This window comes from Pelagibacterium mangrovi (genome assembly GCF_036662815.1).
Lineage (GTDB): Bacteria > Pseudomonadota > Alphaproteobacteria > Rhizobiales > Devosiaceae > Pelagibacterium > Pelagibacterium mangrovi.
Map to the genome: position 1 here is coordinate 1 of NZ_JBAFXA010000012.1, position 56043 is coordinate 56043.

54 protein-coding genes, 1 tRNA gene and 1 riboswitch (1 of these 56 only partly in view) are annotated in these 56043 nt (G+C 63.5%); of the genes, 33 read left to right on the forward strand and 22 right to left on the reverse strand.

Annotation, left to right across the window (positions count from 1 at the left end):
• Positions 1 to 84 precede the first annotated feature (84 nt).
• From V4T21_RS18035 to V4T21_RS18050, 4 genes are all read right to left on the reverse strand, one after another.
• Positions 85 to 2028, reverse strand: coding sequence for a DUF927 domain-containing protein (locus V4T21_RS18035; RefSeq protein ID WP_332719499.1), 1944 nt, complete (start codon positions 2026 to 2028; stop codon positions 85 to 87).
• A 321-nt stretch (positions 2029 to 2349) separates the two neighbouring features.
• Positions 2350 to 2736 (reverse strand): hypothetical protein, encoded by a 387-nt coding sequence (locus V4T21_RS18040; RefSeq protein ID WP_332719502.1) that lies wholly within the window; start codon positions 2734 to 2736, stop codon positions 2350 to 2352.
• A gap of 193 nt (positions 2737 to 2929) precedes the next feature.
• Complete coding sequence (locus V4T21_RS18045) at positions 2930 to 4531, reverse strand: DUF6538 domain-containing protein (protein ID WP_332719504.1); 1602 nt, start codon at positions 4529 to 4531, stop codon at positions 2930 to 2932.
• A 90-nt stretch (positions 4532 to 4621) separates the two neighbouring features.
• A tRNA-Ser gene (locus V4T21_RS18050) sits at positions 4622 to 4711 on the reverse strand.
• Between the two features lie 210 nt (positions 4712 to 4921).
• Here V4T21_RS18050 and V4T21_RS18055 point away from each other — a divergent pair.
• The 3 genes from V4T21_RS18055 (at position 4922) to V4T21_RS18065 (ending at position 6588) form a co-directional block, all read left to right on the forward strand.
• The gene (locus tag V4T21_RS18055; RefSeq protein ID WP_332719506.1) at positions 4922 to 5245 is read left to right on the forward strand and encodes a hypothetical protein; all 324 of its coding nucleotides are present in this window, start codon (positions 4922 to 4924) and stop codon (positions 5243 to 5245) included.
• 44 nt (positions 5246 to 5289) lie between these two features.
• Complete coding sequence (msrA, locus tag V4T21_RS18060) at positions 5290 to 5940, forward strand: peptide-methionine (S)-S-oxide reductase MsrA (RefSeq protein ID WP_332719508.1); 651 nt, start codon at positions 5290 to 5292, stop codon at positions 5938 to 5940.
• A gap of 66 nt (positions 5941 to 6006) precedes the next feature.
• A complete protein-coding gene (locus V4T21_RS18065; RefSeq protein WP_332719510.1) occupies positions 6007 to 6588 on the forward strand; it encodes a DUF2799 domain-containing protein in 582 nt (193 codons plus the stop codon).
• A gap of 43 nt (positions 6589 to 6631) precedes the next feature.
• Here the strand turns inward: V4T21_RS18065 and V4T21_RS18070 are convergent, their stop codons facing one another.
• A complete protein-coding gene (locus V4T21_RS18070; RefSeq protein WP_332719512.1) occupies positions 6632 to 7264 on the reverse strand; it encodes a peroxiredoxin in 633 nt (210 codons plus the stop codon).
• Between the two features lie 175 nt (positions 7265 to 7439).
• The gene (locus V4T21_RS18075) at positions 7440 to 7715 is read right to left on the reverse strand and encodes an Rdx family protein (RefSeq protein ID WP_332719514.1); all 276 of its coding nucleotides are present in this window, start codon (positions 7713 to 7715) and stop codon (positions 7440 to 7442) included.
• A gap of 373 nt (positions 7716 to 8088) precedes the next feature.
• Here V4T21_RS18075 and V4T21_RS18080 point away from each other — a divergent pair, with 373 nt between their 5' ends.
• The 10 genes from V4T21_RS18080 (at position 8089) to V4T21_RS18125 (ending at position 18606) form a co-directional block, all read left to right on the forward strand.
• Positions 8089 to 8601 carry a sugar transferase gene (locus V4T21_RS18080; RefSeq protein ID WP_332719517.1) on the forward strand — a complete coding sequence of 171 codons (513 nt, stop codon included), beginning with the start codon at positions 8089 to 8091 and terminating at the stop codon, positions 8599 to 8601.
• A gap of 65 nt (positions 8602 to 8666) precedes the next feature.
• Complete coding sequence (locus V4T21_RS18085; protein ID WP_332719519.1) at positions 8667 to 9620, forward strand: sugar-binding transcriptional regulator; 954 nt, start codon at positions 8667 to 8669, stop codon at positions 9618 to 9620.
• 207 nt (positions 9621 to 9827) lie between these two features.
• Positions 9828 to 11141 (forward strand): ABC transporter substrate-binding protein, encoded by a 1314-nt coding sequence (locus V4T21_RS18090; RefSeq protein WP_332719521.1) that lies wholly within the window; start codon positions 9828 to 9830, stop codon positions 11139 to 11141.
• A gap of 155 nt (positions 11142 to 11296) precedes the next feature.
• Complete coding sequence (locus V4T21_RS18095; protein ID WP_332719523.1) at positions 11297 to 12169, forward strand: carbohydrate ABC transporter permease; 873 nt, start codon at positions 11297 to 11299, stop codon at positions 12167 to 12169.
• Between the two features lie 2 nt (positions 12170 to 12171).
• Positions 12172 to 13002: a carbohydrate ABC transporter permease gene (locus V4T21_RS18100; RefSeq protein WP_332719525.1), complete on the forward strand. Its 831-nt coding sequence runs from the start codon at positions 12172 to 12174 to the stop codon at positions 13000 to 13002.
• Positions 13003 to 13049: 47 nt separating this feature from the next.
• Positions 13050 to 14048 carry an ABC transporter ATP-binding protein gene (locus V4T21_RS18105; protein ID WP_332719527.1) on the forward strand — a complete coding sequence of 333 codons (999 nt, stop codon included), beginning with the start codon at positions 13050 to 13052 and terminating at the stop codon, positions 14046 to 14048.
• A gap of 223 nt (positions 14049 to 14271) precedes the next feature.
• The gene (locus tag V4T21_RS18110; protein ID WP_332719529.1) at positions 14272 to 15747 is read left to right on the forward strand and encodes a mannitol dehydrogenase family protein; all 1476 of its coding nucleotides are present in this window, start codon (positions 14272 to 14274) and stop codon (positions 15745 to 15747) included.
• The gene (locus V4T21_RS18115; RefSeq protein ID WP_332719531.1) at positions 15747 to 16439 is read left to right on the forward strand and encodes an HAD family hydrolase; all 693 of its coding nucleotides are present in this window, start codon (positions 15747 to 15749) and stop codon (positions 16437 to 16439) included. The genes V4T21_RS18110 and V4T21_RS18115 overlap by 1 nt, the downstream gene beginning before the upstream one ends.
• Before the next feature lie 28 nt (positions 16440 to 16467).
• Positions 16468 to 18039, forward strand: a complete 1572-nt coding sequence (locus tag V4T21_RS18120) for an FGGY-family carbohydrate kinase (protein WP_332719533.1) — start codon at positions 16468 to 16470, stop codon at positions 18037 to 18039.
• Positions 18040 to 18072: 33 nt separating this feature from the next.
• Positions 18073 to 18606 carry a dienelactone hydrolase family protein gene (locus V4T21_RS18125; RefSeq protein WP_332719535.1) on the forward strand — a complete coding sequence of 178 codons (534 nt, stop codon included), beginning with the start codon at positions 18073 to 18075 and terminating at the stop codon, positions 18604 to 18606.
• A gap of 114 nt (positions 18607 to 18720) precedes the next feature.
• Here V4T21_RS18125 and V4T21_RS18130 read toward each other — a convergent pair whose 3' ends face one another.
• The 6 genes from V4T21_RS18130 to V4T21_RS18155 all read right to left on the reverse strand — a co-directional run bounded on the left by V4T21_RS18130 (position 18721) and on the right by V4T21_RS18155 (position 25117).
• Positions 18721 to 19722 (reverse strand): ABC transporter ATP-binding protein, encoded by a 1002-nt coding sequence (locus V4T21_RS18130; protein ID WP_332719537.1) that lies wholly within the window; start codon positions 19720 to 19722, stop codon positions 18721 to 18723.
• Positions 19723 to 19864: 142 nt separating this feature from the next.
• A complete protein-coding gene (locus tag V4T21_RS18135) occupies positions 19865 to 20920 on the reverse strand; it encodes a Gfo/Idh/MocA family protein (RefSeq protein ID WP_332719539.1) in 1056 nt (351 codons plus the stop codon).
• On the reverse strand, positions 20917 to 21759 hold the full coding sequence (locus V4T21_RS18140) for a carbohydrate ABC transporter permease (RefSeq protein WP_332719541.1): 843 nt from the start codon (positions 21757 to 21759) through the stop codon (positions 20917 to 20919). The genes V4T21_RS18135 and V4T21_RS18140 overlap by 4 nt, the downstream gene beginning before the upstream one ends.
• The gene (locus V4T21_RS18145) at positions 21759 to 22688 is read right to left on the reverse strand and encodes a carbohydrate ABC transporter permease (RefSeq protein WP_332719543.1); all 930 of its coding nucleotides are present in this window, start codon (positions 22686 to 22688) and stop codon (positions 21759 to 21761) included. Before V4T21_RS18145 ends, V4T21_RS18140 begins: the two co-directional genes overlap by 1 nt.
• Positions 22689 to 22881: 193 nt before the next feature.
• Complete coding sequence (locus V4T21_RS18150) at positions 22882 to 24150, reverse strand: ABC transporter substrate-binding protein (protein ID WP_332719546.1); 1269 nt, start codon at positions 24148 to 24150, stop codon at positions 22882 to 22884.
• 64 nt (positions 24151 to 24214) lie between these two features.
• Complete coding sequence (locus V4T21_RS18155) at positions 24215 to 25117, reverse strand: N-acetylmuramic acid 6-phosphate etherase (protein WP_332719549.1); 903 nt, start codon at positions 25115 to 25117, stop codon at positions 24215 to 24217.
• A gap of 281 nt (positions 25118 to 25398) precedes the next feature.
• Between V4T21_RS18155 and V4T21_RS18160 the strand changes: the two genes are divergently transcribed.
• From V4T21_RS18160 to nagA, 3 genes are read left to right on the forward strand one after another with little or no spacing between them, the layout of a single operon-like run.
• On the forward strand, positions 25399 to 26151 hold the full coding sequence (locus V4T21_RS18160; RefSeq protein WP_332719551.1) for a GntR family transcriptional regulator: 753 nt from the start codon (positions 25399 to 25401) through the stop codon (positions 26149 to 26151).
• Positions 26152 to 26159: 8 nt separating this feature from the next.
• Positions 26160 to 27185, forward strand: a complete 1026-nt coding sequence (locus V4T21_RS18165; protein WP_332719554.1) for an SIS domain-containing protein — start codon at positions 26160 to 26162, stop codon at positions 27183 to 27185.
• Positions 27182 to 28333: an N-acetylglucosamine-6-phosphate deacetylase gene (gene nagA / locus V4T21_RS18170; RefSeq protein ID WP_332719556.1), complete on the forward strand. Its 1152-nt coding sequence runs from the start codon at positions 27182 to 27184 to the stop codon at positions 28331 to 28333. The genes V4T21_RS18165 and nagA overlap by 4 nt, the downstream gene beginning before the upstream one ends.
• A 136-nt stretch (positions 28334 to 28469) precedes the next feature.
• Here the strand turns inward: nagA and V4T21_RS18175 are convergent, their stop codons facing one another.
• On the reverse strand, positions 28470 to 28913 hold the full coding sequence (locus V4T21_RS18175; protein WP_332719613.1) for an RrF2 family transcriptional regulator: 444 nt from the start codon (positions 28911 to 28913) through the stop codon (positions 28470 to 28472).
• Positions 28914 to 29065: 152 nt separating this feature from the next.
• Here V4T21_RS18175 and V4T21_RS18180 point away from each other — a divergent pair, with 152 nt between their 5' ends.
• Entirely contained in the window at positions 29066 to 29410 is a 345-nt protein-coding gene (locus tag V4T21_RS18180) for a VOC family protein (RefSeq protein ID WP_332719558.1), read from the forward strand.
• Positions 29411 to 29560: 150 nt separating this feature from the next.
• Here the strand turns inward: V4T21_RS18180 and V4T21_RS18185 are convergent, their stop codons facing one another.
• Positions 29561 to 30508 (reverse strand): aldo/keto reductase, encoded by a 948-nt coding sequence (locus tag V4T21_RS18185; RefSeq protein WP_332719560.1) that lies wholly within the window; start codon positions 30506 to 30508, stop codon positions 29561 to 29563.
• A gap of 41 nt (positions 30509 to 30549) precedes the next feature.
• On the reverse strand, positions 30550 to 31239 hold the full coding sequence (locus tag V4T21_RS18190; RefSeq protein ID WP_332719563.1) for an ArsR/SmtB family transcription factor: 690 nt from the start codon (positions 31237 to 31239) through the stop codon (positions 30550 to 30552).
• A gap of 74 nt (positions 31240 to 31313) precedes the next feature.
• Between V4T21_RS18190 and V4T21_RS18195 the strand changes: the two genes are divergently transcribed.
• From V4T21_RS18195 to V4T21_RS18220, 6 genes are all read left to right on the forward strand, one after another.
• Entirely contained in the window at positions 31314 to 31661 is a 348-nt protein-coding gene (locus V4T21_RS18195; RefSeq protein WP_332719565.1) for an antibiotic biosynthesis monooxygenase family protein, read from the forward strand.
• 528 nt (positions 31662 to 32189) lie between these two features.
• Positions 32190 to 33764 carry an ABC transporter substrate-binding protein gene (locus tag V4T21_RS18200; protein WP_332719567.1) on the forward strand — a complete coding sequence of 525 codons (1575 nt, stop codon included), beginning with the start codon at positions 32190 to 32192 and terminating at the stop codon, positions 33762 to 33764.
• Between the two features lie 176 nt (positions 33765 to 33940).
• Positions 33941 to 34924 (forward strand): ABC transporter permease, encoded by a 984-nt coding sequence (locus tag V4T21_RS18205; protein ID WP_332719569.1) that lies wholly within the window; start codon positions 33941 to 33943, stop codon positions 34922 to 34924.
• Positions 34925 to 34927: 3 nt separating this feature from the next.
• Entirely contained in the window at positions 34928 to 35866 is a 939-nt protein-coding gene (locus tag V4T21_RS18210; RefSeq protein ID WP_332719571.1) for an ABC transporter permease, read from the forward strand.
• Entirely contained in the window at positions 35866 to 37524 is a 1659-nt protein-coding gene (locus tag V4T21_RS18215; protein ID WP_332719574.1) for an ABC transporter ATP-binding protein, read from the forward strand. The genes V4T21_RS18210 and V4T21_RS18215 overlap by 1 nt, the downstream gene beginning before the upstream one ends.
• A gap of 79 nt (positions 37525 to 37603) precedes the next feature.
• Complete coding sequence (locus V4T21_RS18220; RefSeq protein WP_332719576.1) at positions 37604 to 38329, forward strand: SIMPL domain-containing protein; 726 nt, start codon at positions 37604 to 37606, stop codon at positions 38327 to 38329.
• A gap of 146 nt (positions 38330 to 38475) precedes the next feature.
• On the opposite strand, the gene V4T21_RS18225 is transcribed toward V4T21_RS18220, so the two are convergent.
• From V4T21_RS18225 to V4T21_RS18235, 3 genes are read right to left on the reverse strand one after another with little or no spacing between them, the layout of a single operon-like run.
• The gene (locus V4T21_RS18225; protein WP_332719578.1) at positions 38476 to 38871 is read right to left on the reverse strand and encodes a Fur family transcriptional regulator; all 396 of its coding nucleotides are present in this window, start codon (positions 38869 to 38871) and stop codon (positions 38476 to 38478) included.
• Entirely contained in the window at positions 38868 to 39686 is an 819-nt protein-coding gene (locus V4T21_RS18230; RefSeq protein WP_332719580.1) for an iron chelate uptake ABC transporter family permease subunit, read from the reverse strand. The genes V4T21_RS18225 and V4T21_RS18230 overlap by 4 nt, the downstream gene beginning before the upstream one ends.
• The gene (locus tag V4T21_RS18235) at positions 39679 to 40515 is read right to left on the reverse strand and encodes an ATP-binding cassette domain-containing protein (protein ID WP_332719582.1); all 837 of its coding nucleotides are present in this window, start codon (positions 40513 to 40515) and stop codon (positions 39679 to 39681) included. The genes V4T21_RS18230 and V4T21_RS18235 overlap by 8 nt, the downstream gene beginning before the upstream one ends.
• Before the next feature lie 154 nt (positions 40516 to 40669).
• Between V4T21_RS18235 and znuA the strand changes: the two genes are divergently transcribed.
• Together znuA and aztD are read left to right on the forward strand one after the other, a co-directional pair.
• Positions 40670 to 41599, forward strand: coding sequence for a zinc ABC transporter substrate-binding protein ZnuA (gene znuA, locus V4T21_RS18240; protein ID WP_332719584.1), 930 nt, complete (start codon positions 40670 to 40672; stop codon positions 41597 to 41599).
• A 170-nt stretch (positions 41600 to 41769) separates the two neighbouring features.
• Positions 41770 to 42954, forward strand: a complete 1185-nt coding sequence (gene aztD / locus V4T21_RS18245) for a zinc metallochaperone AztD (protein ID WP_332719587.1) — start codon at positions 41770 to 41772, stop codon at positions 42952 to 42954.
• Between the two features lie 29 nt (positions 42955 to 42983).
• On the opposite strand, the gene V4T21_RS18250 is transcribed toward aztD, so the two are convergent.
• Positions 42984 to 43361 (reverse strand): DMT family protein, encoded by a 378-nt coding sequence (locus tag V4T21_RS18250; protein WP_332719589.1) that lies wholly within the window; start codon positions 43359 to 43361, stop codon positions 42984 to 42986.
• 104 nt (positions 43362 to 43465) lie between these two features.
• Positions 43466 to 44443: an aldo/keto reductase gene (locus tag V4T21_RS18255; protein WP_332719591.1), complete on the reverse strand. Its 978-nt coding sequence runs from the start codon at positions 44441 to 44443 to the stop codon at positions 43466 to 43468.
• A gap of 80 nt (positions 44444 to 44523) precedes the next feature.
• Positions 44524 to 44749: riboswitch (cobalamin riboswitch) on the forward strand.
• A gap of 69 nt (positions 44750 to 44818) precedes the next feature.
• Between V4T21_RS18255 and cobW the strand changes: the two genes are divergently transcribed.
• From cobW to cobO, 4 genes are read left to right on the forward strand one after another with little or no spacing between them, the layout of a single operon-like run.
• Positions 44819 to 45874, forward strand: a complete 1056-nt coding sequence (gene cobW / locus V4T21_RS18260; RefSeq protein WP_332719593.1) for a cobalamin biosynthesis protein CobW — start codon at positions 44819 to 44821, stop codon at positions 45872 to 45874.
• Positions 45875 to 45880: 6 nt separating this feature from the next.
• Entirely contained in the window at positions 45881 to 49795 is a 3915-nt protein-coding gene (gene cobN, locus V4T21_RS18265) for a cobaltochelatase subunit CobN (RefSeq protein ID WP_332719595.1), read from the forward strand.
• Entirely contained in the window at positions 49792 to 50349 is a 558-nt protein-coding gene (locus V4T21_RS18270) for a P-loop nucleotide/nucleoside kinase family protein (protein WP_332719597.1), read from the forward strand. Before cobN ends, V4T21_RS18270 begins: the two co-directional genes overlap by 4 nt.
• The gene (gene cobO / locus V4T21_RS18275) at positions 50346 to 50978 is read left to right on the forward strand and encodes a cob(I)yrinic acid a,c-diamide adenosyltransferase (RefSeq protein ID WP_332719598.1); all 633 of its coding nucleotides are present in this window, start codon (positions 50346 to 50348) and stop codon (positions 50976 to 50978) included. Before V4T21_RS18270 ends, cobO begins: the two co-directional genes overlap by 4 nt.
• Positions 50979 to 51181: 203 nt before the next feature.
• Here cobO and V4T21_RS18280 read toward each other — a convergent pair whose 3' ends face one another.
• Positions 51182 to 51574, reverse strand: a complete 393-nt coding sequence (locus V4T21_RS18280) for a hypothetical protein (protein ID WP_332719600.1) — start codon at positions 51572 to 51574, stop codon at positions 51182 to 51184.
• A 223-nt stretch (positions 51575 to 51797) separates the two neighbouring features.
• Between V4T21_RS18280 and V4T21_RS18285 the strand changes: the two genes are divergently transcribed.
• Both V4T21_RS18285 and V4T21_RS18290 read left to right on the forward strand, forming a co-directional pair.
• Positions 51798 to 52817 (forward strand): LacI family DNA-binding transcriptional regulator, encoded by a 1020-nt coding sequence (locus V4T21_RS18285; RefSeq protein ID WP_332719602.1) that lies wholly within the window; start codon positions 51798 to 51800, stop codon positions 52815 to 52817.
• Positions 52818 to 52903: 86 nt separating this feature from the next.
• Positions 52904 to 53896, forward strand: a complete 993-nt coding sequence (locus tag V4T21_RS18290) for a cobalamin biosynthesis protein (RefSeq protein ID WP_332719604.1) — start codon at positions 52904 to 52906, stop codon at positions 53894 to 53896.
• Here V4T21_RS18290 and V4T21_RS18295 read toward each other — a convergent pair.
• Entirely contained in the window at positions 53853 to 54629 is a 777-nt protein-coding gene (locus V4T21_RS18295) for a cobalt-precorrin-6A reductase (protein ID WP_332719606.1), read from the reverse strand. The two genes, V4T21_RS18290 and V4T21_RS18295, sit on opposite strands and share 44 nt — an antisense overlap.
• A 47-nt stretch (positions 54630 to 54676) precedes the next feature.
• Between V4T21_RS18295 and cobA the strand changes: the two genes are divergently transcribed.
• Complete coding sequence (gene cobA / locus V4T21_RS18300) at positions 54677 to 55525, forward strand: uroporphyrinogen-III C-methyltransferase (RefSeq protein WP_332719615.1); 849 nt, start codon at positions 54677 to 54679, stop codon at positions 55523 to 55525.
• Positions 55518 to 56043, forward strand: partial view of a cobyrinic acid a,c-diamide synthase CobB gene (locus V4T21_RS18305; protein WP_332719609.1) — the 5' end (the start) only. 773 nt of this gene lie beyond the right edge of the window; the window shows 526 of its 1299 coding nt (coding positions 1-526); it begins with the start codon at positions 55518 to 55520; its stop codon lies off the right edge, out of view. Before cobA ends, V4T21_RS18305 begins: the two co-directional genes overlap by 8 nt.

Below are 56043 nucleotides of genomic sequence, written 5' to 3' on the forward strand. Positions count from 1 at the left end.
CTCGTCAGCTTGCCGGCAGTCCCCGCACGCTGACCAGCCCGGCCAAGCCGGAAAACGCGGAGGCCCTGCCTCAGTTACACCACGCTACGGGGCACGATCGGCCGTAACCCATGCATGTGCGCAAATACCGATGCCGGCATGGCCGCTTCCCGGCCTCCACGGCAAGATCCCTTTTCGCGTCGCAAGCTCGGTGGCGGCGGCCAGAAATCCCAGATTGGCGTATACCCTTCTGACGATGCCGTCCGCCTCATCGGGGAGGTTGCTGCGGACGAAGCGCTCCTGCTCTGTGCGCAGGAATGGACGAGCCTGTTCGACATCGTTTGCTATGGCTCCGGCAAATTCAGCCGCGATGTCGCCCATGCTCTGCTCCGTCGCCTGGTTGAGGGCATCGGATAGTGCGGCGCCGTCGGCAAGGCCATGCAGGTTTTCGTATATGCCGTGGCCACGACCGGCATCGGCCGGCAGGTCGATCAGCCTCACCGCCTGCCCTTCGCGCACCTGAGGCGCCCCCGATCGTTCCGCCACCTTCTGCTCGAGGGAGATCTCGCCACTCGACAGGAAGCTCAATTTCCAATGCTCGGCTGGCCGAGCACGTCCGTAACCACTGGCCCGTTGGCGGCCCGATCCGTTTGCCAGGAGATAGGCGGCCTGAGCCGCCGCGTCAGGCCTGATCTGCGCGAGTTCGTCAAGAATCAGGCAGCGGTGATGGTGGCGGACTGCAAGAACTTCGAGGCCACTGTCCGTAGCACTCCAGGAGCGCACCTCTTTATGAGCAGGTCCATAGACGGATGCCGCAACCCGAAGCGCCGTGGTTTTGCCTAGGCTCGATAGACCGCGCAGATGCAGGCCGATGCCGAGCTGGGCATCAAAAAGACCGATCGCGATTCCGCCCAACGCGATTCCCACCGCCGCCACGAGGCGGCTGTTACCTTCTGAATACCGGCCTACCGTACGCCGCCAGAGTTCGACCCGATCAGCCGAAGTTGCTGGCGCTGTTCCGACTGATCCGGCCAGAACCGGGACACGGGACGAGCGCGGTCCGATCGTACCATCTGATTTGACATAATGCGGTCCGTGCCAGCCGGGGCGGGCCACTACGACAAGGCGCTTTTCGACCGATGTCTGCATCAGCCCGCGAACAAGATGGTCCGCATAGCCGGTGCCAAGATCGAAGCCGGCATTGATGAGGGTGCCGGCCACCTTGTTCGGGTTCTGCCAGAACAGCTGCTCCGGCACGAAAAGATGACGATCGCTACCGTCCCGGTCGCGCATAAAGATCACACGCTGCCAGCCTTGTTTGTTCTCGTCATGTGAGAGGGCAATGGCGACAACGGCACCGCCCATGCGCGACACGCATCGACCCTCCAGGCAGGCCCACAGGCCAGACGCGCGAACCGCCAGATAATCCGGCATGGCAACGCCACCAAATATGATGGCGGGATCGTCCAGCCATGAGGCTACGCCTGTGGGACCTGAGCGCACATAAAGCTCGGCCCAAGTGAGACCCGGTGCGGCCAGTCCGTAGGCAAGCCGCTCTCCGATGGGCGACGAAGCGGCCGCCACCTCGATTGAAGAAAATGCGACAACGACCGGTCTGGCGGGGCGGTCGGCCGATAGCTGGGTATGCAGCTGCAGCGCGTCGGTCGCAGACGGCACCTGGAGGACCCGCGCGTCGGTAGACGCATGAATAGCAAGCGCGTCCGCAACCGAACCCTGAACAATGATCGTCCTCGTGGGAGCATCATGCTCCAGAACGAAGCAGACATGATCTGCCACTGCGGGATAGACATCCTCGGCTCCGTGAGGATCGACAAGCCGCAGCCCGATCAGCGATCCGTTTCGGGTGGTCAGCGGCGCGACCAGATGATCGCCGATCTGGCGCAGGTGCTGCGGTGGCAGCGCGTATCGAGCCAGATACGGGTGCGCCGGATTCGCCGCATCGGCGCGCCGCCAGATGTCGGACACGTCGAGCTCGACCGTCGTCTCCGGCGCCGCGGGCAGGACAATGTTGAAGTTGGGTTCGGTCATGGACCGAAGCTGCAGCAAAGTCTGGCAAGGAACAAACGCCGGATCCAAAACCCAGGTCAGGATTTCCGACCGACAGCTTCGCAACCAGGCAGCAGATGCCAATAGGCGGTCGCTGCTGTCACGGCTTGCACACGTCCATCAGAAGGTATCGAAGCTGGCGGCAGCCCACGCTCTTTGGCTCGCCAGCAACAGATTGCGCTCAATCGCCGCTTGACACCGCTCGGGTATCACCCGGTGACATAGTGGTGATCGGCACCTACGTTACTCCATCGCACCAGGTGACTCACCTGGTGCGATGGACAGGCGTTGCGAAAGCCGATTTCAGCGTTCCCTCATTCGCCTGATTGCCGCAGCCAGAGCCGTGGAGATCTTGCGGATCTGCCCCCGCTGCCACATGGCCCGACGACGAAGAACGCCAGTGGCAAGCCGGTCCAGCGTGCTCTCCACCTGATCCCGCTCGTAGCCCGCGTTGGTCAGACTCTCGATCAAGTGGCGGCGAAAATGGGGTTCTTCTCTTCCCCGTCGCTCCAGCTGCCAGAGCACCAGATAAGTGCAGGCCTGCGCGACTGCCTGAGAGTCCGGCGCCAGGGCAAGAAGTTGTTGGCTCTTGTAGCGCGCCGTCCGCCGCCGATGGGCGGCCGCGGCCTTGGTCGACCCGACCGGCTCAGGCATCTGAAAATCAAGGATGGCCTCCGCGTCGTCTGCCATCAGACGACTTAGTTTCGCTCGCAATGTGGAGAGGTCTGAAGGGTCGGGTCCTTCGCCGTCTCCGTCTGGTTCTGGAATGTGCAAGATCCACCTCCGGTGAAAATGGTTTCAGGCCGACATGGCCGGAACAGGCGGACACTCATTCAATCCCTGGCAAGGCACAAAGGGGCGAACGCCGGCGCCGCCTCGAGTCCTAGAACTGCAGACGGTCGATCCAGGCCATCTGTTCGGCCGAAGGAACAGGGGACCCGTAGCGCCTGCTGACGTGACGCCCGCGGCTGCGCTTCTTGCTGTCATCACCATCATCAGGCTCGTGCCCCATGAATGCGTTGCGGAGCGCAGTGGGCATGCCGATCTCATCGCAGCAGGCAGCGAAGAAATGCCTTCCGGAATGCGCGACGAGGCGCGGATCGTCCGAAATCCGATCGATGTCCCGGCCGATCCTTTTCGAGAGATTCTGGCCAAAGAGCCCGTGCCGGTCAGGGGCCTCATCCGGGAAGAGCGGTGCTAACGGACCGGCCTCTTTCCGACGGCCCTCGACATATTCAGGAAAGCCCTTCTCAAGGACGATCCCTGGCAATGGCACAATCCGATACGCCGCATCGCTTTTGAGCTGGAGCATGGAACGCCGCTTCGCGCTGGTGGGATCGCCATCCGGCGTGTGCAGGAGATCGATGCACAGACGACCGTGATGTTCGCCGATATCGGAAGCGTTCAACTGTGCGAACTCGCCTATCCGCAATCCGACAAATGGGGCGACCCGCGGCCACCAGTAATCGGCAGAAACCCGGCTTTCGCGCTCACTCTGCGCGATGAGCCGGCGCACCTGATCCACGGTGAAGGGAAGGCGCTTTTCCACGTCGAGTAGGTCCTCGACATCGTCCAGAACCTGCCGGGATTTTACACCCGCAACCGGATTGCTCTTGAGTATGCCACGCTCAACCAGATGCGAGAACACACCACGCACGGCACTCAGATATTTCGCCTCGACCGTCACCGGCCCGATAGTCGGCAGTTGAACCTGACGGCACGCATTGAGGGCAATCGCTTCCCGCAGACTGTCCGTTCCCAGATGCTTGCTCGCGTCCTTAGGCATTTCATCGAGCAAATCCCGGAACTCCAGCAGATGCTCCCGAGTATAGGCATGGACCTCGAGATCCCCGATCGCCGTCGTAAATATCCGGATTTTGGTGCCAATCTCCTCCAAAGTCTTGGAGGCCACCTGCCCCGCCTTTTCCTGAAGGTAGGCCGGCAAGAACGAACTGAGCGGCCTTCGCGCCCGCGGGTCGATCTGGGCCTCTCGCAGGGCCTGTGCAATGAGATCGGCAAGATCGCCTTCGCTGGTGAGCGCCGGCTCGCCGGTCGGCGCAGCACGAGGACCGGTCGGAAGGGGTACGGTGGACGGAACGGCGACCCGGACCATCTGTTCCGGCCGTTCCGCTGCAACATTGTCATTGCCGGCCGTGCCGAGGCTTTCAAGGAGCATGCGGTATTTTGCGCGTTCTGCCCAGGCGCGTTGGTTGCGGTCGAAGTCGTCCATTATGCGATCCAGGATGGCATCAAACGCGGCGCGCACGCCGGGCGTCAGCCCCGCGTCACGCAATACCGCAAATGCTTCCTCGACCACCAAGATCAGCGTCCATGCCCTCTGCCGGGCCATCCGCTTGTTGCATGTGCGCAACGACCTGCGGATGTCCGACCGTCCAAGGCGATCGATCAGGTCCGCCGGCACCGCCTTGCGGAACCAGAAGACCGGACCTCGCCGGTGAACAAAGGATGATGCAGAACCAAGCAAGGAACAAACTCCCGTCGCTGTGACGGGATGCTGTGACAGAACCCGCTCTCTGATTCGGATTCTACCTTAGCAATTTCAATGGCTTAGGAATGGCGGAGAGAGAGGGATTCGAACCCTCGAGACGGTTCCCCGCCTACACACTTTCCAGGCGTGCGCCTTCGACCACTCGGCCATCTCTCCGTGTGCGTGAGCGATTATCCGTCTTTGCCGCCGCTGCCAAGGGGGCGCGGTGTAAAAAGGTGGATAATGTCCATATTGTCCCATTTTCCGGATCGTTTTCAGCGAGGAAACGTTCAGTGCTCAAGATTAAGCAAAACTTGCAAATCCCGTTGCGTCCGGGGCGATCGGGCGTGATAGAATGAAAGGCCTTGTCAGGCTGAGGATAGAGTGATGCGTGTGGTATTGAGAATTCTTGCGGCCGCGTTCCTGGCTCTGGCTGTCGTGCTGCTGGTCGCCGACGGCACGGCCATGCTCGCCGCCAACGCTTTCATCGCCACCCCGCTCGCCACGACGATATCCAGCCTGATGCCGGGCACGCTCGAAGCGGTCCAGGCAGCGGTTCAAGAAAATGTGCATCCCTTGCTGTGGGAGCCCACGATCACCACATTGCTGGCATGGCCCGGATGGGTGGTTATCGGCGCGATCGGTCTGGTTCTGGCCGTCCTGGGCCGGTCCCGATCGCGCAGACACATGGTCAGCATCGACCAATACTGAAGCGTCGCGCTGCCGGGCGTTCAAGCGCAATGGAGAGTTCGCGCATGACCTTTTCGCTGTTTTCCAAACCCTCTACGGTTCCCACGCCGGCCGAAGCGCTTCCGGGTCGACCTTCGGAAATGGAGGTGGCGTCCACCCATTTCGTTTCCGGCCACCCGCTCAAGGGACCATATCCCGAGGACAGCGAGACGATCTATCTCGGACTTGGCTGCTTCTGGGGCGCCGAGCGGCTGTTCTGGCAATTGCCCGGCGTTTACGTCACGGCGGTGGGCTATCAGGGCGGCATCACGCCCAATCCCAGCTATGAGGAAGTCTGCTCGGGCCGCACCGGCCACGCCGAGGCGGTGATGGTGGCCTATGAACCGGGCAAGATTTCGCTCGATACCCTTCTCAAGACGTTCTGGGAAGAACATGACCCCACCCAGGGCATGCGGCAGGGCAATGACGTGGGAACGCAGTATCGCTCGGCGATCTATACGACCTCGGACGCCCAGGCAGAGGCGGTGCGCGCCAGCCGCGACCGCTATGCCGCGGGCCTCAAGGCGGCGGGCAGGGGTGAGATCACGACCGAGATCGCACCGGCCGGTCCGTTCTATTTTGCCGAAACCTATCACCAGCAATACCTCGCCAAGAACCCCAGCGGATATTGCGGGCTTCAGGGAACGGGCGTCAGTTGCCCGATGCCTGCCCAATAGGGCGCCTTGCCAGAGGGTTGGGCACCGGCCTATTCTTTTCGCGATTTCACCCGCCTGGAGGCACGTATGTCTCGCTGGTTGCCCGTTCTTTGCGCGCTTTCGATCGGAAGCCTGCTCGGCTCATGCGCCACGCTGAGCCAGGAGCAGTGCCAGGCCGGTGACTGGCGGTCGATCGGGGTTACCGATGGCGTGGAGGGCCGGCCTGCCAGCTATGTTTCCAACCATGTCGATGCCTGCGCCGAATATGGCATCGGGCTTGACCAGCCCCTTTACCAAGCTGGTCGCGCCGAGGGCTTGCGAACCTATTGCACGCTGGAAAACGCGGCGGATGTCGGGCTGGACGGCGAGCGCTATTATGGGGTGTGCGAGGGCAATGTCGGGGTTTCCTTCGCCCGCGTTCACGCCGCCGCCGAACGTGTCTACGATCTCGAGGCGGAGTTGAATTCGATCGACAGCGATATCGACAGGCTGGCCCGGCGCTTGCGGCAGGGCGGGCTGTCGGAAGGGGAGGCGGCGGCCCTAGCGCGGGAAATCCGCTCGCTCCAGCGCGACAGCGATTCCGTGCGCCGTCAGATCAGGCTTGCCGATAACCGCCTGAGAGCGATCCAGCGCGAGGAGCAATTGCGGCTCGCGAGCGCAGGCGCGTAACAAGAAAAAGGGCCCCGGAGATGGGGCCCTTTTCGAGAAGCATTTATGCGCCGGGCTGCTTGACGATGCGCAGATAGGGGCGCACCTCGTTCCAACCATCGGGGAATTTTTCCTTGGCGGCTTCGTTGGAAACCGCCGGGACGATGATCACGTCCTCGCCGTTCTTCCAGTTGACCGGGGTCGCCACCTGATGCTTGGCGGTCAGTTGCAGGCTGTCGATCACGCGCAGGATTTCATCGAAATTGCGGCCGGTCGAAGCGGGATATTCGAGCTTGAGCTTGACCTTCTTGTCCGGACCGATGAGGAAGACCGAGCGCACGGTCAGCGTATCGCTGGCATTGGGGTGGATCATGTCGTACTGGCGGGCGATGGTGCCGTCATCGGCGATCAGCGGGAAATTGAGGGCAGACCCTTGGGTTTCCTCGATGTCCTTGGCCCAACCGGCGTGGTCTTCGATCTTGTCGACCGAAAGCCCCAGCACCTTGACGCCGCGTTTATCGAATTCGGGCTTGAGCTTGGCGGTGTAACCCAGCTCGGTCGTGCAGACCGGGGTGTAGTTCTTGGGGTGCGAAAAGAGCACGGCCCACTGGCCGTCGATATAATCGTGGAAGCGGATTTCGCCTTCGGTGGTCTGGGCGGTAAAGTCGGGGGCGGTATCTCCGATGAGAATGGCCATCTCTACTCTTCTCCTGTGATCGTGTGCACTCCATTTGGAGAGCGCTGAATTCATGGGGACAATATCGGGCCGTCGGGGCCTAGGGTAAAGCGTGTTCGTGGGAAACGTTTTGGCGAAATCGCGCGCCCTTTGGCATGGCGTTCCGGTGCTTTGCCCTTAAGCGCGACGAACGCCTTCATCTGTCGATATGACCCAGATCGCGGTCCGGGTCGATGAGATCGCGTACCGCCCGCTTGAGGGTCTTGATGTCGGGGAATCCGCCGTCGCGTTTGCGCTCCCAGATCAGCGTTTCGGCGGCACGGATTTCGAAGATGCCGCCGGTGCCGGGCACCAGCGTGACCGCCGCCAACTCGGTTCCGAAAGTCGAAAGCAGCTCCTGGGTCATCCAGGCCGAGCGGAGCAGCCAATTGCATTGGGTGCAATAGGTAATGGTGATCGTGGGAAGGGCCATGTCGTGCGTTCCGATTTTGCCTTCAATCTAAGCCGATTGGCGGCGGCGGTCAGGGGGCTGTGGACAAATGCGATAGGTGCGCAGGAGAGGTCGAGGGTTGAATTTAAAATATCGTAAGATTCTCAATGGCTTAAAAATATTGTGGAGTGACGATGCGATGTTGTGGAAAACCGTATAATGGACTATATCGCTGTCAGGACAAATTCAGGCAAGTAACTGAAATTTAACAATTAAGTTGTCTCAAAATTGATCCGGTTCCCGACCGTTTTTCTCCTTAAGCATATCGACCCGGTTGGGCGTGGCCATTTGCGCCAATTGTGCAATAGTTCCCTCGTTTTAGGAGTAACGTCTCGCCAAGGGGGCAGCGAAGGCGATGGTTGAGGATATCTCGCGGTCCAAGCCGCGCGCGCGGCAAATGCCGCTTTCCGACAGTGTGGAGTTCGAGACGCGCGGGCGTGCCGCGACGATAACGTCGGCGCGCCGGCTGCAACTGACGATAAAGCGTTTCATCGATATCGGCTTTGCTCTTGCGGCGCTGTTTGCCCTGTGGATGCCGATTCTCGGGCTGTGCATCGCCTTTCGCCGCACGCTGGTTTCGGTCCCCACGCGGGGACGCCGCGGCAGGATGTTCGGGCGGCTCAATTTCGTCTTTTCGAAGGGGTCTGCGGGCCGTTTCATGATGGAGAACGGGCTGGACCGGCTGCCCGAACTGTTCAATCTGCTCAGGGGCGATATTTCGTTGGTGGGACCGGCGCTTGGGTCTGGTCCGGGGGTTTCCATGCGGCCCGGCTTGATTGGCCTGACAGGGGGCGGGTATGCTGACGATTTCTCGCTTGTCGGCGACCTTCGTATCCTGGCTTCGGTGGTTCTGAACCGACGGCATTGAGCTTACCATTCTTTTCTTCCACCCTGATTGGAGTATATCTCTGGGCTCCAACAGGGGGATAAGATTTGCCGCCGCGCTCCGATACCACGCGCAACAAGCTCGATGACGCCGCCCGGGCGGGTTGGCTCTATTACGTTGCCGGCAATACGCAGGACGAGATCGCGGCCAAACTCGGGGTCTCACGCCAGAGCGCGCAACGGCTTGTTTCCCTTGCCATTTCCGAAAAGCTGATCAAGGTGCGGCTCGATCATCCGATCGCCGACTGCCTGGAGCTGGGCGCCCGGCTCAAGGACAGGTTTTCGCTGCGCTTCGTCGAAATCGTTCCCTCCGATCCCGGACACCCCGACTCCACGCTCGGCGTCGCCGACGCTACGGCATTGGAAATAGAGAAGATTTTGTCTTCGCCCAGCCCGGTCGTCATGGGGATCGGGACGGGGCGAACCCTCAAGGCGGCGGTCGAGATGCTGCCGGCAATGGATTGCCCGCAGCACAAGATCGTTTCGCTCACCGGCAACATCGCCCCGGACGGGTCGGCAGCCTATTACAACGTGATCTTTTCGATCGCCGACAAGGTAAAAGCACCAAGTTTTCCAATGCCTTTGCCAGTGATCGCGGTTTCCGAGCGCGACAAGAACCTGCTGCACAGCCAGGTGGGAATCGAGAAAAACCTGGCGCTGGCCTCTGAAGCCGGCGTGTGGTTTGTGGGGGTAGGCGATCTGGGGCCGAACGCGCCGCTTTACGAGGATGGATTCGTGACCAAGGCTGAGCTCAAGGCTCTGCAGAAGGCCGGGGCGGTGGGGGAAATGATCGGCTGGGTCTTTGATTCCAAGGGGGAATTCGTCTCTGGCATGACCAATGACCGCGTGGCGTCGGCGCCGCTGCCGTCTAGGGAAAAGACGCTGATCGTGGCCGCGGCGCGGGGCGCCAACAAGGTCGAGGCCATGCGGGCGGCGCTGGGGCGCGGGCTGATCAATGGGCTGATCACCGACGAGGACACAGCCCGAAACCTCTTGGCATAACCGTCCATATACGGGTCGAGATCGGGGAATATGCAGACAAGTCTCGAGCCTATGCGGCGTTTACTGCCGCCCTAACGCCAGATCGCCTTTTCGCAGTGAGCAATTTCCCAACCTCTGGGCAAAAGGGGTTGACATTTTGTCGCAATAGGTGAGTAATTGCCCATGCATATAGCAAATGCTCATATGGGTATCTGGGAGGATTATCACATGAAGTTTCGCTCGATCATCATCGGGTCGGTGTCGCTGCTTGCCGTAACGGCAGGCGCGCAGGCCCAGTCCCTGACCATCGCTACAGTCAACAATGGCGACATGATCCGCATGCAGGGTCTGTCGGACCGGTTCACTGAGGAAACCGGCATCGCGCTCGAATGGGTGACGCTCGAAGAGAACGTCCTGCGCCAGCGCGTCACCACCGATATCGCCACCGGCGGCGGCCAATATGATGTCATGACGATCGGCGCTTACGAGACCCCGATCTGGGCAGCGCAGGGCTGGCTCGCCCCGCTCGACGCTCTGGGCGAGGACTATAACGCCGACGATCTGATCCCCGCCGTGCGCGAGGCGCTTTCGGTCGATGGCGTCCAATACGCGTCTCCCTTCTATGCGGAGAGCGCCATGATCATGTACCGCACCGATCTTTTCGAGGCCGCCGGGCTCGAAATGCCCGAAGTCCCGACCTGGGAATTCATCGGCGAAGCGGCGCGCGCCATCAACGATCCGGCCAACGAGGTCTACGGCATCTGCCTGCGCGGCAAGGCCGGTTGGGGCGAGAACATGGCGTTCATCACCGCCCTCTCGAACTCCATGGGCGGCCGTTGGTTCGACGAGAACTGGGAGCCCCAGTTCGAGAGCCCGGAATGGAATGAGGCGCTGACCTATTACGTTGATCTGATGACCGAAGCTGGCCCTCCGGGCGCTTCGTCGAACGGGTTCAACGAAAATCTCGCGCTGTTCCAGCAGGGCCGTTGCGGCATGTGGATGGACGCAACGGTCGCGGCCTCCTTCGTCTCCAACCCCGAGGACAGCCAGGTGGCCGATAGTGTGGGCTATGCGCTGTTCCCGACCAATGGGGAGTTCGACAACCATGGCAATTGGCTGTGGGTATGGTCGCTGGCCATCCCTTCATCAAGCCAGAACGTCGATGAAGCCAAGCAGTTCATCGAATGGGCAACCTCGGGAAGCTATCTCGAAATGGTTGCCGAGGAAGAGGGCTGGGCCAATGTGCCTCCGGGAACGCGGACTTCGCTCTACCAGAACCCCCAATATACCGAAGCCGCGCCCTTTGCCGAAATGACGCTGGGCGCGATCGAAGCGGCAAACACCACCAATTCCTCGGTGCAGGACGTGCCCTATGCCGGCGGCCAGTTCGTGGCGATCCCCGAATTCCAGGGCATCGGCACGGCGGTGGGCCAGATATTCTCGGCGGCGCTGGCCGGGCAGACCCCCGTCGATCAGGCGCTCCAGCAGGCCCAGCAGATGACCCGCATGGAGATGGAACGCTCAGGGTATTACAACCAATAAGGCTCCTCCCAGGCCGGCGCGGGTGGGGGCTCTCCGCGCCGGTTTTTTTTAGGGGCGCTCGCCTCCATGGACGCCGGGAATAAATCCCGGGGTGACAAGCGGGGGATAAGGCGCGGCAGGCGTTGGAGCCGGCGGGACTAAGGGGAGAAATCACGATGGCAACGCTACAGACCCAGACCGCTGCGCGGTTCATGATGGCGCCGGCTGTGCTGTTGCTGCTCGCCTGGATGATCGTGCCGCTGTCGATGACGCTGTGGTTCTCGTTCCAGCGCTACAATCTTCTGATGCCGGGGATGGAATATTTCACCGGTTTCGACAATTACCGCTATTTCTTCGCCAACCCCAATTTCTGGGCGGCGCTGACCAATACGCTGGTCCTCGTCGGCGGGGTGCTGGCGATCACCCTGATCGGCGGCACGCTGCTCGCGCTGCTGCTCGACCAACCGATCGTCGGGCAGGGTATCGTGCGGCTTCTGGTAATCGCGCCGTTTTTCGTGATGCCCACGGTTTCCGCGCTGGTCTGGAAGAACATGCTCATGCATCCGGTCAACGGGTTCTTCGCCTGGCTGGCGCGGGTGTTCGGGCTCCAGCCCATCGACTGGTTCGCGCAGGTGCCGCTTCTGAGCGTCATCATCATCGTCGCCTGGCAATGGCTGCCCTTTGCGACGCTGATCATCCTGACCGCGCTGCAATCGCTCGACGAGGAGCAGCGCGAAGCCGCCGAGATGGATGGGGCCGGGGCGCTGCCGATGTTTTTCTACATCATCCTGCCCCATCTGGCGCGCGCGCTGACGGTGGTGATGCTGATCGAAACCATCTTCCTGCTTTCGATCTTCGCTGAAATCCTCGTCACCACCAATGGCGGGCCGGGGACGGCAACGACCAATCTCACCTTCCTCATCTACATGCAGTCGCTGCTGCAATTCGATGTGGGGTTGGCCTCGGCCGGCGGCATCGTGGCGGTGATCCTCGCCAATATCGTCGCGATCTTCCTGTTGCGGATCGTCGGCCGGAATTTGGAGACGTAACGATGGCCCGCGCAGTTTCCACCCGCCGCAAGGTTGTTGTCTCCATCGTCGCCTGGGCGATCGGGCTGGTGATCTTCTTTCCCATCCTCTGGACGATTTTGACGAGCTTCAAATCCGAGGGCGAGGCGATCTCCATTCCGCCCAGCTTCCTGTTCTTCGATTGGACGCTGGAAAACTACGAGACTGTGCAGTCGCGCTCTAACTATTTTCGCCATTTCACCAATTCGGTGATCTCGGCGGTGGGATCGACGCTGCTGGGCTTGCTGATCGCCGTGCCCGCAGCCTGGGCGATGGCGTTTTCGCCCACCAAACGCACCAAGGACGTGTTGATGTGGATGCTCTCCACCAAGATGCTGCCGGCGGTGGGCGTGTTGGTACCGATCTACTTGATCTTCCGCGATTTGCGGTTGCTCGACAGCCATATCGGGCTGATCGTGGTTTTGACCATGATCAATTTGCCGATCATCATCTGGATGCTGTTCACCTATTTCAAGGAAATCCCCGTCGATATCCTCGAGGCGGCGCGTATGGACGGGGCCAATCTGCGCCAGGAGGTGATCCATGTGCTCACCCCCATGGCGGTGCCCGGCATCGCCTCGACGCTGTTGCTCAACATCATCCTCGCCTGGAACGAGGCGTTCTGGACGCTGAATCTGACGACCACCAACGCGGCGCCGCTCACCACCTTCATTGCGTCCTACTCGTCGCCCGAGGGGCTGTTCTGGGCCAAGCTTTCCGCCGCCTCGACGCTGGCCATCGCGCCGATCCTCATCATGGGCTGGTTCAGCCAGAAGCAGTTGGTGCGCGGGCTGACGTTCGGCGCGGTCAAGTAACATGGAGCGGTTCGCGACCGCGACCAGCATATAAGGGAGGGCCGGAAATGGGGTCCATCACACTCAAGAACGTCGAGAAGAGCTTTGGCGGGGTCAACGTCATCCCCGACATTTCCCTCGATATCGAGGACGGGCAGTTCGTGGTGTTCGTCGGTCCCTCGGGGTGCGGGAAATCGACTTTGCTGCGGCTGATCGCGGGGCTCGAGGATGTGAGCGGGGGGACGATCGCCATCGATGGGACCGACGTGACCCGCGCCGCGCCGGCCCAGCGCAAGCTCTCGATGGTGTTCCAATCCTACGCGCTCTATCCGCATATGAGCGTGCGCGGCAATATCGCCTTTCCGTTGAAGATGGAGGGGGCGAGCAAGGAGACCATCGACCAGGCGGTGAGCAATGCTGCCTCGATCCTCAACTTGACCGATTATCTCGACCGCAAGCCGCGCCAGCTTTCCGGCGGACAACGCCAGCGCGTCGCCATCGGCCGGGCCATCGTGCGCCAGCCCAAGGCGTTCCTGTTCGACGAGCCTTTGAGCAATCTCGACGCGGCGTTGCGGGTGGCGATGCGGCTGGAGATTTCCGAGCTGCACAACAAGCTCAAGACCACGATGATCTATGTGACCCACGATCAGGTGGAAGCCATGACCATGGCCGACAAGATCGTGGTGCTCAATGCCGGGCGGATCGAACAATACGGCTCGCCGCTGGAGCTTTATTCCAAGCCGGCCAATAAATTCGTCGCCGGGTTCATCGGGTCCCCGAAGATGAATTTCATCGACGGGGCCGAGGCGGAAAGACACGGGGCGGCGACCATCGGGGTGCGGCCCGAGCATCTGAACGTTTCCGCCGAGGATGGGGTTTGGCGCGGGGTGGTCGGGGTGTCCGAGCATCTCGGGTCCGATACGTTCCTGCACGTCAACGTGGATGGAGTGGGGACGCTCACCGCGCGGGCTTCGGGCGACGTGCCGTTCGGGCACGGAGAGACGGTGGGGCTGAGCCCGGCGGAGGGGCGGATCTATCGGTTCGATGCCGGGGGGCAGGCGGTGTGATGAAGGGGATCGGTACTGGCGATGGTGGCCGTGGAAGCGCTGCGCACCCCTCATCCGACCGCTTCGCGGCCCCCTTCTCCCTCAAGGAGAGAAGGGTAGCTCGCTGCAGCGCTTGTGCAAGGGTTTCGGGGCTTGCCCGAGGAGCCCCCTCTCCCCTTGAGGGAGAGGGCCGGGTGAGGGGTGCGCAGAGGTTGCGTAATTCCCCAGTTTTCAGGATACCAAGATGAGCATCAAACTCACCGTTAAGGCTCTGTCCACCTTGCCCGCTTCGGTTGCGGTGCCGCGCTATCGCCATGAGAACCTCTCCCCCGGCATCGTCCATTTCGGGGTGGGCAATTTCCATCGCGCGCATCAGGCGGTCTATCTCGACGATCTGTTCAATCTCGGTCGCGACCATGACTGGGCCATTGTGGGCGCGGGGGTGCGGCAGACCGACGGCGAGATGAAAACGATACTCGCGGGACAGGATTATCTTTCGACGGTGATCGAGCAGGAGGCGGGCGGAACGAGTGCGCGGGTGACCGCCCCGATGGTCGATTTTCTCGATCCGGGCGACGGGGCAGCGATTATCGAAACGCTCGCCGATCCGAAAATCCGGATCGTCTCGCTGACCATCACCGAGGGCGGATATTATCTCGACGCGCATGGGCATTTCAATTCGGCCCATCCCGAGATCGTCGCCGATGCGGCGGCTCCGGAGGCGCCCAGAACCGTGTTCGGACTGATCCTTGCCGGGCTCAAGGCGCGGCGGGAGAAAGGGATCGCACCCTTTACGGTGATGTGCTGCGACAACATCCCCCACAATGGCGTGGTGACCATGAACGCGGTGGCGGGGTTGGCCGATCTGATCGACCCCGAACTGGCCGGATGGGTGCGCGCCGAGGTGGCGTTCCCCAATGGCATGGTCGACCGGATCACGCCGGCGACCTCCGATCGCGAGCGCGAGTTCGTGGCGAGCCAATATGGCATCGCCGATGGCTGGCCGGTGTTTTGCGAAACGTTCAAGCAATGGGTGCTGGAGGACAATTTCCCTGCCGGGCGGCCGGCGCTGGAAGAGGTCGGGGTGACCTTCGTCTCCGACGTGTCGCCCTGGGAGCTGATGAAGATCAGAATCTTGAACGGCGGGCACGCGGCGATTGCCTACCCCTCGGCGCTGATGGATATCCATTTCGTCCATGAGGCGATGGAGCATCCCCTGGTCGCGGCGTATCTGGAAAAGCTCACGCTCGAGGAGATCATCCCCGTGGTGCCGCCGGTGCCCGATACCGATCTTGATGGATATCGCCGGCTGATCGCCGAGCGGTTCGCCAACCCCAAGATCGGGGACACGGTGCAGCGGCTGTGCCTCGACGGGTCCAACCGACAGCCTAAATTCGTGTTGCCATCGGTCGCCGACCGGCTGGCGGAAGGCGCGGGGGTGACCGGTTTGGCGCTGGTTTCGGCGTTCTGGTGCCGCTATTGCTATGGGGTGACGGATACGGGCGCGCGGATCGCACCCAACGATCCCAATTGGGACCGGCTGCAGGCCGCCGCGATTGCGGCCAAGGATGATCCGGAAGCGTTTCTCGCCATGAAGGACATCTTCGGGGCGGCGAGGGAGCATCCCGATTATGTGGCCGCCTTTTCTCACGCGCTGCGCACGATATGGGAATTGGGCACGCGCGAGATGCTGACGCGCTATATCGAGAACCGTCTCTGATGGCGGGTTTCGAACCGGAACTCGTCATCTTCGATTGCGACGGGGTGCTTGTCGATTCAGAACCCATCGCCATCGACGTGCTGATCGAGACGGTGGCGGCGCGGGGCGTGACCATCGGGCGCGACGCGGCCTATCGCGATTTCCTCGGACGGACGCTCAAGACGGTTTCGGCGGCGCTTTGGACCGATTATGGCGTCGTGATGGACGAGGCGGCGCTGGCCGACATGCGCCACAGGCTTTATGCGCGCTACGAGGGTGCGTTAAAGCCCATGCCGGGGGTGATCGATATGCTCGGCCGGCTCGATAGTCCGGCCTGCGTGGCGTCGTCGAGCGTCTATGAGCGGATCGAGGTGAGCCTGAAACGCACGGGGCTTTATGAGCGGTTCTTCCCGCACATCTATTCGGCGGCCATGGTCCCGCGCGGCAAACCGGCGCCGGACCTCTTTTTGCACGCGGCGCGGGAGATGGGGGTTCAGCCGGGCCGGTGCCTGGTGATCGAGGACAGCCCCGCCGGGGTCGCTGCGGCCAAGGCGGCTGGGATGGCGGTTATCGCCTTTACCGGCGGCGGGCATGTGGGACCGGCCCGGCTGGAAGCGCAATTGCAGGCTCTGGAGCCTGATGCGATTTTGGGCGATATGCAGATGCTGCCCAATCTTTTAAGATCGCTCCGAGAACGCCAAAAGCGCGCCTGAGCGCGCGACAGAACGCTCGGGGGAGTTCATGTCAGCCCTTCTGGTTGCCGTCGATGTCGGCACGACGAGCGCCCGTGCCGGTGTGATGACGGCGACGGGCGCTCTGCTGGCGCGCGCGCAGGCCCCAATCGCCATTAGGCGTGAAGGGGCCGAGCGGGGCGAGCACGATTCGGACGATATCTGGCGGGCCGTGTGCAAGGCGGTACGCGATGCCGTCGTCGAGGCGGGCGCCGATCCGGCAGAGATCAAGGGCATCGGCTTTGCCGCCACCTGCTCGCTGGTGGTGCCCGACGGCGAGGGCGCGGCGGGGTGGGACACCATCGCCTGGTTCGATCACCGGGCGATCGCCGAGGCCGAGGAGATCAACGCGACGGGCCATCGCGTGCTCGAATTTTCCGGCGGGGCGCTCTCGCCGGAGATGGAAATCCCCAAGCTCCTCTGGCTCAAGCGCAACAGGCCCGAGCTGTGGGCGCGGGCGGGAATGATGTTCGACCTCGCCGATTTCCTGAGCTGGAAGGCGTCGGGAGCGACGGTGCGCAGCCAATCGACGCTGACGGGAAAATGGTGCTTTCTCGCCCATGAGGACGAGGGCTGGCCGTGCGGTTTTCTGGACTCGATCGGGCTAGAGGATGTGCTGGAGCGCGCCGGGCTGCCGCAGCGGGCGACGCCGGTTGGGGCCGCCGCGGGTACGCTCACCCAGGGGGCGGCGGAGGAGTTGGGGCTTTCGACCGGGGTCGTGGTGACCACGGGAATGGTCGATGCCCATGCCGGGGCACTGGGACTGTTGGGCGGGCTGGCCCAAGGAGAAGCCGACCGGCATCTGGGGCTGATCGCGGGCACGTCGAGCGCCGTGGTGGCGCTGGCGCCCGAGCCGCGTCCGATGCGGGGGATATGGGGTCCCTATCATGGAGCGGTGCTGCCGGGGGTGTGGTTTTCCGAGGGCGGGCAATCGGCGTCCGGGGCGGCGCTCGATTGGCTTTTGGCGATGCACCCGGACGGCAAGCAGACCCATGACGCGATGATCGCGCGGATCGAGGCGTTGCGCGAGAGCGAGCCTGATCTGGCGCCTCGGCTGAACGTATTACCCGATTTCCATGGCAACCGTTCCCCGCTCGCCGATCCGCGGGCGCTCGGTGTGGTGTCGGGGATGACGCTCGATGGCTCGCTCGATGGGCTGGCGCGGCTTTATTGGCGGACCATGGTGGGGCTGGCGCTGGGGGTGCGCCATATTCTCGAAACGCTCAACTCCAAGGGTTTTGGCATCGATACGCTGCATGTGGCGGGCGGGCATGCGCGCAACCGGCTGCTCGTGGAACTCTATGCCGATGTGACCGGATGCCGGGTGCATAGGCTTTCTGATGGCGATGCGATGCTGCTGGGGGTAGCCATGGCGGCGGCGAGCGCTGCGGGGATTTATCGCGACCTGCCGCAAGCGGCGCGGGCGATGCGCAACGGCTCGGTGGTGCGCGAGCCCGACAAGGCCACGCGGGCGCGCTATGACCGGGACTATACCGTATTCCTGCGTATGCAGGCGCACTGGGCCGAACTCGAGACAATGGCCGGCGCGGGTTTGGAACGCATCGGCGGGGGCGGGGCTTGACGGGGTGAACCCACTGGCGAGGGAACCGATCGGATGGCTCATATCGTTCTTTTTCATTCCGTCCTCGGGCTGCGGCCTATTGAAGGGGAGTTCGCCGCCGTGTTCGAGGCGGACGGGCATGTCGTCACATTGCCCGACCTCTATGGGGGCAAGGCCGCCGACGATTACGACGCGGGGTTCGCGCTTCGTGACGAAGTGGGCGATGCGGTGATCGACGCGCGGGCGGAAGCGGCGATGAAGGCCGTGCCCGAGGATGCGGTGCTGGCCGGGGTGTCGTTCGGGACCGTGTTTATCAGTCGGTTCTGTGCGCGCCGCCCGGAAGCGGCGGGGTTGCTGTTTTATGCCGGGGTTGCGCCATGGGAGGCGGCGCCACGGGCGAAGCTACCAGTATCGGCGCATTGTTCGACGACGAGGCGTATTTCGCCGATTGGGTGGCTACGGCCGGGAAGGCGCGGGTCGAGATGCACCGCTATGCCGGGGTGGGGCATTATTTCCTCGATCCGTCGCTGGACGATTACGACGAGGCGGCGGCGCGGCTGTGCCTGGATCGCTCGCGGGCGTTTTTGAAGGGGTTGTAGGGGCTGGGCCACACTTCTGGCGAAGTGCGTGGAGGCATGGAACCTCGGGTCAAGCCCGAGGACGACGAAGTGGGGATTGCCGACGGTGAAGGTGAATTAGGGGCTAGCGGATGGCGTTTCCCTCGGCGTCGAACAGATGCTGCTTGGCCTTGTCGAAGGTGACGAACACCGTTGCGCCGGGGGCGAAATAGTGTTCGCCGAAGAGACGGGCGGTGAGGAGGCCGATCTTGTCGTTGGAGAGATAGAGATTGGTGTCGGCGCCCAATTGTTCGATATGGACGACTTCGCACGACAATTCGCCCGAGGTTTCCGAGACGGCGATGTGCTCGGGGCGGATGCCGACGGTTTTCGCCGATTTTTCGCCAAGGGCGGCGGCGTCGAGGACATTCATCTGCGGACTGCCGATAAAGCCGGCGACGAAGAGGTTAGCGGGGCGGTTGTAGAGCTCCATGGGGGTGCCTATCTGCTCGATGCAGCCGGCGTTCATCACCACAATCTTGTCGGCCAGCGTCATGGCCTCTACCTGATCGTGGGTGACATAGACCATGGTGGCGGAAAGCTCGCGGTGCAGGCGGGCGATCTCGAGGCGGGTATTGACGCGAAGCGCGGCGTCGAGATTGGAGAGTGGTTCGTCGAAGAGAAACAGCTTGGGCTTGCGCACCACGGCGCGGCCGATGGCGACGCGCTGGCGCTGGCCGCCGGACAGTTCGGCGGGGCGGCGGTCGAGCAGGGGATCGAGGCCGAGCATTTTGGAGGCGACGCCGACGCGGTCCTCGATTTCCGATTTGGCGGCGCCCTCCTGCTTCATGGCGAGCGACATGTTGCCCTTGACGGTCAGGTGCGGATAGAGCGCGTAGGATTGGAACACCATGGCGATGCCGCGCTTGGCGGGCGGGGTGGCGTTAACCACCTTGCCAGCGATTTCGACGGTGCCCGAGGTGGCGTCCTCAAGCCCGGCGATGATGCGCAGCAACGTGGATTTCCCGCACCCCGAAGGGCCGACGAAGATCACGAACTCGCCGTCCTCGACCGAAAGATCGATGCCGTGCAGGACGTCGGTGGAGCCGAAGGTTTTCTTGATGGATTTGAGTTCGAGGGCGGTCATTCAGCGTGTCCTCTTATAAAAGTTGTCGCCCTTGGCGCCCCCTCATCCGCCCTTTCGGGGCACCTTCTCCCACTGGGGGAGAAGGGGGGAGGTGTGGCAGCCGAAGGTGCTCCAAAGGGAGAGCGCGTATTCATCTCGATCATCACATATCCACCGGCTTGCCGGTCCGCACGCTTTCGTCGGCGGCGAGGCAGATGCGGAGCGATTGGACGGCGTCCTGCATGTGGCGGGTGAGGTCGATGTCTTCCACAATGGCGCGGTGCATATAGGCCTGTTCGGCGGCGCAGAGCGCGTCGTGGCCGGGCTCACCTTGCATGGAGAGCATTTCGTCCTCGTGGATGAATTCGCCTTTTTCGCCCAGATCGGCGCGATGGATGCGGATGCGGTCGGTCTTGGTGTGGGTTTCGTGATCGGACGATTTCGCGCCCTCGTCCATGACGATCGAGACCGAACCCCTTGGCGTCATGATGTCTTTGACGAAAAAGGCGGTTTCCGAGATCATCGGGCCCCAGGCGGCCTCGTACCAGCCGACCGAGCCGTCATCGAACAGCACTTGAAGGTGGCCGTAATTATACATATCGGGGGCGATTTCGTTGGATAGGCGCACGCCCATGCCGCGCACCTGGACGGGTTTGGCGTCGGTGATCTGGCACATGACGTCGACATAATGGACGCCGCAATCGACGATGGGGGAGGTGGTTTCCATCAGCGTCTTGTGGGTCTGCCAGAAGCGGCCGGCCGATTGCTGGTTGAGGTTCATGCGGAAGACGTAGGGGCCGCCGAGATTGCGGGCCTCTTCGATCAGCCGCACCCAGGAGGGGTGGTGGCGCAGGATGTAGCCGACGACGAGCTTTTTGCCCAGCCGCTGGGCGGTTTCGATGACGCGTTCGGCGTCGGCGACAGTGGTGGCCAGCGGCTTTTCGATGAAGACGTGGGCGCCCTGTTCCATCGCCGCGACGGCGTAATCGGCGTGGGTGTCCGAATAGGTGTTGATCGAGGCAAGGTCGGGGCTGGTCTCGGCCAGCGCCTCGGTGAAATCGGTGAAGTGCGGATAGGCTTCGAGGCCGGCCGGGACCGGAGCGGTGCCACGCGTCACCAGCCCGACGATCTCGTAGCCGGGGTGGTTGTGATAGGCCATGGCGTGGGCGCGGCCCATGTTTCCAAGACCGGCGACGAGGACGCGGATTTGGTCGCTCATTTGACGGCTCCCGAGGTGATGCCGCGGATCAACTGCCGCGAGAAGATAAGATAGAGAACGAGAACCGGGATGATGGCGAGGGTGAGCGCCGCCAGCACCGCGTTCCAATTGGTGACGAACTGGCCGATGAACACCTGCGCGCCCAATGTCACCGTCTTGGTGGCTTCGGCGGGGGCGAGGATCAGGGGGAACCAGAGGTCGTTCCAGATCGGGATCATGGTGAAGACCGCGACAGTCGCCATGGCCGGGCGGACCAGCGGCAGGACGAGGGTGAAGAAGATGCGGTATTCCGATAGCCCATCGACGCGGCCCGCGTTTTTGAGATCGCTCGAAACCGAGCGCATGAATTCGGAAAGAATGAAGATCGCCAGCGGCAGGCCTTGGGCGGTATAGACGAGGATCAGCGCGGTCAGCGTGTTGACCAGCCCGGATGCGACCATGATCTGAAGGATGGCGACGGTGCCAAGCCGGATCGGGATCATGATACCGAGCGCCAGGTAAAGACCCATCAGGGGATTGCCCTTGAACCGGTATTCGGAGAGCGCGAAGGCGGCCATGGCGCCGAACAGCAGCACGCAGAACAGCGACACCACGGTGACGATCAGCGAGTTCTGGAAATAGAGCAGGAAATTGCCCTGGCTGGTGACGGTCTCGAAACCGATCAGCGAGAAGCTTTCCGCATTGGGGAGCGCCAGGGGATCGTTGAAGATGTCGTGGCGCGCCTTGAAGGCGTTGATGACGATGACGAACACCGGAAACAGCGCGATCACCGTATAGGCGATGAGCACGGCGTGGGCGGCGATGGTGCTGGCAAGGGTGGTGCGGGCGGTGGAGGCCATCAGAACTGATACCTCCGCATGCGGGTCTGGATGCCGAACAGGTAGATGCAGACGCCGATCAGGATGATGAGGAACATCATGGTGGCGATGGCCGAGCCCATGTTGGGATCGCCCAATTGCAATTGGAAGCCGAAGAAGGTGCGATAGAGCAGCGTGCCCAATATGTCGGTGGAGAAATTGGGGCCAGCCTGGGCGCCTTGCGTCACGTAGATCAGGTCGAAGGCGTTGAAATTGCCCACGAAGGTCAGGATCGAGATGATGCCGACGGTAGGCAGGATCAGCGGGAGCTGGATCTTGAAGAACTGGCTGGTGCCGGTGACCCCGTCGATCTCGGCCGCTTCGATCACCTCATCGGGGATCGAGAGCAGGGCCGCGTAGATCAACATCATGGGGATGCCCACGAACTGCCAGACCGAGACGAGAGCGAGCGTTGTGAGCGCCGCGCCTTCCTGCCCTAGCCAGGGGGCGAAGAGGGACCGCAGCCCGATGGCGTCGAGCATGTTCGGCGCGATGCCCCAGAGGGGGGAAAGAATCAACTGCCAAGCAAAGCCCACGATCACGAAGGAGAGGATGGTGGGGATGAAGATGGCGGTGCGGTAAAAGCCGCGCAGGCGCAAATTCGGGTTGGAAAGGATGGCGGCGAGCAGGATGCCGATGGGATTTTGCACCAGCATGTGGATGAAGAAGAACCAGAAATTGTTGTAGAGCGCGTTCCAGAACGAAGCGGCCCAGCGCGGGTTGAAGAACAGCGTCTGGAAATTGGCGAGGCCGACGAAGGCGCGCTGGCCGTCGACTGTGTTGAACAGCGACTGGATGAGGGTCGAGAACAGCGGGATGATCATGATGGCGGTGTAAACCAGCACCGCCGGGGCGAGGAACACGGCGATATGCCAGCGGCGCGGGGGCTTGTGCTCGGTGGTTGCCGTCATGGGTGATCCTTGGGCGGTGAAAGTCACGAGAAGCGCCGTGCCGTTTGGAGGCGTTGGTGCTGGATTCCGGGAATAAATCCCGGAATGACAATCGAGAGTTCGGGGCAGAGCATTGCCTTACTCCCAAGCTGTCACCCCGGGATTTATTCCCGGGGTCCAGTTCAGCGTCGGCAAGGCCCAACGGCTTGCAAGCTTATTCGTACATGCCCGGCGTGTACCAGCTATCGAGGCCCGCCTGGATCGCCGCGCCGGCGTCTTCGGGGGATTCGGTGCCGGCCAGAACGTTGGCGGCGTGCAGCCAGTTGTCGTTTTCCAGGTTCGGCGTGCCGCGCGAGAGAATCTGATAGGTCGGCCGGATGGTCGATTCACAGGTCTCGCGCCAGGAGACGAATTCGTTGGCGAGCTCGTTCTCGATGGTGACCGGCTCGCTCGAAAGCGCAAAGAAGCCGGGCAGGGCGTTGGAATAGAGCGAGGCGAATTCGCTCGATGCGACCCAGGAAAGGAAGGTGCGGGCCGCCTCCGCGTTGGGGCTGGCGGCGTTCAAGCCGATGCCGATGTCGTTATGATCCGAGATGTAGCAGGTGTCACCACCGGCCGCGATCGGGGGCGGGAAGGCGCCCATGGCGAAATCGGCCTGCTCCTCGAACAGCGCGATTTCCCACGAGCCGGCCGGGAAGATGGCGGCACGGCCCAGGGTGAACAGGTTCTGGCTGTCGGGATAGGTCTGGGCCAGATAACCATCGCCGGCATACTCGCCCCAGCGGGCCAGGACCCGGAGCGGTTCAATCCATTCCTCGTCGGTAAATTTGGCTTCGCCCGCGATCAGGGCCTGACGGCCTTCCTCGCCGTGCCAATAGGCCGGCCCGATATTGTGATAGCCCATCGAGGCCGCTTCCCACTGATCGACGGCGCCGATGGCGAGGGGGATATAGGTACCATCGGCCTGGATGGCGTCGAGGACGGCGAAGAACTCTTCTTCGGTCGTGGGTTCTTCGAGCCCGAGTTCGGCGAAGGCGTCGGCGTTGTAGATGAAGCCGTGGATCACCGAGGCCATGGGGACGCAGAAGGTTTGGCTGCCGTCATCGGTCGACCAGGCCGATTTGGCGACGTCGGAGAAGTTCTCCATGCCGTCGAGATCGGTCAGGTCGGCGAGCTGGCCGGCCTGGAACAAGGCGAGCGAGGCGTCGAACGGGCGGCAGGTGATGATGTCGCCGGCCGAGCCCGCGTCGAGCTTGGCATTGAGCGCCGCGTTGTATTCGGTGGGCGCGGTGGGCTGGAATTCGACGTTGATTTCCGGATGGGCGGCCTCGAAGGCCGGGATCAGCGTCTGCTGCCAGATGGTCAGATCGTCATTGCGCCAGCTTTCGATGACGAGGGTGGTTTCCTGTGCCACGAGCGGGGATGCGGCCAGGGCGAGAACGAGCCCGGCACTGCCGCTGAGCAGTCTGGTTTTGGTGATCATGATGGTTCCTCTCTTTGTTATCCCATCCGGCGGACCGGAGGGGGATTCCCTTTTTATTGTCGGCTCAGGCCGCGCCCAGAAGGGCGAGCGCCTTGCGCACGACACCGCCCGATCGCGCGAGCAGGTCCCGCGCCTCGGCCGGATTTTTTGCGCCCGCGGCCACAAGGATCGCGGGCTTGACGTCATTGTTGGCGGCGGCCATGGCCTCTGCCGCGATGTCCGGGGCAACGCCCGCGGCGCGCGCCACGATGCCGGTGGCGCGCAGCACCAGCTTGGCGTTGTCGGCGGTGACGTTGACCATGAGATTGTCGTGCACATGGCCCATGCGCACCCCGATCAGGGTGGAGAGCATGTTGAGGGTGGCCTTCTGCGCCGTGCCGGCGGCCATGCGGGTGGAGCCGGAAATCACTTCCGCTCCGCTGGCGAGCAGGATCGCGACGTCGGCTTCCGCAAGCAGCGGAGTATTGGCGTTGCCCGCGATGCCGGCGGTCTTGGCCCCGGCGGCCCTGGCGGCGCGCAGGCCCGCAACCGTGTAGCGCGTGGTGCCACTGGCCGAAAGGCAGATGACGAAATCATTTGGCCCGATGCCAGCGGCGGCGATATCGGCGGCGCCCGCTTGCGCGTCGTCCTCCGGGCCGCCGAGCAATTCCTCGGTCATGGCCAGCCCGCCCGCCATCAGCACCAGGATACGGTCCCGCGCGATGCCATAGGTCTGGGGGATTTCGAGCGCGTCGGTGAGCGCGATGAGGCCGGGACTGCCGGCGCCCATATAGACGAGACGCCCACCGGCCCGGAGCGCGGAGGCCGCGAGTTCGGCGGCGCAGGCAATCTGGGGAAGGGCGGGCGCAACGGCATCAAGGCCGCGTCGCTGACCGTCGAGAAGGGCGCCCAGGATAGCGGTATCTTCCCATGCGTCGAGACCGGCGTAGCGGGGGTCTCCGAATTCGGTCGATACCGGCGCGCTCATGGACGCGGCCCTCCCGCCGAATTTCCGATCTGCATGTCGCCCCTCGATTGCATGCATAATCCTCCTAAGTCTTCGATAGTGCCAAAAAAATACCACTTGTCCAGTGGGTGTTACGATTTTCTTACATCCATCTCCGCGGGAAATTGAAAAACCGCCTAAATTTCGGGGTTCTGGAATGGATTTTCCGAATTTTCAGTTCTGAGCGCTTTCCCAATGGCCTGATATTGGTATTATGAAGGTCAACAAGGGGCGCTTCGGCAACGCGAGGCGGGGAGCGGTCGATGAATTTGACCATAGAGGATATCTTCCGGCAGACCGCGCAGGGGCGGGGCGGCGGGCCGCTCTATCTCAAGCTCCGCCGCTCGATCGAGGATGCCGTCAATTCCGGGCTGATCAATCCCGGCGACGCCCTGCCTTCGGAACGCGATATCGCGGCGACCGCCGACGTTTCGCGCGTGACGGTGCGCAAGGCGGTGCAGCATCTGGTGGCCGACGGGATATTGATCCAGCGGCATGGGTCGGGGACATTCGTTGCGGCGCGCATCGAGAAGGTGGAACAGCCGCTTTCGACATTGACCTCCTTTACCGAGGACATGGCGCGCCGGGGGCGAACGATGAGCAATCTCTGGCTCGACAGGGGGCTTTACGACCCTTCCCCGCAGGAAGCGGTGGTCCTGGGGCTGGGGGCAGGCGAGAAGGTGGCGCGGGTCAACCGGTTGCGCATCGCCGACGGCAATCCGCTGGCCATCGAGCGCGCTTCGCTCGCCGCCTCGATCCTGCCCGACCCCGGCGCGATCGACGCTTCGCTCTATGCCCATCTCGAACGGGATGGCAACCGCCCGGTACGGGCGATCCAGCGGCTCGCCGCCGTCAATCTGGAGCGACAGGACGCCGATCTGCTCGACGTGCCCGTGGGGGCGGCGAGCCTCAAGATCGAGCGCACCTCCTATCTCGCCTCGGGGCGGATTATCGAATTCACCCGCTCCATCTATCGCGGCGACGCCTATGATTTCGTCGCCGAACTCAGACTGTAAGGATTGGCATGACACAGACCCATATGAAGCGCGAAGTGGCCGAGATTCCCGGCGTGGTCGAACGGCTCCTGACGGAGGGTCGCGGCGCGCTCGATGAGGCGGCCCGCGCGCTCAGGGCCGCCGAGCCCGACGTGATCGTCACCGTGGCGCGCGGGTCTTCCGACCACGCGGCGACCTATTTCAAATATGCCTGCGAACTGGCGACAGGGGTGCCGGTGGCCTCGGTCGGCCCTTCGATCGCTTCGATCTATGGGGTGGATTTAAAGCTCGGGCGGGCCGGGGCGATCGGGATTTCCCAATCGGGGAAAAGCCCCGATATCGTTTCGATGCTTTCGAGCGCGCGCCGCTCCGGGGCGACGGCGATCGCCATCACCAACACTGTGGATTCCCCGCTGGCCGAAGCGGCCAACCATGTGGTCGATATCTGCGCGGGAACCGAGCAATCGGTGGCGGCGACCAAGACGTTCGTGACCTCGGCGGTGGCGGGGTTGGCCATCGTCGCCGGCTGGAGCGGGGACGAGCGGCTGCTCGGCGTGCTCGAGGGCTTGCCCGAGGCGCTGGAAAACGCGCTCAATTGCGACTGGTCGGCACTGGTCGAGGCAACGGCGGACGTCAATTCGCTCTACGTGCTCGGGCGCGGGCCGGGCGCTGCCATCGCCAGCGAAGCGGCACTCAAATTCAAGGAAACCTCGGGGCTGCACGCCGAGGCCTATTCGACAGCCGAAGTGCTGCACGGGCCGGCGGCGATCGTTGAGGCGGGATTTCCGGTGCTGGCGCTGTGCGTCGCCGACAAGGCGCGCGCCTCGATCCTCGAAACCTGCGATCGTCTCGCCCGGCAGGGCGGCACCGTGTTCGTGACCGATCCCGAACCGGGGGCGGGAACCGCGCTGCCGGTGGCGCGCACCGGCCATCCGCTGACCGACCCTATCGCGCTCGTGGTGTCCTTTTATGGCTTCATCGAAGCGCTGGCCCGGCGGCGGGGCTTTAATCCCGACGAGCCGCCACATCTGCGCAAGGTGACGGCAACGCTATGAGCACGCTTGCGATTTCAGGAGTGCCGGTGTTCGACGGCGAGATCTGGCACGAGGGACGGGCGCTCGTTGCTGCCGATGGGAAGATAAGCGGGATCGTCGCGTCGGACGAAGTTCCGGACGACGCCGAGCGGGTAGCGCTTTCGGGCGGCATGCTGGTGCCTGGTTTCATCGATCTGCAGGTCAATGGCGCGGGTGGGGTGCTGTTCAACGAGGACCGCACCGTGGAGGGATTGGAAAGGCTGTGCGCGGCCAATTTCCAGTTCGGGACCACGGCGCTGCTGCCCACGCTGATCACCGACACGCGGGAGGTAACGCGCGAGGCGCTCGATGCCGGGGCTGCCGCGCATGCGGCGGGGGTGAAGGGATTTGCGGGGCTCCATATCGAGGGGCCGCATCTGTCGGTGGCGCGCAAGGGGGCGCACAATCCGGGCTATATCCGGCCGATGGAAGAGGCTGACCTCGAAGCGCTGCTCGCCGCACGGCGGGCCATGCCGGCACTTTTGACCACTGTGGCGGTGGAATCGGTTGCCCCCGAGCAGATCGCCCGGCTGGCAGAGGGCGGGGTGAGGGTTTCGCTCGGGCATTCCGATACCGGATTTGACGGGGCGGCCGCCGCGATCGAGGCGGGCGCTTCGATGGTGACGCATCTGTTCAACGCCATGAGCCAGTTGGGCAATCGCGAGCCCGGATTGGTGGGCGCGGCACTTGCCCATGGGGTTTGGGCCGGGCTGATCGCCGACGGCATCCACGTCGATCCGGCGACTATCGGGGTGGCGCTGCGCGCCAAGACCGGGCCGGGGCGGATATTGCTCGTCACCGACGCAATGTCGCCCATGGGCACGGACATAGCGGGGTTCGCCCTCAATGGCCGCGAGATTATACGGGCCGACGGCGCGCTGCGGCTGGCCGATGGGACGCTCGCCGGAGCCGACCTCACCATGATCGAGGCCGTGCGGTATATGCATGGCAAGATGGGGGTGGTGCTCGAGGAGGTGTTGCGGATGGCCTCGCTCTATCCGGCCCAGGCAATGGGGCTGACCGATGGCATGGGGCATCTGGGGGCGGGTGCCACAGCGTCTATGGTGCATCTCTCCGATGGGTTGGAGGTGCAAGGCGTTTGGGTTGGAGGTGAGAGGGTTTGGGGATAGGCCTCTGGCATGCCGCTTGTCGCAAGCGCTGCGCTCTCCTCATTCCGCCCTCCGCTTCGCGTCGGCCACCTTCTCCCCTCAAGGGGCGAAGGAAAGCCCGACGCAGGCGTTGCCGCGCCTTATGGCGTCCGCTGCCTCAAGCATTCACCGCCCGTTCGAGCACGTCCACTTCACCCACGGCGTCGGCCAGGGTGGTGCGGTCGAGGACGGCGCGGGTGGCGTCGGTGACCTTGGCGAAAACGTGGCGGATTTCGCAGTCGTCCTCGCTCTTGCAATCGATGCAGCGGCGATAGGCGATCTTTGAGAGGCAGGGGAGCGGGGCGATGGGGCCGTCGATGATGCGCAGCACCTCCCCGAAGCTGATCTCGGCGGGCGCCTTGAGCAGCAGATAGCCACCGGCCTTGCCGCGCCTGGACATCACGATGCCGCTGCGCTTGAGTTCGAGCAGGATCTGCTCGAGGAATTTCTTCGGGATATCCTGGTCGGTGGCGATTTCCGAGATCATGAGGCTTTCGCCCTGGCCGGCGCGGGTGAGCGCCACGAGGGCGCGCAGCGCGTAGCGGGCTTTCTGCGAAATCATCGACACGGAAACGAACGCTCCTTTCGAGGGATGCCGGGGGATCGCGGCAATCCTGTCATAGTTGCCGCGGCAAATGGGCGCAAGAACTATACCGCTTGACCATTCACCAAGGCTTAAGGCCAAATGCCGGTCAAGGCACAAGGGAGGCGGGGATGGCGCAGGCGACGGGGATAGGCGGCGTGTTCTTCCGCGCACGCGACACCGAGGCGCTGGCCCGATGGTATGAGACCCATCTGGGGGTCAAAGGGTTCTGGGAGCAGGAGGCCGGGATGACCGTCTTTGCGCCCTTCGCGCGTGAAACCGGCTATTTCCCCGCCGACAAGCAGTGGATGATCAATTTCCGCGTCGACGATTTGAGCGGGCTCATGGACGCGCTGTCGGCGGCGGGCATCCCGATCGAGACGCGGGCGGAATGGGACACTCCCGAGACAGGACGCTTCGCGCGCATTCATGATCCCGAGGGCAATCCGATCGAGCTTTGGGAACCGCCGGCGTAGGAGCGTTGTCGACCAATGAGGTTGTTGGCGGAGAGGCTGCTGCTGGACCCCGGGAATAAATCCCGGGGTGACAGGTGGTTGGGGTCGCATGGCGCAGAACCGAAGCTCAGCAGCGCAGTCAAGACCGCTAACGGGTGCTTTGAGAACTGGCTACCGGCCTGCGGCGGTAAGCGCGTCGAGCTGGCCGGCGCTAAGAGCCAACCGCGCGCCGCGGGCGAGGCTTTCGACCTGTTCGACCGAGGTGGCCGAGGCGATGGGGGCGGTGACACCGGGCTGGGCGGCGAGCCAGGCGAGCGCGATTTCGGCGTGGCTGGCGCCGGTCTGGGCGCCGACCTCATCCATGGCCGAGAGGATCGCCAGACCCTTTGCGTCGAGATAACGGCTCATGCCGCCGCCGCGCTGGGATTTGGAGAAATCGGCCTCGCTGCGGTATTTGCCGGTGAGGAACCCCGAGGCGAGACCGTAATAGACGATGACGCCGATCTGTTCGGCCAGGACGAGCTCCTGCACGGTGCCTTCGAAGCTGTCGCGCGAATAGAGATTGTATTCGTTCTGCAAGACCTCGTAGCGGGGCAGGCTCTCGCTGGACGAGACTTCGAGGGCCGCTGCCAGCAGGGGCGCGTCGTAATTCGAGCAGCCGATATTGCCCACCTTGCCGCTCGCCTTGAGGTTTTCGAAGGCGCGCAGGGTTTCTTCATGGGTGACTGTGGGGTCCGGCCAATGGGCGAAATAGAGATCGATGTGATCGACGCCCAGCCGGCGCAGGGACGCCTCGCACGCAGTTTCGACATAGGCCGCCGAAAGGTCCTTGGTGTCCTTGTCGAGCCGTGTGCCCACCTTGGTGGCGATGGCGACCTTGTCGCGGTGGCCGCGCGATTTGAGCCAATTGCCGATGATGGTTTCCGATTCGCCGCCCGAATTGCCCGGCACCCATTTGGAATAGGAATCGGCGGTGTCGATCAGGGTGAAGCCATTGCCCGCATAGGCGTCGAGTACCGCAAAGCTTTCGGTTTCATCCAGCGTCCAGCCGAAGACATTGCCGCCCAGAACGAGCGGCTCGATGGAAATGGAGGTGCGGCCGAGACGGCGGAGGGTCATGGAAATGCTCCTTGATGACGGATCGATTGCGAAAAGGGGGATCAGCCGCGATAGGGCGGAAAGGTTGAGTGGAACTGGTCGAGTCCCTGGGGGGTGAAGAGGACGGCGCGGCTTGTCGTGTCGCGCCGGGCCCAGCCCAGGGTTTCGACGCGGGAAAAAAGCGCCCGGCCCAAGCTGCCGGCCAGATGTGAGCGGCGCTCGCTCCAGTCGAGACATTCGCGGCAGACCGTGCCGCGCGAGCGTTGGAGCGCCGCAAGATCGATGCCCAGCGTTTCGAAGAACGGCGTCCCGCGTTGCGATATGCCGAGCCCCGACGGGGTGACTTCGAGCAGGCCGCGCGCAGTGAGGCTTTCGAACATCTGCACGCCCAGATCGCCGGCCAGATGGTTGTAGCAGACCCTGGCGTTGCGCAGTGCCGTATCGGCGGGGCCGGTGCGGGTGCGCAGATGGCCCGAACGGGCGGCCAGCCCCATGAGCGTTTCGAGTGCGCTGGCCACCTCCGAACTGGCCAATGCGAAATAGCGGTGCCGGCCCTGGCGGCGCATGACCAGCATGCCGCCCTCGCGCAATTTGCCCAGATGCGCGCTGGCGGTCTGCAGCGTGATGCCTGCCTCGCACGCCAGCTCGGTCGCCGTCAGCGCCTTGCCGCTCATCAGCGCGACCAGCATGTTGGCGCGGGCCGGTTCACCGATCAGCGCGGCGGCGTGGGTGATGTCGGGGCCTTCCTTCATGGTTCGACGCTAACCGAAGTATGGATGAGCTTCAAGATGCTAGGAGATGGCATCGAACTTTAGGGAGAGAGACAATGATCGCGGTGATCTTCGAAGTGAAACCTGAGACGGGGCGCGGCGATGAATATCTCGATATCGCCGCGGCATTGCGGCCCGAACTCGAACGGATCGAAGGCTTTGTTTCGGTCGAACGGTTCGCGAGCCTTTCGACGCCGGGCAAGGTGCTCTCGCTTTCGTTCTTCGAAAGCGAGGAGGCGGTGGCGGCATGGCGAAATACCGGGGCGCACCGGCGGGCGCAGCAGGCGGGGCGGGACAATGTCTTTGCCTTCTACCGGCTGCGGGTCGCCCATGTGCTGCGCGATTACGGCAAGACCGAACGCGAGGAAGCACCGGCCGATAGCTTGGTGGTTCATGGCGGCTAGGCGGCCCCAGAAGCGGTTGCGGCGGGGGGTAACGAGCGGCGTCTCGAGAGCGGGGATTCGAGGCGGAAACGGCGCTTAGGTGGGCGATAGCGATTGGTCCACGATGGCAACCAAAAAATTTTCGCCAATTGTTCGAACAGGTCGTACTCGCAGGTACGCCCAAGCTCCCCGGAATTTGGCGGTTTTTTGACCGGATGGTCAAAAAAGGACAGCTATGCTGACATAAACGTGTTGGACTTACCCATTGCACGAACAAACAAAAGACGCTTTGTTGCCGTCTCGGCGCGCAACGTGCGAACGTTGCTGGCCCCAAGTCGCAGGGAGGGATCATCATGCAAAACGATAATCCCTGCATTAAAAGATCAACAGAGAGTGCTTGTTCGTCCGGCCGTGCAGTTTCGATATATTAGACCCAAGCGTCAGTATTTCGTGCCTGTTCGTCGGGAGCGGGTACGGTCTGTATGATGGCTTTCACCACCGGTGGCCCCAAAGCCACCGGTGGTGATTCATTATAAGGGGAACTCCAATATGCGAATTATGCTAACCGGCATCGCGGCGCTCATGGCCTCTTCGATGCTCGTGGGGGCGGCCAGCGCGGAAACGCTCCGCTGGGCCCGCAATTCGGACGCGCTCACGCTCGATCCGCACTCCCAGAACCAGGGCACGACCCACAATTTCAACCACCATATCTACGAAACGCTGCTCGACCGCGACGTCGAGGGCAACCTTCAGCCGCGCCTGGCGACCGATTGGTACGTCAAGGAAGGCGACGAGACCGTATGGGTCTTCGAGCTGCGCGAAGGGGTGACCTTCCACGAGGGGCAGGAATTCACCGCCGAGGACGTGGTGTTCTCCATCGAGCGCGCCAAGAGCGAAAATTCCAACATGCGGCAGCTCCATGCCGACGTTGAAAGCGCGACCGCAGTCGACGATTACACCGTCGAGTTCCAGATGGCCGGGCCCTCCCCGCTCTATCCCAACAACGTTACCAACACCTTCATCATGGATGCGGGCTGGTCCGAAGAGCACGACCTGCAGCAGGTCCAGGATTTCGGCGCCGGTGAAGACAATTACGCCGTGCGCAACACCAATGGCACCGGCCCCTACGTGCTCACCGAGCGCGATCCGGACGTGCGTTCGGTGCTGACGGTCAACGAGAACTGGTGGGGCGAAGCCCCGGCGGTGACCGAGATCATCTATACCCCGATCGCCGACGATGCGACCCGCGTCGCCGCGCTGCTTTCGGGTGAAGTCGATCTGGTCCAGGACGTGCCCGTGCAGGACATCGAGCGCCTGGCCGGTACTCAGGGCATCAAGGTCGAGACCGGCCCTGAAAACCGCACGATCTATTTCGGCTACGCCATGGATGACGAGCCGCTGCTCTCGTCCAACGTCACCGACGAGAACCCCTTCGCCAACCCGCTGGTGCGCGAAGCCATGCAACTCGCCATCGACCGCCAGGCCATCCAGCAGATCGTGATGCGCGGCCAGTCGATCCCGACCTGTGTCAACATGCCTCCGTTCGTTTCCGGCTGGACCGAGGAACTCGACGCCTGCCCGGCCGTCGATCTCGACCGCGCCCGCGAATTGATGGCCGAGGCCGGTTACGCCGATGGCTTCACTGTGACCCTCGATACGCCCAACGACCGCTACATCAACGATGAAGCGATCAGCCAGGCCGTCGTCGGCATGCTCGGCCAGATCGGCATCGACGTGACGCTCGCCTCGCGGCCGATTGCCCAGCACTCGCCGTTGATCCTCAACAACGAGACCGATTTCTATCTCCTGGGCTGGGGCGTCCCCACCTTCGATTCCGCCTATATCTTCAACGATCTGGTTCACACCAAGACCGATGAATACGGCACCTACAACATCGGGCTCTATTCGAACCCCGAGATCGACGAGATGATCCAGTCTCTGGGCACCATGACCGATCTGGAAGCCCGCGATCAGGTGGTCGCCGATATCTGGAACCAGGTGCAGGAAGACAATCTGTTCCTCACCGTCCACGTTCAGGTGCTGGCCTATGCGATGCGCGATAACATGACTCTCGCCGTGCATCCGGAAAACCAGCCCATGATCACGACGGTCAGCTACCAGTAGCCGGACCCTTTCAAACGCGCCGCGCCACGGCTTGGCAAAGTTGTGGCGCGGCGTTTCGTTTGACGCGCCAATTGTTCCGGCCGCGAATTCCTATACAATTTCATCGCATCCAGCCCAGGTCGCCCGTGTGAAGGCGCGCCCTCGGCATCTCGCGAAAGCGCTTACGGAGACCACCCATGCTGGCCTTCATTCTCAAACGGATCGGGCAAGCCATATTGGTGATGCTCGCCGTCTCGTTCATAGCCTTCATCATGTTCCGCTACGTGGGCGATCCCGTCGCCTCGATGGTGTCCCAGGAAGCCACGATTGCCGACCAGGAACAGTTGCGTGAGCGGCTGGGGCTGAACGATCCGTTCTATGAGCAGTATTTCAGGTTCCTGGGCAACGCGCTCCAGGGCCAGTTCGGCATTTCCTATCGCCTGCAGACGCCGGTGGCCGACCTCATCCTGTCCCGCCTGCCGGCCACGATCGAGCTGGCGCTGGTTTCCGCGACCATCGCCCTGACGCTGGGGATCGTGCTCGGCGTTTTCACCGCCCTCAATCCCAAGAACTGGGCGGCAGCGGCAATCATGGCCTTTTCGCTGGTGGGGGTGTCGCTGCCGACCTTCCTCATCGGCATCGGGCTGATCTACATCTTTGCCGTCGAGTTGCAATGGCTGCCCAGTTTCGGGCGCGGGCAGGTGGTCGACATGGGCTGGTGGACGACCGGGTTTCTGACCGAAACCGGGCTGCGCTCGATCATTTTGCCGGCCATCACGCTTTCGCTGTTCCAGATGACGCTGATCATGCGGCTGGTGCGCGCCGAAATGATGGAAGTGCTGCGCCAGGACTATATCAAATTCGCGCGAGCGCGCGGGCTCTCCAAGCGCGCCATCAATTTCGGCCACGCGCTCAAGAACACGCTGGTGCCGGTGATCACCATCACCGGGTTGCAGCTCGGTTCGGTCATCGCCTTCGCGATCGTCACCGAAACCGTGTTCCAGTGGCCGGGCGTGGGCTCGCTGTTCGTCAACTCGGTGGCCGTCGTCGACGTGCCGGTGATGTCGGCGTATCTGATGTTCATCGCCTTCGTGTTCGTCGCGATCAATCTGATCGTGGATATCCTCTATTACGTCGTCGATCCGCGCCTGCGGATCGGTGGCCCGGCTCGGGGGAACTGACCCATGAGTGAACTTTCGGCCCAGGCCCCTCGCGGGCGACTCGCCCGGATCGCCGATTCCGACATCTTCTATTCCTACCGCACCTCACCGGTCGCTATCGTCGCCTCGATTGTCGCGGTGGTGTTGATCCTGGCCGCCGTTCTGGCACCCTGGATTGCGCCCTACGATCCGTTCAACCCGCGCACCCTCAATCTGATGGATGGGTTCACCAAGCCCATGAGCGAAAGCTTTGCGGGCAATTACTTCGTTCTGGGTGCCGACCATCAGGGCCGTGACGTGCTCTCGACCATCCTGCACGGTAGCCGCGTCTCGCTGTTCGTGGGCCTGTCGGCGACCCTTTTCGCCATGGTGCTCGGGGTCGGTCTGGGGCTGGTCGCGGGCTATCGCGGCGGGCTGGTCGATGCGATCATCATGCGCATTGCCGATATCCAGCTCTCCTTTCCGGCCATCCTGATCGCGCTGCTGATCTTTGGCGTGGCGCGCGGGCTGATCCCGGCTAGCCAGCAGGAAAATACAGCGCTCGTGGTGCTGATCCTCGCCATCGGACTTTCCAACTGGGCGCAGTTCGCGCGCACGGTGCGCGGCGCGACGATGGTCGAGCGGCAGAAGGATTACGTGTCGGCGGCGCGGATCATGGGGGTCAATCCCTTCTTTATCCTCGTGCGCCACATCCTGCCCAATGTGGTGGGGCCCGTACTGGTCATCGCCACCATCGGGCTGGCGCTGGCCATTATCGAGGAGGCGACGCTGTCCTTCCTCGGCGTTGGCGTGCCGCCCACCCAGCCATCGCTGGGAACGCTGATCCGCATCGGCCAGCAATTCCTGTTCTCCGGGGAATGGTGGATTTTGTTCTTCCCCGCCCTGACGCTTATCCTGCTCGCGCTTTCGGTCAATTTGCTCGGTGACTGGCTGCGCGATGCGCTGAACCCGAGGCTGCGCTGATGGCTGAACCGCTTCTGTCCGTTGAGGACCTCAAGGTCGTTTTCCACTTGCGGCGCGGCGATTTCACCGCCGTCGACGGGATTTCCTTTTCCATCATGCCCGGCGAAGTGCTGGGCGTGGTGGGGGAATCGGGGGCCGGAAAATCGATGACCGGCACCGCCATCATGGGGCTTGTCGACCGGCCCGGCGAAGTGAGCGCGACAGCGATCAAGCTCAAGGGCGAACGGATCGACGGGCTCGATGAAGAGGGATACCGCAAGATCCGGGGAAAGCGGATCGGCATGGTGTTCCAGGACCCGCTGACCAGCCTCAACCCGCTCTATACTGTGGGCGAGCAGTTGATCGAAACCATCCGCAGCCACCTGCCGCTCTCGCACGATCAGGCGAAAAAGCGCGCCATCGAGCTTCTGGCCGATGCGGGCATTCCCAACCCCGAAGAGCGGATCGGTGCCTATCCGCATCAGTTTTCGGGCGGAATGCGCCAGCGCGTGGTGATTTCGCTGGCGCTGGCGGCGGAACCCGAACTGGTGATCGCGGACGAACCGACCTCGGCGCTTGACGTTTCGGTGCAGGCCCAGATCATCAAGGTCTTAAAACGGCTCTGCGCCGAACGCGGCGTGGCGGTGATGCTCATCACCCACGACATGGGCGTGATCGCCGAGGCGGCCGACCGCATGATCGTCATGAACAAGGGTAAGATCGTCGAGACGGGGACGGTGGCCGACATCATCCTGCGGCCCAAGGAAACCTATACGCAAAAGCTGATCGAGGCCATTCCCTCGATCAAGGCGCAGAACCCGCGCTTCGCCGCGGCAGCGGCCAATGGCGCGGTGTCGGCGGAAGAAAAATCCGACGCGCTGGTGGTTGTCGAAAACCTCTCCAAGGAATTCGACCTCTCGCCCTCGATGCTGTCCCGGATCACCGGGCGCAACCGCAAGATCGTTAAGGCCGTCAACGACGTGTCCTTTACCATCGCGCGCGGCCAGACCTACGGGCTGGTGGGCGAGTCTGGATCGGGCAAATCGACCTGTGCGCGCATGCTGGTAGGCCTGCTGCCCCCGACGGCGGGAAGCGTCAAGGTGGAAGGCATCGACATCTGGCGCGACCGGCAGGCGGCGGCCAAGCGGCGCTCGAAAATCCAGATGATCTTCCAGGACCCCTATGCCAGCCTCAATCCGCGCTGGCGAGTGGGCCAGATCATCGCCGAGCCTATGCGGGCGCTGGGGATCACGAGGAATGCCGGCGAGATCGCCGACCGCGTCGCGGACCTGCTGCGCCGCGTGCGGCTGGACCCCGAGGCGATGCGGAAATACCCGCATGAATTCTCGGGCGGCCAGCGCCAGCGCATCGCCATCGCCCGGGCGCTCTCGAGCCAGCCCGAATTCATCATCTGCGACGAGCCCACTTCGGCGCTCGACGTTTCGGTCCAGGCCCAGGTGCTTGAACTGATGAGCCAGCTCCAGGAAGAGTTCGGGCTGACCTATCTGCTGATCAGCCACAACCTCGCCGTGGTGCGCCAGATGGCCGATGCGGTGGGCGTGCTCCACAATGGCGTGCTGGTGGAGAACGCGCCGGTCGAGGATATCTTTGGGGCACCCAAGGCGGACTATACGCGCATGCTGCTCGACGCGGTGCCCGATATCGCCAAGGTGGCGTAAGGGTCGCCCAAAACCTGCCACGATTGAAGCGCCCCATCGGTGAACTCGCCGGGGGGCGCTTTCGTTTGGGGTCCAATCCATGCAATCGATTTCCCGTATTCTCGCGGCGCTTCTCGTCGCCATCGGCATCGCGCTGGCCGGCTGGCTGGGTGGGCAGGCGCTTGTCGAATCCCGCCAGCCGATCCGCACTGTGACGGTCAAGGGACTGTCGGAACGTAACGTCACCGCCGACGTGGCCCATTGGCCGATCAAGTTCGTGGCGACGGGGCCGACGCTGGAAGCGGCGCGGGCCCAACTTGAGACGTCCGATGGAGCGGTGCGCGATTTCCTCACCGGGGCGGGGTTTGCCCCCGAGGCGATGAATGTCCAGAACATCCTCGTCGAGGACCGTTTGGCCGGCTACAACGCCTCAGGCACGCCCGACGAGGCGCGGTTCGTTCTGACCGAGGAGTTGATCGTCACCTCAACCGATGTCGAGGCGATCGCCGGGGCGTCGCGCAATATCGGCGATTTGTTGCGGGCCGGGGTGGTGTTTTCATCCGACAGCTACAATGCCGGGCCGAGCTATATCTTTACAGCGCTCAACGATTTGAAGACCGACATGCTGGCCGAAGCGACCCAAAGGGCGCGCGAGGCGGCCGAGCAGTTCGCCGAGGAAGCGGGCGCGCAAGTGGGGACCATCCAGACAGCCAATCAGGGCGTGTTCGAGATTCTGGCGGCGGTGGAAATCCCCGACCAGCGACCCGAAAAGCAGATGGACAAGAAGGTGCGCGTGGTGACGACGATCACCTATTTCCTGGAGTAGGGAAAGGCTGCTGCTGGATTGCGGGAAGGGGGAGTCAAAGGCGACGACCCCGGCGAACTTTTTCGCCGCCCCGCCGGAGGGGCAGCATTTTTCATAGCGCTGCTTTAGCGCGTCATGAAAAACGCGGTGCGCCCCGTGAGGCAAAACTAAGCAGCGCAGGCGCGGCAGTCGCCGCGGATTTCCATCGTCGTGCGTTTGACCACGAACCCCTCGCGGTCGGCCCAGGCCTTGAGGCGGTCGCGGACCACGTCGTCGGAAAATTCGGAAACCTGGCCGCAGTTTTCGCAGATGGCGAAGGCGATCAAGCCCGAGGCGTGGCAATGGGGCTGGGCGCAGGCAACGAACGCGTTCATCGATTCCAGCCGGTGAGCGAGGCCCATGTCGAGGAGCTTGTCTAGTGCGCGATAGACCTGGAGGGGCGCGCGCAGGCCTTCGTCGCGCAACTGGTCGAGCAGCGCATAAGCGCTCATGGGCGCTTCGGCTTTTTCCAGCCGGTCGAGGACGAGCGATTGATTGCGGGTGAGATCGGAATGGGCGGTCATGGCGAGACGGCTCCTTTGGGCCCGGTCTTTGTCGGGATGGGCACGATGGACGTTATGGCGAAAACCCCCAGCGCCGCAACCACGATCGATGGGCCCGAGGGTGTATCGAAGTGCAGCGAGGCCCAAAGGCCGGCGAGGACAGCGGCGATGCCGCCCAGGGCGGCATAGAGCGCCATCTGTTCGGGGGTCTTGGCCAGCCTGCGGGCGGCGGTGGCGGGGATGATCAGCATGGCGGTGATGAGCAGGACGCCCAGGATCTTCATGGCGATGGCGATGAGGCCGGCCAGCAGCACCATGAAGATCAAACGCGTGCGCTCGGGGTTGAGGCCCTCGGCCTGGGCGATTTCCTCGGAAACGGTGCCGGCCAGCATGGGGCGCCAGAGCCAGGCGAGAACGCCGAGCACCACGATGCCCCCGCCATAGATCAGCGCCAGGTCGGTCACCGAGACGGCGAGGATATCGCCGAAGAGCAGCCCCATGAGATCGATGCGGACATTGGGCATCAGCGAGACCAGCACCAGTCCCAGTGCCAGGGTGGAATGGCTGAGAAGACCCAGAAGGGAATCGGCGGACAGTGTGCCCCGGCGCTGCAGGAACCCCAAAAGCAGCGCGATGAGCACGGCGATGACGAAGACCCCGGCGATGGGGGAAAAGGAAAAAAACAGCGCCAGGGCGACGCCGAGGATGGCCGAATGAGCCATGGTGTCCCCGAAATAGGCCATGCGCCGCCAGACGATGAAGCTGCCGAGCGGGCCGGTGATCGCCGCAAGGCCGATGCCAGCCAGGAGCGCGCGGGTGAAAAAGCTCTCAAGCATGACCTTGCCCCTTCCCGTCGTGATCGCAATGGGGGCCGTGGGCGTGGTGGTCGAAATGGAGATGGCCCGAGGCGTCGCGCACGCTGCCGTCGGGGAGGTGCGCGTGATCGTGCTCGTGACGGTAGATGGCCAGCGTTTCGGCGGCGTGGGGGCCGAACAGCGCGGCATATTCCCCGCTTGCGGCGACGATATCGGGGGTGCCTTGGCAGCAGACATGGCCGTTGAGGCAGATTACCGTATCGGTGCGGGCCATGACCACATGCAGATCGTGGGAGATCAGCAACACGCCGCAGCCGGTCTCGTCGCGGATGGTGCCGATGAGGTCGTAAAGCGCGATCTCGCCGGAAAAATCCACGCCCTGCACCGGCTCGTCGAGGACGAGAAGGTCGGGCCTGCCGATGATGGCGCGGGCGATCAGGGCGCGCTGGAATTCGCCGCCCGAAAGCGAATGGATCTGCGCCTGGGCGAGATGGGAAATGCCCACGGTGTCCAGCGCGGTGGCGATTTCGGCCCTTGTGTGCCGCTTGGTCAATCCCATCAGCCGCTCGACGGTCATCGGCAGCGAACGATCCATGGCGATCTTTTGCGGCACATAGCCGACCGAAAGCTTGGGCGCGCGCCAGACGGTACCCTCGTCGGGTTTCAGGATGCCCAGCGCGGTCTTGACCGTTGTCGATTTGCCCGAGCCATTGGGACCGATCAGCGTCACGATCTCGCCGCGCGCGATGGACATGTCGACGCCGCGCACCAGCCAGCGGCCGTCGCGGTTGACGCCGATGCCCTGGACCCTGACGATATCGTCGCGGTGTGGCGCCACGGAATTTTTCATGCTTGGTTCAGCCCTTGTCGGCCGCGGGTTTCGAGGAAAAAGCGGGCAACCACTTTCCCCCGATGCGCGTTTAGCGGATTGACAGCGATGTAAACGTTATAGCATTACATTGCCGTGTAATGTCATAACATAGTTGCCCGGAGCCGTTCCGACAATGCCCAATAAAGCCCTCGCGCTCATCGTGCCCGCCGCTTTTGCCCTTCTCGCCGCCAACCCGGCGCTTGCCGCCCCCAATGTTCTCGCCAGTCTCAAACCCATCCACTCGCTGGTGGCCGGGGTGATGGAGGGGGTGGGCGAGCCCAACCTCCTGGTCGAAGGCGCCGCCTCCGAGCATGGCTATGCCATGCGCCCCTCCGATGCCGCCAAGGTCGAAGCCGCCGAAGTGATCTTCTGGGTCGGGCCGCAGATGGAAACCTATATGACCTCGATTCTCGATACGCTGGGCGGGGACGCGACCATCGTGCCGCTGATCGGTGTCGAGGGGATAGAACTGCTCCCGCTGCGCGAGGGCGGGCTGTTCGAGCCCCATTCGCATGGGGATGAGGATGGGCACGATCACGATCATGATCATGCCGACGCCCATATCTGGCTTTCGCCCGACAATGCGCGCCTGATGGTGGCCGCGATCGCCGATGCGCTGATCGCCGCCGATCCGGACAATCAAGAGGCCTATAATGCCAATGGGCAGCGCCTGGTCGCCGAGCTCGATGCCCTGAGCGCGCGGGTGGACGCACAGCTCGCGCCCGTGCGCGGCAAATCCTTCTTCGTCTTCCACGACGCCTATCATTCCTTCGAGCACAGCTTCGATATCGAGGCGACCGGCAGCTTTACCGTCAATCCCGAGATTGCGCCGGGGGCCGGGCGGCTGTCCGAAATCCGCGATGTGGTGAGCGAGGCCGATGCCGTGTGTCTTTTCGCCGAGCCGCAGTTTTCGCCCCAGGTCGTCGAGAGCGTCGCCGCGGGGACGGGCGCGCGGCTGGGCACGCTCGATCCGCTGGGCGCCGATATCGCGGATGGACCCGGGCTTTATTTCACGCTGATCGAAAACCTTGCGACCAGCCTCACCGATTGCCTTGCCGACTGAGACAAAGCCGGTTTGCCTGCCGGACCCGGTTGGCCGGGCATAGGGACGGGAGCGTGCGGTGATGCTCCCGTCCCGCCTGATCTTTTCCACACGGCTGTGGTGCGAGCCTTTTTCGGGTTTCGATCCGTCAGCAATTGTTACGTTATATCGTATAATGAAAGGAAGACGAGATGCGTTCAAATTCTCTGCGCGCCATGCTGCTGGCCGGCCTGGCCCTGCCCGGATCGGTCTTGGCCAATGAGGTGACCCTCTATCGCGCGTTTGTCGCCGACCAAGCGGAATCCACCGTCAGCGTCATCGATCTGGAGGCCGGCGAAGTGGCTCAAACCTTCACGCTCCAGGGGCCCGCGCGGCTCTATGGGACCGCGAGCGGCCAAACCGTCTTTGCCGTACAGGGCGACAACGACATCGTCCAGGCGATCTCGACCGGGATCGCCATCGACGATCACGGTGACCACGGGGATATCGAAATCAGCGAACCCGAACTCATCGATGGAGCGGTCGAGGGTGACTATCCGGTCCATTTCGTCGAGCATCACGGACAGATTGCGCTGTTCTTCGACAATGAAGGAGTGGCGAAAATTGTCGGAGAAGCGGGGTTCGGCACCGATGAGCCGCGCATCGTTTCCGCAGGCGTGCCCCATCACGGGGTTGCGGCGGCCTATGGCGATTACGTGCTGATCACCGAGCCGCATCCCGAGGACCCATCCGAACTGCCGGTCGGGGTCAATGTGCTCGACGGAAACGACAACAGGGTCGGAGAAACCTATCAGTGCCAGGGGCTGCACGGGGAGGCCAGCTCGGGCAATCTGCTCGCCATCGCCTGCGAGACGGGCCTGCTGCTGGTGACCGACAGCGCGCAGGGCCCCCAGGTGAGCCATCTGCCCTATGGAGACGAGTTGCCCGAGGGCAAGGTTTCGACGCTGCTGGGCGGGGTGGGCATCCAATATTTCCTCGGCAATTTCGGCGCCGACCGGGTGGTTTTGATCGACCCGGCCGAGGAAAGTTTCGATCTGGTCGATTTGCCGACGCGGCGCGTGCATTTCGCGCTCGATAATGTGCGGCCGCAATGGGCCTATATCTTCACCGAGGACGGCAATCTGCACCGGCTCAATACGCTTTCGGGCGAGATCGCCGATACGCTCGCGCTCACCGAACCCTATTCCATGGACGGCCATTGGGCCGATCCGCGTCCGCGCATCGCTGTGGCGGGGGACGAGATTCTGGTGACTGACCCCAGGGAAAGCATCATCCACCGCATTGATGCCGAAGCGTTCGAAGCCGTCGGCGAGATCGCCGTACCCGGCTTGCCCTATGAAGTCGTCGTGGCGGGCGGTTCGGGCGCCGTGCACTGACTTTGGAAGGGGCCGTCTTCGGGCGGCCCCTACCTGATCGGTCCCTTGAAGATGAAGAACGCACCGAGCGCGATGAAGCTGAAGCCTACTATGTGATTGAGGGTGAATTTTTCGCCCAGATAGAAGATGGCGAACAGCGCGAAGACCGAAAGCGAGATCACTTCCTGGATGGTCTTGAGCTCGGCGGCCGAATAGAGGCCATAGCCGATGCGGTTGGCCGGCACGGCGAGCCAATATTCGAAAAACGCAATGCCCCAGCTCACCAGCACCACCACCCAGAGCGCGGCGCCGGGAAATTTGAGGTGCCCATACCAGGCGAAGGTCATGAAGACGTTCGATGCGACCAGCAGCAGGATGGGCGCGACAAGGGCGACGAGCGAGGGGGTGGCGGCGATGGCGGATGGCATCAATAAAGCTCACGCAAAAGCCCGCCACGATCGGCGGGCCGGATGGCGATATCCAATGCGCTTGGACGGAGGAAAATCAAGCGCAATCTTCAGCGGTGTGAAACCTAGACTTCACCGCGGATATGGCGCCTGACCGTGTCGCGATAGAACCCCGAGAGTTGCGCGTGCACCTGGGAGGAAAGCTCTGCCATGTCGCTGGCTTCCGCGTTGACCCCGATCTGTTCGGGCCGTGAGACGCCGGTGATGACGGTGGAGACGGCATCGTGGTCCAGAATCCAGCGCAGGGCGAAAAGGCTCATGCGCTGGCCCTCGGGCACGAAGCCGCGCAGTTGATCGGCGAGTTCGACGCCCTTTTCGAACGGAATGCCGCCAAAGGTTTCGCCCACCGAGAAGGCTTGTCCTTCGCGGTTGTAGCTGCGGTGGTCGCTGGGTGAGAATTCGGTTTGGGCGCTGTATTTGCCCGACAGGAGCCCCGAAGCGAGCGGCAGGCGGACGATGATGCCGACATCCTTGTCCCTGGCCTTCTCGAGCAGGCCATCGGCGGCATCCTGGCGGAAGATGTTGAAAATGATCTGGAGGGTGGAGAGCCCTTCCTGCTCGAGGCAGATTTCGGCTTCGGCGATGGTTTCCACGCTCGCCCCCCAATTCCTGATCAGCCCTTCGGCCTGGATCTCGTTCATCCAGGTGAAAATCTCGCCCGCTTCGAGCACCTCACGCGGGACGCAATGGAGCTGGGCGAGATCGATGGTTTCGACCAGCAGCCGGCGCGCCGATTCTTCGAGACTGTCCTTGATGCCGCCCTTTGTATATTTGTCCGGATAGAGCGAAGCCGAGCGGCCGACCTTGGTGGCGACGACAAGGTCTTCGGGCTTGCCGTAGAAGGTGCCGATGCGGTGCTCGGACAGCCCGTTGCCATAAACGTCGGCGGTGTCCCAGAAATTGACGCCCAGGCGGGCGGCGTTGGCAAGGATCGTGGAGGCTTCGGTGTCTTCCATGGGGCCGAAATCGCCGCCCAATTGCCAGCAGCCCAGCCCGATTTCCGACACCCACAGACCCGTCTTGCCCAACCGCCGCATCTTCATGGTCGTCGTCTCTCCCCGTTTGCCTGTTTGATAGGCGCGCCCGCCCGGCGATGCAATTGACTCGAACTTGGTGGGCGTGTCAGAGGTTAAACCGTGTTGGTTCCCCTTTCGTTGCAAGAGAGTCGGATGGGGAAGCAAAAGGGAACACGGTGCGGACGACCCTTGACGGGGCCAATGCCGTGGCTGCCCCCGCAACTGTAAGTCGCGATGGACGATCTCCGCAACGCCACTGGCCATAAGGCCGGGAAGGGGAGTTCGTCCGATCGAGCGGCGAGCCAGGAGACCTGCCAGCACATCCGGACGAGGCTTTCCCAAAGGGAGCCTCGGGCATCACTCATTTTCCGCGTCGGGTGGACGCGTTGCGAGGCAAAAATTATGACTGACACCAAGATTCCGACCACCGTTATCACGGGGTTCCTGGGCGCCGGAAAGACCACGCTGGTGCGTCACCTTTTGGCCCACGCCAAGGGCAAGCGTATCGCGCTGATCATCAATGAATTCGGCGACATCGGGGTGGACAAGGACGTGCTCGCCGGGTGCGGCGACGAGACGTGCCGCGAGGAGGACATGATCGAACTGGCCAATGGCTGCATCTGCTGCACCGTGGCCGACGATTTCATCCCCACCATGAAGGCCATCCTGGCCCGGCCCGACCGGCCCGACCATATCGTCATCGAAACTTCGGGCCTCGCTTTGCCCCAGCCGCTGATCCGTGCCTTCAATTGGCCCGAGATCAAGGCGGAAGTGACCATCGACGGCATCGTGACGGTGGCCGACGCGGCGGCGCTCGCCGAGGGGCGGTTCGCGGCCAATGAAGCGGCGGTGGACGCGCAGCGGCGCAGCGACGAGATGCTTGATCACGATACCCCCCTGGGCGAATTGTTCGAGGATCAATTGGTCGCCGCCGACATGATCGTGCTCAACAAGACCGATCTGGTGGACGAGCGCGCGCTCGAGGCCGTGGAGGCCGAACTGCGCGGGCATATGCGCAAGGGCACGGCGATCGTGCGCGCCGCCAACGGGCATGTGGATGCGCTGGCGCTGCTCGGGCTCGGCATCGGCTCGGAAGACGATTTGTCCGGGCGCGAAAGTCATCACGAGATGGACCCTGGCGGAGAAGGCCATGAGCACGACGATTTCGATTCCTTTTCGGTGACCTTGCCGTCGGGGCTGGGACGCGATCAGCTTTTGAGCGCCATTGCCGACACCATCGCCACCCATGACGTTCTGCGCCTGAAAGGCTTTGCCGCCATTCCCGGCGCGCGGGCCCGGCTGGCGATCCAGGCGGTGGGGCCGCGGGTCAATGCCTATTTCGACAGGGATTGGCGCGAGGGCGAGGAGAAGGTGACGCGGCTCGTGGTGATCGGGGAAAGCCCGCTGGCCCGCGACGCCATCGAAGCGCGTTTGAAAAAGGTCGCCGAGGCGGCGTAAAGCGCCATGCACCTTCTTGCCGCACAAGCCGGAGCCCTCCAGCAGGAGGGCGAGGCCATCGACCTCGCCCAGACGCCGGGGCGGTTCGTATTCGCCTCCTCGGCCGACAGCGAACTGGCCATGCTCGCCGCCGCCGCCGACCGGGCGGGGGAGGAGGGCCTGCGGCTGGCCAATCTAATGCGGCTGACGCACAATTTTTCCGTGGATCTCTGGTGCGAGAATACGCTGGCCGAGGCCGGGTTGATCGTTATCCGGCTGATCGGCGGGGCGGGCTATTGGGCCTATGGGTGCGACGAGATCGAGCTTTTGGCGCGGCAAAAGGGCATCGCGCTGGCGTTTTTGCCCGGCGATACGGTGGCTGACCCTGTGCTGCTGGCCCGCTCGACGGTGGCCGAGGCCGATTGGCATGCGCTGCATCGGCTGTTTGTGGCCGGCGGGGTGGACAATGCCGATGCGATTCTGGCGGCATTTCGGGCGCTGGCGGATGGTGGGGCGGTGCCGGTGGAGCCCACGACGTTTCCGGCGTTCGGGTTTTGGGATCGGGAGAAGGGCATTGTCGGGGGGTTCGATCCCGTGGCGCCCCCCTCATCCGCCCCCTCGGGGGACCTTCTCCCGCAAGGGGAGAAGGGTGAGGTCCACGCAGACTCTGGGGCTGCGGAGGAGGCGCAGCATCGGGCGCGGGCGCAATCGTCCGATTGTGTCCCCATCCTCTTTTACCGCGCCGTGCTCGAAGGCGCAGGGACGGCGACGGTGGAGGCGTTGATCGCGGGGTTGGAGCGCAAGGGCCTCGTTCCGGTTCCCATAGTCATCTCGTCGCTCAAATCGCGCGATTGCGCCGGGTTCGTGCGCGAGGCGCTGGGGGCGTTGCAGCCGGCGGCGATTTTCAATCTGACGGGGTTCGCGCTGGGAGTGGGGGAGCTCGAAGACGGGAAAAATCCCTTCGCGCTGACCGATGCTCCGGTGATCCAGCTGGTGCAGGGCTCGCGGCCGCCGGTGATGTGGGAGGCCGATCCGCGCGGGCTGACGGGCAAGGACCTCGCCATGCAGGTGGTACTGCCCGAGATCGACGGGCGGATCGGGGCGTTGATCGTGGGGCACAAGGCGGAGGCTGTGTGGCATGAGAGGACGCAATGTCCGCTGACTTCGTTTGCGCCCGAGCCGGAGGGGGTGGTCCGGGCGGTGGAGTTGGCGGCGGGTTATGCGCGGTTGCGAGGGAAGTCCGCTGGGGAGCGCAAGGTGGGGATGGTGCTCGCCAATTATCCGCTGCGCGATGGGCGGCTGGCCAATGGCGTGGGGTATGACGCGCCGCAATCGAGCGTCGAGATTTTGCGGGTGATGGCGGCGGCCGGGTATTGGATCGATGCTCCGGCGGGGGCGCTTGGGGCGGGCTCAGCGCACCCCTCATCCGTCTCACCCTTCGGGCGATCCACCTACTCCCACCAGGGGAGAAGGGGCGCTGAGGTGGGGGGGGGCGATCCGCTCGCCTCAGGCACCGCGCTCATCGAATACCTCCAGACCGGGCCGACCAATGCGCGACCCCAGCATGGCGCCTCCGATGCGGTGATGCCGCTCGAGCGCTACAGGCAATTCTTCGCCGCACTCCATCCCTGCATCGTCGAGGACGTACCGGCCCGGTGGGGGGCGCCGGAGGATGATCCGTTCGTGCGCGGGGGGGCGTTCCATCTGCCGGTCAAGATCTTCGGCAATGTGGCGGTGCTGCTGCAGCCGGCGCGGGCCTATGATGTGGCGGAGGAGGAGAGCTTCCACGATCCCAACCTGGTGCCGCCGCACGCCTATATCGCCGCCTATCTGTGGCTCAGGCACGAATTCGGGATGGACGCGCTGATCCACAATGGCAAGCACGGCAATCTCGAATGGCTGCCGGGCAAGGCGACGGCGCTCGATTCGGAAAGCTATCCTTCGGTGCTCTGGGGACAGGTGCCCCATCTTTATCCCTTCATCGTCAACGATCCGGGCGAGGGCACGCAGGCCAAGCGGCGTACGGGCGCGACGATCATCGACCATCTGGTGCCGCCGCTGACCAGGGCGGAAACCTATGGACCGCTGAAAGACCTCGAAGCGCTGCTCGATGAATATTATGCGGCGATGGGGATGGATCAGCGCCGGCTCGATGGGCTCAAGCGCCGCATTCTCGATTTTTCCCGCGATGCGCGGCTCGATCTGGATGTGGCGCTGCCCGAGGACGAGACGGCGGCGCTCAACCAGATCGACAATTTCCTGTGTGAACTCAAGGAATCCCAGATCCGCGACGGCCTGCACGTCTTCGGGCAGTCGCCCAAAGGCGATTTCGAGCGCGATCTGCTGGTGGCCTTCGCCCGCGTGTCGCGCGGGGAGGGCAAGGGCGGCGATGCCTCGCTGATCCGCGCGCTGGCCGACGATTTGAAACTGGGCGCCGACCCGCTCGATCTCGATATGGCAGCGGCGTGGACCGGACCGAAACCCGATGCGCTGGATCGAGGCGGAGTGTGGCGCAACGGTGGCGATACCATCGAACGGCTCGAAGCGCTGGCGGCGGAACTGGTGACTGGGCGGGCTCCCCAGCCCGATTGGGCGGCGACGCGGGCGGTGCTCGACACGATCGAGACGGTGATCCGGCCGCGCGTCGCTGCCTCGGGGCCAAGTGAAATCAAGGCGCTGCTCGACGGGCTGGACGGGAAATTCGTGGCGCCGGGGCCCTCGGGAGCGCCGACGCGGGGGCGGATCGATACGCTGCCGACCGGGCGCAATTTCTATTCCGTCGACAACCGCGCCATCCCCACCCAGACCGCCTGGGCCCTCGGGCAGAAGGCGGCGGATAATCTTTTGAAGCGCCATTTCCAGGATCACGGCGCCTATCCGCAAGCCATCGCCATGAGCGTCTGGGGCACCGCCAATATGCGCACCGGGGGCGACGACATCGCCCAGGCGCTGGCGCTGATCGGCGCGCGGCCGGTGTGGCAGGGGGCATCGCTGACCATTTCGGGCTATGAGATCATCCCGCTGGCCAAGCTCGGGCGGCCGCGCGTCGATGTGACCTTGCGCATCTCCGGATTGTTCCGCGACGCCTTCCCGGCCCAGATCGCCCTGTTCGACAAGGCGGTGCGGGCCATCGGGGCGCTGGACGAGCCGGTCGAGGACAACCCAATAGCCCAACGCATGCGGAGCGATGCGCTGGCCATGATGGGCGAAGGAGCAAGCGAGGCCGAGGCAGCGCTGCGGGCCGGGCACCGGATTTTCGGCGCGGCGCCGGGAGCGTATGGCGCCGGGGTCGGCAAGCTGGTCGAGAGCGGCGGATGGCGGGAGCGGGCGGAACTGGCCGAGGCGGTGCTGGTCTCGGGGCAATATGCGTATGGAGCTCATGTGGAGGGGATCGCGGAAAAGGGACTGTTTTCCGACCGACTCCGGACTGCCGAGGCGGTGGTGCAAACCCAGGACAACACCGAGCACGACCTGCTCGATTCCGACCAGTATTATCAGTTCGAGGGCGGGCTTTCGGCCGCCGTCGAAACGCTGTCGGGGACGCGACCGGCGGCTTATCATCTCGATACCTCGCGGCCGGAAACGCCCAAGGTGCGCACGCTGGAGGAAGAGGTGGCGCGGGTGATGCGGGCGCGGGTGGTCAACCCCAAATGGATCGAGGCCATGATGCGCCATGGCTATCGCGGGGCATTTGAGATCGTGGCGACCGTCGATTTCATGTTCGGCTTTGCCGCGACCACGGGAGCGGTCAAATCGCATCATTTCGATCTGGCTTTTGCCGCCTTTGTCGAGGACGACGCGACACGGGAGTTCCTCGAGGCGGCCAACCGGTTCGGCTTTGAGGAATTGCTGGCCCGCTTCGCCGAGGCGCGCGAGCGCGGGTTCTGGACACCGCGCTCCAATTCGGCTTCGGCCTATCTCGACAGGGGGCCGCAGATATGAGCGCCATCATCTATCTGATCGGCTATCCGGGGGTGGGCAAGCTGACCATCGCCAGGGCATTGGCCACAATGACCGGGGCGCGGCTGGTCGACAATCACCTGGTCAATAATGTCGCCCTTTCGCTTTTGCCCGACCCCAATGACGTGAGCGAGCGGGTCTGGGAGGAAATCCGCCAAATCCGCGATGCGGCGCTCAGGATCATCGCCTGGCATGCCGATCCGGGCCAGAGCTTCATCCTCACCAATGTGATGCTCGAGGCGCCCGACGACAGGGCGCTTCTGGCGCAAGTGGAATTGACGGCCAGCCGCCGCGGATCGGTATTCGTGCCAGTGGTGCTCGATTGCGCGGTCGAGGAAAACATGGCCCGGCTGACCGCGCCGGGCCGGGCCGAAAACCTCAAGGAGACCGACCGGGAAACGGCCATGCGCCGCCGGCGGTCCGAACCGCTGCTGGGTTTTATCCACGCCAACCGGCTCGATCTCGACGTCACCCGTCTTTCCCCCGAAGCGGCCGCCGGACGCATCGTGGCGCATATGGAGGGTTTGCACCCATGAGCAAGAAAACCGATTTCATGACCGAGGCGGAACGCGACGCCTATCACGCCGAAAAGATGCGGAAAAAGAAGGTGGCGCGCGACAAGCTCGTGGCGGCCAATCAGGGCGAGAAAGGTCTGCTGATCGTCCACACCGGCAAGGGCAAGGGCAAATCGACGGCCGCCTTCGGCATGGTGTTCCGTGGCATCGCCCACGGGTTCAAGGTGGGGATCGTCCAGTTCGTCAAGGGCAAGTGGCACACCGGCGAGCGCGATATCCTGGATCACTTCCCCGATCAGGTGTCGATCAACGCTATGGGGGACGGGTTCACCTGGGACACCCAGGACCGCCAGCGCGACCTTGCGGCGGCACGGCAAGCCTGGGACAAGGCCAAGGAATTGATCGCCGACCCGGACTATCAGATGGTGCTGCTCGATGAGCTCAACATCTGCCTGCGCTACGATTATCTGCCGATCGCGGAGGTGATCGAGACGCTTGCCAACAGGCCCGCCGACAAGCATGTGATCGTCACCGGGCGCAACGCCAAGGACGAGTTGATCGAGATCGCAGACCTTGTGACGGAAATGACGCTGATCAAGCATCCGTTCCGGGAACAAGGGGTGAAGGCGCAGGCGGGGATTGAGTTTTAGGTCAATCGACAGTCGGCGGCCTTGGCTGATGCTGCTCTGGATTCCGGGATCAAGTCCCGGAATGACAGTCTGAGTTTTTGGACAACCGCCAGGCCCACACCCATCCCTTGTCACCCCGGGATTTATTCCCGGGGTCCAGCAACAGACTCCGCGAAAGCCCCGACCTGCATTTTTTGACGTCACGAGGGCAATGCCGGTTCAGCCTAGAAACACGCCCCGTCCTGGCCCAGGCTTTGGCCGAGGCGGGTGACGATGGCATCGAAATTGGGGACGTCGGCGGCGGGGTAGTCGAGGCGGACATTGGCGGTCTGGCTGCCGCCGCAGACCAGGATCGCCTTGGCGTAGAAGATATGCCCGCCCCGCGTGCCGCCCCAGGCGGCCCAATCGGGGGTTTCCGAGCGATAGGTGATGGCCCAGCCCTCGGCTTCGTCGGCCCGGATGCGTGCACCGGTTTCGGCCATGAAATCGGGCTCGCGCGCCGGTGCGCCCCATGCTGTGATGGTGGCACGACCGTTTTGCGCCCGGAAACGCTTGCCATCGCCATCGACGGGGGCGGCGCTTTCGGCATGGAAACCGGCAGGGATATCGACGGCCATCCCGAATCGCGGATTGACGTAGCGCGACCAGTCCGCGGCCTGCAAAGGCCCGGAAACGCTGGATAAAACCAAGATTGCGGCGACAAATCGGCTCAACATCAGGCGATGATTGCCGCTCGATTGTGTCTTTCGCAAGCCTTCGATTGCGGTGCGGTTCCGCTTTGCCGGCAAGTGGCGTAAACAGAAGCGTTCAAAGGGAATCGCCCCGGGGTAGGGAGGGGACGTGAAAAGACCATCGATCGGCGACGTGGCGCGGCATGCCGGCGTCTCGACAGCGACGGTGTCGCGGGCACTGAACGCGCCCGAAACGGTGACCGAAAAGACCCGCCGGAAGGTGACTGAGGCAGTCGAGGCGCTCCATTACGTGCAGTCGGAAACGGCGCGCAATTTCAAGAAGCAGCGCGCCAACGCGGTGCTGGTCGTCGCCAACGATATCGGCAACATCTATTATTCCGAAATCTTTCGAGGCATCCAGCGCCGGGCCGAGGCATCGAGCTATTCGATCACCATCACCAATCCCAGCCCCGGCGGCACCCAGGAATTGATCCTCTCAAATCTCAGGACGGCCAAGGTCGATGGAGTGATCATCCTTTCGGGCCATGAGATCGCCGACCACGATCTCGCGCTGCTCAAAAAGCTCTATGCCGGCACACCGCCGATCGTGGCCATGGGCGAGGAGCGCGGCGGGATGCTGGTGCCTCATATCCTGATCGACAACGAGCGGGCCGGCTATATCGCCGGGCGGCATCTGATCGAGATGGGCCATACGCGGATCGGTCATGCCTATGGGCCCCATCGCACGCCGGTGCGCCGCGCCCGCGCCAACGGGCTGCGCCGGGCGCTCAATGAGGCGGGGCTGGCGATCAACGACATCTGGTTTTTCGAGGGCGGGTTCAACGCCATCGGCGGACGGGCGGCGGCGCAGAGCTTCCTCTCGCTCAAGGAGCGGCCCACGGCGATCTTTTGCGCCAATGACGAAGCGGCGATGGGGTTCATCTCCCAGCTCGACCGCTACGGCGTTTCGGTGCCGGGCGACCTTTCGGTCATCGGGTTCGACGATATCGTCCTGGCCGATACCTATGTGCCGGGACTGACCACGGTGCACCAGCCCAAGGAGGAGATGGGCCGCCACGCCATGAACCTCTTGCTCGACATCATCGAGGGGCGCCAGCGCGCCGACCTGCCGATCGTCGAATTGCCCGTGCATCTGGTGCCGCGCGATTCGGTGGCGCGGGTGGGGTGACCGGCAAGCGCGCGCCGCATTGTGCCTGGGCAAAAAAATGTGCTAGGCGACAAAATCGACTGCCTCACTCAACTTAAGTTCCAGCGTTGAAGACCCCGCTCGTATTTTCCATCTCCCCGCGCGGCGACGAAATCGCCCGACATGTGGCGCAACTGTTGGGCGCGCCCGTGCATATGTGCGGGCCGGGGCGCGAGGACGCGGCGCCGCTGGTGACGAGGGCCTATGGGCAGGGAGCCCCGATCGTGGGGGTATGCGCGGCGGGCGTGTTGATCCGGTTGCTGGGGACCGATCTGGGCGACAAAGTTGCCGAGCCGCCGGTGCTGGCGGTTTCGGCGGACGGGAAAGTGGCGGTGCCGCTGCTGGGCAGCCATCGCGGCGCCAACGCTCTGGCGCGCTGGATCGCCGACGGGTTCCGGGGGTTTGCCGCAGTAACCTCACTGTCCGATACGCTTTATGAATTTTCCCTCGACGACCCGCCGCCCGGCTATGTGGTGGCCGACCCCAAGGCGGTGCGGCCGCTGATGGCGGCGCTGCTCAAGGGCGAAAAGCTCAAGGTCGAAGGGCTGTCGGGCTGGCTGGAACTGGCGGGCTATCCGGTTTCCGGCGATGGGAGCCAGTTGCTGCGGTTGACCGAAAGCCCCGGGCCCGGTCCGGGGCTGCTGGTTCATCCCCGGACCGTGGTGGTGGGGCTTGGCTGCACGAGCAAGGCGGTGGCCGGGGAGGTGATCGCGTTGGTGGAAAAGACGCTTGAAAACGCCGACATCGCACCGGCCGCCGTGGCGGCGCTGGCGACCATCGATAGCCATGCCGGAACCGCGGCTCTGCTCGAGGCCGCCGATCATTTCGGCGTGCCGCTGCGGGTCTTTACCCGGCGCGAGATCGACAAGGAGAAAAAGCGGCTGGAAACTCCTTCCGCCACTGTCGAAAAGGCGACCGGGCTGGCCGGGGTGTGCGAGGCGGTGGCGCTCAAGGCCGGGACGCTGGTGGTTGCCAAGCAGGTCGAGGGGAACGTCACCTGCGCCCTGGGCAAGGCCGCTACCCCAATCGATGTCGGCCGTTTCGGAAAATCAGCGCGATAGCGTCGAGTGTCTCGGGGACGGACGCGACGGTCCGCGCCGGGGGGAGGGGCGGACGGGCGATCATCAGGACCGGTATTTTGAGGTTAGCCGCCGCTTCGAGCTTGGCGGCCACCTGCGCACCGCCTGAATTCTTGCTCACCAGATGGGTGATGGCGTGAGTGCGCAACAGGGCCATTTCATTGTCGAGAGTGAATGGGCCGCGATCGGAAAGCACCTCCCAGGCTGAGGGCAGGCCGGGCGGGATTTCGATCATGCGGGCGAGAAAGCGGCAATCGGGGCGCGTGAGGAAGGGCGCCAGCTCCTGCCGTCCCACGGTCAGGAACACGCGGGCGCCCCTGGGCAGCGCGTTGGCGGCCAATGCCATGTCGGGTAATTCGACCCACACAGCGCTTTCCGGTTTGGGCCAGGGCACGCGCTCATATCGCAGGAACGGCACGTGGGTCGACGCGGCGGCGGTGGTGGCGTTTGTGGAAATATCGGCGGCAAAGGGATGCGTGGCGTCGATCAGAAGGTCGAACCCATGGTCCGTGAGATAGGCCGCCAGTCCCGTGGCGCCGCCGAAACCGCCGATGCGGGTATCGCCGGGGGGGAGAATCGGGCTCTTGGTGCGTCCGGCCAGCGATGAGGTGACGGCATGACCGGCGGCGATGAGCGCGGTGGCGAGCGCGCGCGCTTCGCCAGTGCCCCCCAGGATCAATATGCGCAGTTGCAAAGCGTCGTTGCCCATGGTCATCGCCTCGCTCTATACACCAAGACGAACGGACGGCAGGTATGGTTTCGATGAAAGGCTGGTTTAGGCGCAAGAGCAAGCAGCAGGGGCATTTCGCCCGGCTCGATGGCGTGCGTTTTCCCCCCTTCGAGCGCGGAACCGTGTGGCTGGTGGGGGCCGGGCCCGGCGCGCCGGGATTGATCTCGCTATTGGGCTATCACGCGCTGGGCGAGGCCGACGCCATAGTTTACGACGCGCTGGTCGGTGCCGAGCTTTTGGAGATGGCCAATCCACGCGCCGAAAAGATCTATGCGGGCAAGCGGGGCGGCAAGCCTTCGCCGAAACAGGCCGATATCACGCTCAAGCTTGTCGAATTGGCGCGGGCCGGCAAGCGGGTGCTGCGATTGAAGGGCGGCGACCCCATGATGTTCGGGCGCGGCGGAGAAGAGGCCGAGACGCTGGCGCGCGAGGGGATAGGCTTCCGCATCGTCCCCGGCATCACCGCCGGGATCGGCGGGCTCGCCTATGCGGGCATTCCCGTCACCCATCGCGACACCAATCAGGCCGTGATCTTTCTCACCGGCCATGACGAAAAGGGCGGCGTGCCGCAGGGCGTCGATTGGCAGGCGGTGGCGACGGCGGCGCCGGTGATCGTCATGTACATGGCGGTCAAGCATCTGGGCTCGATCGCCCAGAAGCTGATGGCGGCCGGGCGCGATCCGGCCGATCGGATCGCCATCGTCTCCAACGCCGCATTGCCGGCCCAGACGGTGGTGGAAACCACGCTCGCGCAGGCCGGAGAGCTGGGCGAACGGCAGGATATTCCCACCCCCGCCATCGTCGTTCTGGGGCCGGTGTCGCGCTATCGCGAGGCCTTCGATTGGTATCGCGGGACCCAGCGGGAGAACCCTTTTGGCTGAGCCGCGCGGGTTGATCGTCGCCGCCCCGCGCTCGGGGTCGGGCAAGACCGCGATGACGCTGGGATTGGCGCGGGCGCTGGCCGATTCAGGCTATCGCGTGGCGCCGGCCAAGACCGGGCCGGACTATATCGACCCGGCGTTTCTGGCGCTGGCGGCGGGATCGGCGGCGATCAATCTCGACCCCTGGGCCATGGACGCGGCAACGCTGCGGGGACGGGCGAGCGCCCATGCCGATGGCCATGACATGCTGCTGATCGAAGGGGTTATGGGGCTGTTCGACAGCGCCATCGACGGCGTGGGATCGACGGGCGATCTGGCGGCAATGCTGGGTCTTCCGGTGGTGTTGGTCGTCGATTGCGAGCGGCAGGCGCAATCGGTTGCGGCGCTGGTTTCGGGCTTTGCGCGGTGGCGGGAGGACGTGCGGGTTTGCGGGGTGATCCTCAACAAGGTGGCCTCGGATCGGCATGAAAAGATGCTGCGCGATGCGCTGGGAAAGACCGGTGTTCCGTGCCTGGGAG

Excerpts from the sequence above, each read along its gene's own strand:
- V4T21_RS18035 (WP_332719499.1), bottom strand. The coding sequence starts at position 2,028 with ATGACCGAACCCAACTTCAACATTGTCCTGCCCGCGGCGCCGGAGACG.
- V4T21_RS18040 (WP_332719502.1), bottom strand. The coding sequence starts at position 2,736 with ATGGCAGACGACGCGGAGGCCATCCTTGATTTTCAGATGCCTGAGCCG.
- V4T21_RS18055 (WP_332719506.1), top strand. The coding sequence starts at position 4,922 with ATGCGTGTGGTATTGAGAATTCTTGCGGCCGCGTTCCTGGCTCTGGCT.
- msrA (WP_332719508.1), top strand. The coding sequence starts at position 5,290 with ATGACCTTTTCGCTGTTTTCCAAACCCTCTACGGTTCCCACGCCGGCC.
- V4T21_RS18065 (WP_332719510.1), top strand. The coding sequence starts at position 6,007 with ATGTCTCGCTGGTTGCCCGTTCTTTGCGCGCTTTCGATCGGAAGCCTG.
- V4T21_RS18070 (WP_332719512.1), bottom strand. The coding sequence starts at position 7,264 with ATGGCCATTCTCATCGGAGATACCGCCCCCGACTTTACCGCCCAGACC.
- V4T21_RS18075 (WP_332719514.1), bottom strand. The coding sequence starts at position 7,715 with ATGGCCCTTCCCACGATCACCATTACCTATTGCACCCAATGCAATTGG.
- V4T21_RS18080 (WP_332719517.1), top strand. The coding sequence starts at position 8,089 with ATGGTTGAGGATATCTCGCGGTCCAAGCCGCGCGCGCGGCAAATGCCG.
- V4T21_RS18090 (WP_332719521.1), top strand. The coding sequence starts at position 9,828 with ATGAAGTTTCGCTCGATCATCATCGGGTCGGTGTCGCTGCTTGCCGTA.
- V4T21_RS18095 (WP_332719523.1), top strand. The coding sequence starts at position 11,297 with ATGGCAACGCTACAGACCCAGACCGCTGCGCGGTTCATGATGGCGCCG.
- V4T21_RS18100 (WP_332719525.1), top strand. The coding sequence starts at position 12,172 with ATGGCCCGCGCAGTTTCCACCCGCCGCAAGGTTGTTGTCTCCATCGTC.
- V4T21_RS18105 (WP_332719527.1), top strand. The coding sequence starts at position 13,050 with ATGGGGTCCATCACACTCAAGAACGTCGAGAAGAGCTTTGGCGGGGTC.
- V4T21_RS18110 (WP_332719529.1), top strand. The coding sequence starts at position 14,272 with ATGAGCATCAAACTCACCGTTAAGGCTCTGTCCACCTTGCCCGCTTCG.
- V4T21_RS18115 (WP_332719531.1), top strand. The coding sequence starts at position 15,747 with ATGGCGGGTTTCGAACCGGAACTCGTCATCTTCGATTGCGACGGGGTG.
- V4T21_RS18120 (WP_332719533.1), top strand. The coding sequence starts at position 16,468 with ATGTCAGCCCTTCTGGTTGCCGTCGATGTCGGCACGACGAGCGCCCGT.
- V4T21_RS18125 (WP_332719535.1), top strand. The coding sequence starts at position 18,073 with ATGGCTCATATCGTTCTTTTTCATTCCGTCCTCGGGCTGCGGCCTATT.
- V4T21_RS18130 (WP_332719537.1), bottom strand. The coding sequence starts at position 19,722 with ATGACCGCCCTCGAACTCAAATCCATCAAGAAAACCTTCGGCTCCACC.
- V4T21_RS18135 (WP_332719539.1), bottom strand. The coding sequence starts at position 20,920 with ATGAGCGACCAAATCCGCGTCCTCGTCGCCGGTCTTGGAAACATGGGC.
- V4T21_RS18140 (WP_332719541.1), bottom strand. The coding sequence starts at position 21,759 with ATGGCCTCCACCGCCCGCACCACCCTTGCCAGCACCATCGCCGCCCAC.
- V4T21_RS18145 (WP_332719543.1), bottom strand. The coding sequence starts at position 22,688 with ATGACGGCAACCACCGAGCACAAGCCCCCGCGCCGCTGGCATATCGCC.
- V4T21_RS18150 (WP_332719546.1), bottom strand. The coding sequence starts at position 24,150 with ATGATCACCAAAACCAGACTGCTCAGCGGCAGTGCCGGGCTCGTTCTC.
- V4T21_RS18155 (WP_332719549.1), bottom strand. The coding sequence starts at position 25,117 with ATGAGCGCGCCGGTATCGACCGAATTCGGAGACCCCCGCTACGCCGGT.
- V4T21_RS18160 (WP_332719551.1), top strand. The coding sequence starts at position 25,399 with ATGAATTTGACCATAGAGGATATCTTCCGGCAGACCGCGCAGGGGCGG.
- V4T21_RS18165 (WP_332719554.1), top strand. The coding sequence starts at position 26,160 with ATGACACAGACCCATATGAAGCGCGAAGTGGCCGAGATTCCCGGCGTG.
- nagA (WP_332719556.1), top strand. The coding sequence starts at position 27,182 with ATGAGCACGCTTGCGATTTCAGGAGTGCCGGTGTTCGACGGCGAGATC.
- V4T21_RS18175 (WP_332719613.1), bottom strand. The coding sequence starts at position 28,913 with ATGATTTCGCAGAAAGCCCGCTACGCGCTGCGCGCCCTCGTGGCGCTC.
- V4T21_RS18180 (WP_332719558.1), top strand. The coding sequence starts at position 29,066 with ATGGCGCAGGCGACGGGGATAGGCGGCGTGTTCTTCCGCGCACGCGAC.
- V4T21_RS18185 (WP_332719560.1), bottom strand. The coding sequence starts at position 30,508 with ATGACCCTCCGCCGTCTCGGCCGCACCTCCATTTCCATCGAGCCGCTC.
- V4T21_RS18190 (WP_332719563.1), bottom strand. The coding sequence starts at position 31,239 with ATGAAGGAAGGCCCCGACATCACCCACGCCGCCGCGCTGATCGGTGAA.
- V4T21_RS18195 (WP_332719565.1), top strand. The coding sequence starts at position 31,314 with ATGATCGCGGTGATCTTCGAAGTGAAACCTGAGACGGGGCGCGGCGAT.
- V4T21_RS18200 (WP_332719567.1), top strand. The coding sequence starts at position 32,190 with ATGCGAATTATGCTAACCGGCATCGCGGCGCTCATGGCCTCTTCGATG.
- V4T21_RS18205 (WP_332719569.1), top strand. The coding sequence starts at position 33,941 with ATGCTGGCCTTCATTCTCAAACGGATCGGGCAAGCCATATTGGTGATG.
- V4T21_RS18210 (WP_332719571.1), top strand. The coding sequence starts at position 34,928 with ATGAGTGAACTTTCGGCCCAGGCCCCTCGCGGGCGACTCGCCCGGATC.
- V4T21_RS18215 (WP_332719574.1), top strand. The coding sequence starts at position 35,866 with ATGGCTGAACCGCTTCTGTCCGTTGAGGACCTCAAGGTCGTTTTCCAC.
- V4T21_RS18220 (WP_332719576.1), top strand. The coding sequence starts at position 37,604 with ATGCAATCGATTTCCCGTATTCTCGCGGCGCTTCTCGTCGCCATCGGC.
- V4T21_RS18225 (WP_332719578.1), bottom strand. The coding sequence starts at position 38,871 with ATGACCGCCCATTCCGATCTCACCCGCAATCAATCGCTCGTCCTCGAC.
- V4T21_RS18230 (WP_332719580.1), bottom strand. The coding sequence starts at position 39,686 with ATGCTTGAGAGCTTTTTCACCCGCGCGCTCCTGGCTGGCATCGGCCTT.
- V4T21_RS18235 (WP_332719582.1), bottom strand. The coding sequence starts at position 40,515 with ATGAAAAATTCCGTGGCGCCACACCGCGACGATATCGTCAGGGTCCAG.
- znuA (WP_332719584.1), top strand. The coding sequence starts at position 40,670 with ATGCCCAATAAAGCCCTCGCGCTCATCGTGCCCGCCGCTTTTGCCCTT.
- aztD (WP_332719587.1), top strand. The coding sequence starts at position 41,770 with ATGCGTTCAAATTCTCTGCGCGCCATGCTGCTGGCCGGCCTGGCCCTG.
- V4T21_RS18250 (WP_332719589.1), bottom strand. The coding sequence starts at position 43,361 with ATGCCATCCGCCATCGCCGCCACCCCCTCGCTCGTCGCCCTTGTCGCG.
- V4T21_RS18255 (WP_332719591.1), bottom strand. The coding sequence starts at position 44,443 with ATGAAGATGCGGCGGTTGGGCAAGACGGGTCTGTGGGTGTCGGAAATC.
- cobW (WP_332719593.1), top strand. The coding sequence starts at position 44,819 with ATGACTGACACCAAGATTCCGACCACCGTTATCACGGGGTTCCTGGGC.
- cobN (WP_332719595.1), top strand. The coding sequence starts at position 45,881 with ATGCACCTTCTTGCCGCACAAGCCGGAGCCCTCCAGCAGGAGGGCGAG.
- V4T21_RS18270 (WP_332719597.1), top strand. The coding sequence starts at position 49,792 with ATGAGCGCCATCATCTATCTGATCGGCTATCCGGGGGTGGGCAAGCTG.
- cobO (WP_332719598.1), top strand. The coding sequence starts at position 50,346 with ATGAGCAAGAAAACCGATTTCATGACCGAGGCGGAACGCGACGCCTAT.
- V4T21_RS18280 (WP_332719600.1), bottom strand. The coding sequence starts at position 51,574 with ATGGCCGTCGATATCCCTGCCGGTTTCCATGCCGAAAGCGCCGCCCCC.
- V4T21_RS18295 (WP_332719606.1), bottom strand. The coding sequence starts at position 54,629 with ATGACCATGGGCAACGACGCTTTGCAACTGCGCATATTGATCCTGGGG.
- cobA (WP_332719615.1), top strand. The coding sequence starts at position 54,677 with ATGAAAGGCTGGTTTAGGCGCAAGAGCAAGCAGCAGGGGCATTTCGCC.